Source organism: Pseudomonas sp. Sample_9, assembly GCF_004307535.1.
GTDB classification, from domain to species: Bacteria; Pseudomonadota; Gammaproteobacteria; order Pseudomonadales; family Pseudomonadaceae; genus Aquipseudomonas; species Aquipseudomonas mercuritolerans.
In genome coordinates this window covers 1-57,671 of the sequence record NZ_RAZO01000196.1, presented here as the reverse complement: position 1 = coordinate 57,671, position 57,671 = coordinate 1, and the positions used below count along the sequence as shown (strand labels likewise).

Below are 57,671 nucleotides of genomic sequence, written 5' to 3'. Positions count from 1 at the left end.
GAGAGGAAGCGGATCGTTTGTTACGGTGGTTGAAGCAGAAAGGCTGGACGCGCTTTACCATCCGAGACATCAATCGCAACGGCCCACGCTTTGCACGCAAGAGCAGTGATCACACTGCCACGCTCCTCGTTGAGTTACTCACAACGCAATGTGTGAGATGCAACGACACGAAGAATTTCGAGGTGTGCCGTGTTCCGTCTGAATGACGCAGTACGCCGCTTTCAGTCGAAAAATCAGACGCTGCCTATCCTGCGGTGTGTCGCCAAGTCCGCCGTCAATCTGTCGCCAGATACCAACCGTGGCATTCCGCAGGTTGTCGCCAGTGTCGCCGCTGTCGCCACGCCCAGCTCAAAACCTGTCGATATCAAACTGCTGATCCAGCAATTGCGTAATGACGGGGTGGAGTTGCTCCATTATGAAAATACTCTGCACATCCGCCCGAGGCACTCGCATTAGCTGGAGCAGATCCACGGATGTTGGAAAGCCATTCTTCATTTCCTTCAAACGAGTGAAATGTAATGAACAGGGTGTGGATCGGTCAGCTTGAGAACCACGACGTCGGCTATCTCCGACTGCTGACTGATCAAAGTCTCGCCCGCTGCACCAGAATCAGAAGACGAAAGTGCCGGACGCAAAAAAAACTGTGCCCAAGATTCAGGAACACTCGATAGCCGGTTTTCGAATTGACGGCAAATGCCAGTGGCTGCAATTTACAAGCTCACACTAGCCGCCAGGATCTTCGAGACGGCGCTGCGGTATCCCGCAGGATCCTCCCAATACGCATCGCTTCCGGAAGCGCGAATAGTCGACTTGAACGTCGATGGAAGCATGATATTTCCCCACCCAAGACGGGCCTCCCCCGTCTTGGGGCAGGCCTTTTTTAATTTGGAGGCCTTAATGAAAAATCGACTGGCAATGTACAAAGCCCTGAAGGCGATCAACGTGCCCGAGCAACGAATCGAAGCAGTTATCCAAGCGATGGATTCTGATATGCATTTATCTACTGCAGGTACATCTGATTCCGACTTCGCACAATTTCGGGCAGAGCTATCCCGGCTTCGGGTGAGTCTCACTATAGATATTGGCGTGATGCTCTCCCTTGCGCTGGCGATTCTCTTCGCCGGGATTGCGTTTATCCACTGACAAAGTCTCTCTTCCAGAAAAATCAGAAACCATCTGTTCTAGGACAGGTGGTTTTTTTCGCTCAGGTATCAGGCACTGGATCCCGCAGACAGTGTTGACTAAGCGCGGCGCCTAGCTAGAGGTGCATGCGTGGCTAGGGGCAGCAATCGGCCAGGAGCGGCCATCCAGCGTCTACGAATTCAGGGCCGGTTCATATTGAGGTCAGGACTGTAGAGATGTTGGATGATAAACAAAAATATTATTGAACCAAGACAACTGGCGACGAAGCTCGCTGTGCAGGGCTATGAGGCTTGACCCAGTTCACCCTGTCTCTATCAGCTTCCGTGCAATCCACTCCGCAACCTGGCACGACGGCGTTTCCGGCACTGAAAGCTTCTCCAAGGTTGGCCGCATCCTGTCCGAGGCAAAGGCCATCATCGACAGACGCTCGCTGCCGCTCATAGCAGCGCTTTAAACCCGTATAGAGCCGGAAGCTCATGATGCCATGAAGGCTCTAGCAAATGACGTGCGCCGGGCAAGTGCTTCACGCGTCAGTGTCTGAGTTCTGTAATTGCGAAAGCCCTCAATGTGTCGTTCGCTGTCTCTTGTACTGATCACGGAGAAATCTGGGGCGAGCGCGTCAGAGCACTCGTTTTTTTCAGATTCTTAAAAATATTTTCGTCGATTTGAAAACGTTGTAATTGCAGGATGAATCGTCATATCGAAGGCTCAAGCTAAGGCATCAGAGCCTCAAAAGGGCCGCTCAGCAACAGGCGATTTAATGTGCGCACGGTATGATGTGCACAACCCGCTGAATCTGGTCAGCGCTGAGGCAGCCTCGGGTGATCCGATGCTCAACATGCTGCTTCGCCCCCCTTCTCTACACGGGTCAACAGATGCGCTCGCGACGTCTCGCGGACGCAAAAACAGACTTACCTATGGTGTACAATTAATGCAATTCAAGAAATCTGCTTTCATCGCAATCGTGACCTCTTTGATCATGGGGTGTGACTCCGGCAAAAAAGTCGAACTCGAAGCCGGCTCGAAAATTACCGCAACGTTGTGGAGTGTCAGTGACACTCTTTTTGGCAAGGATCTCGCCGTTCAAACAGGTATGCGCGGGATTGAGCAATACGACGTTCCAACTCAAAACGCGCTGAAAAAAATGAATTGCAACCTTGCAGTCGAACCGAAGTGGGATGTGCCTCTCAGCCGGTTTGTCGCGGGCACAGCGAAGCTGGCTTGCGATAACGATACCGTTGAAATCCCCGCAGTCCTGATTGATGAAGAAGGCAAAGCTGGGGTCCCAACGCTTGCTTTGGATCAGCGCATCACTGTGAGGTTGACCGACTCGACAAAGATCACAATCAAGTAATCCGACAGCCCGAGTTGCTTCACACAAGCGCCTCCCCCCGCCTTGTGACGGCATACCACAATTAAGAAAAGAAATAACAAAAAAGGCGCACCCCACAGGGGATGCGCCTTTGATTTTTAGCGGTTCAATACCCGTTGATCATCTACCCCAGTCCGCTATTGGCCGCATACAGCCCTCACGCGAAGGTCCGCTATTGGCCGATAGCTGCCTAACTTGGATGACCACTTTTGGTCGATGCGGGCTTACGCGGGCATGCTATTACTCTGTTCATCTTTTCGCAGCGATTTGAGCCACGGCTCGGTTGTCCAGCAACGCGGCATTCACCGCGTCGCTGGACACTTGGTTAGAGGTTACTGCGTTGATAGCGGATCGAGTGGAGGTCAACTCCTCGTCACCATCAAACAGCGACTCCTCTAGAGAGTTAACCACTCCGTTGGAGGTCGGATCGAACATTGATCCACTGGCCTGCAACGTTGGTGCTGCCTTTAGCTGTTCGGACAGCCCTTGGACGCGCAGGACCTGCCCTTCGCGGATGGCTTTCTTCAGCAACTTCAGCGGTTGGCGCTCCACCAGTTTGAGCAAGGCCGGTTCAATATCGCAGTACAGCATCTGCTTTTCCCCATCGTTTTGGACCACGCGCCGGCTGATCAGATGGGTACTATGAAAGACTGTCTGTTCGATACAGTTCATCGACAGGCTCAGATCAACGCAGGCGTGGTCGGCCGGCAGGTCAATGCGCATGGCGTAGTGCGCACCGAACGTTGCGTGCTCGTAGCGAATGAAATCCCCTTTGTGTACCCGCTCCAGCACTTCCATGGCAAGGATTGGATTGTCAGTCTGCAGGGTCAGGAGCGTTTCATTGGGCTCGGGCTTGATCTCCACTCGCAGTTGGCGCTCCAGAGTTGAGCGACAGGCGGGGCTGATGAATAACAGGTCACCCCAACCGTGCAGGGGCGCGCTGATCCAGCCTGCGGCCGCCGCGCCATCCAGCAATCCATTGCATAACGCCTGGTGATAGTCTGCGTAATCCCAATACTGGTGTTGTGTTGGTTTAGACACGATAAGCATCTCGATCTGCAGCAACTGGCCACCGAGCACAATGACTTGAGAGCAGTTATTGTCTTCGTCCGGGAACTGGATGTACTGGCGGCGCAACGGCGGGTGTATCACCGGTTCGGCGCAGGGCACGCCGAACACCAAGTACGCGTGGCCTTGGTAGAGGAACGGAATAAACTCCTCTTCCTCGTCATTGTAGCGGCGCTCCTGCGGCCACTCTTTCAGGCACTGTGCGAACCATCGGGCATGCATTTGCATCCGCGCAGATTCGGGAATCAGCGGTTCCACGAAGTCTGGCAGGTCGTCCCAGTCGTCTCCACGTTGATATTCGAACAGATAGTCTCGGCTTGCCTGATACCAAGGAGCGACCTCCCACATGATTTTCAGGTCGTCACCAAAGGGCTCAGCAGTCACTGGCTCGACAGTGATCTCTGCATCAAAGGTAAATAACCGCGGCCAGAAAATCCGAGTTCCCAACAGCAGTAGAACCTTCCCGTTAACACAGACTCGACTTTGAATCACCGCCAGTGGGTCAGGCCCCATGTCGGTAGGTAGCCACTCACTTGGCGTGATGGCCTGCAAAACGTCCTGCAGTGTCACTGGGTTGCCCGGTACCGCGAATACTTTCCGCAGCGCTTCACAGAGCTCTGGCAAATTGCGGTTAGTGATGATCAGTTGGCTGACCGAGGCCGCCAACGTGCATAGATGTTTGGCCAGATATGCTGTTGCACCCAGGGACTGGGGCAATTCGGCCAGTTGCAGCGGACCTTGAAGAGGGGGCTCCTGTTCGAGTCGGGCACACAGATCTGCCCAATCGGCACAGCCATAGGGGCCGCGCGCTAAAACGTATTTGGCAGTTGTCAGGTCGATATCGAACAAATCGCGCAGTTGCTTAGCCTGCACTTTGATAGTTTCGCGGCGTGTAGTCGGTACCATAAGTTCTCCGTTGCTCCCAAGGAGCGACATCGGAGACGCCCACCCGCCATCCCCGATGCCCGGAAGAGGCTCAGGTCAAGAGATTGCTGCGATGATCATGGTTCGATGCGGTTAGCTGCGGCCGGTGAGGCCTCAAGGGGTGGGCAGCCCGTCGACCATGTAGCGACGTATGGCAAAACTAGCGCAAAGTGATTTGCGACGCAAGCTATTGGAATCACGCGAAAAAATTCGCCCGTTCAAAACCGACTTTCAGGTTCAGTCTCGGAGGATAATCGCCACGGGCCTGTCTGACGGGACTTACGCCTGCGCGCCAACACTGGCGGACACGGAGGCTTTACGGTGCCCTGCTCCTTCTTCCTCACAGCTCCCTGCGCAGGCGTGGCTTGGGAACCATGCCGCCCCTGCGCAGGGAGCCGACAAGGCCGAAGGCCGCGTCAGTCCCTCAAGCAATGATATGTATGCCCCTACCCGAAAACGCGCATGAACCGGGCCGTCACTGCAAACCGCAGTGACGGCCCCGCCGACGCCTCAACATCACGGGCAAATCCTGAATCCTAAAACGTGCGGCTTACATGATGATGCCCCCATACACTGGCCCAGCAAAAACCTATGACGACAGGTTCGAGAGTCGTCATCCCAACAGCGCAAAACTCCTGCAAGCGCTGATCCAGCAGGATGGAGTTAGCCAGGTATGCAAGGTTCCAGAAGCATACCGACCCATACCCATGGGACGGAGCCGCCTTTGTCTGTAGACCTATTCCCTAATATGCCGCTACTACGCTGTCCCAGATAGCAGACCTTTGCGCAATGGCAACTGCTTCCACTTAACAATCCCATCAATTTCCTTGGAGTACTCATCCGTATCAAAAACTAACTCATCCCGCTCCACCTCCGTCCGACCTTCCAGCAGGAAGGAAGACGGACGTCTCAGCCGAGACACCGGTGTTTCCTGAACACCATGCCCCTGCCCTTTGGGATCTCGCCTAGCGAGTTGGCACCAACACTTACCAATGATTTTCAGGAAAGGACAACAGCACAAAACAAAGCTAGTGAGTGGATGGGATATGGACGATTTGACCTACACCCTGCGGCAACTTTGCCGGCGCAATCGCGATGGCAGTCACAACACTCAGGCTGACCGTATCCGCTCATTGGGGCTGATCGCTCGCCAGCTGCGTGAGGTTGGCTTCCGCCAGATGAAAGCCCCCTCGCTCAAGGGCAAACACGTACAGGCACTGCTGGATCGATGGCAAGGCGAAGGCCTGTCAGTAGGCACCATCAAAAATCGGCTTGCGCACCTTCGATGGTGGGCTGAAAAGATCGGCAAGGCTGGCATTCTCCCCGCGGACAACACACAACTGGGTGTGGCCGAACGGTGCTTTGTCACTAACTTCAGCAAAGCTCAGGAACTGGGAACAGATCTTGGCAAGATCACCGATGTCCATGTACGCATGAGTCTCCGGCTTCAATCGGCGTTTGGACTACGCCGTGAGGAAGCGATCAAATTTCAGCCCAAATATGCGGATCAAGGAGATCACATTCTCCTCAAGGGCTCATGGACGAAGGGTGGGCGTGATCGCTCTGTTCCGATCACTACTTCGCAACAGCGCGATGTGCTGAACGCGGCACATCAGCTAGCGGAAACCGGCTCATTAATCCCGGCCCAGAAAACGTATATCCAGCAGAGAAATACCTACGATGGTCAGTGCAAGGCAGCAGGCCTGAGCCACATGCATGGGCTGCGTCATCATTATGCACAAAGCCGTTATGTAGCTTTGACAGGATGGAAGGCACCGGCGGCAGGAGGAATCTCGTCCAAGGAATTGACCTCAATGCAGCGTTCTCAAGACCGTACTGCTCGCCAAATTATCAGCCGTGAACTAGGTCATGAGAGAACACAAATTACCGCTACGTACCTCGGCCGATAATTCAGCCCGCTCTACGTCGATCCTCAACAACCCGAATCTGAAGGAGGTAGTGACCGAATGTCGTGAGACGCCTCACACAACATTAGGAAACAGTCCAAAACCGATTACCGGATTGACAGCAAAAGGCCTCAGGCGCATTTTTGCTATGCATCTAGCTGATTCGTTCAGCACCCCAAGCCGCCAGGATCTTCAGGACGGCGCTGCGGTTCTCCGCAGGATCCACCAAATGACCGCATAGCTTCCGGCAGCGCGGACAGTCGACTTGAATGTCGATGGAAGCATGACTTTCCCACCCACGACGGGCCTTTCCCGTCGTGGGGAAGGCCTTTTTTTGTTTTTGGAGGCCTTAATGAAAATGGAACTGGCGATGTATCAGGCGCTGCGTGCAATCGACGTACCTGAGCTCAAAGCCGAAGCTGTTATCCAAGCATTGGAATCTGACATGCTCACACTACTCGCTACGAAAAGTGATCTCACAAACCTAGAGCTGCGACTGACTGCTGAACTGACTAAAGCCGATCATCGGCTGACTTCCGAGATATCTAAAATTGATCATCGGTTGACTGCAGAGATCGCTAAATCTGATCTCAAATTGTCCATTCGCATGGCTTCCATGCTCGCGGTGACGATCGGCATTTTGATCGGCGCGATGAAAGTTTTCGTATAGTTTTCTTAACGATTACTGAAACCAAGAAATCACCTGTCCTACGACAGGTGATTTCTTTGCGTATCTTGTCGCCGGGCAAGACAGTGCGTTCGACCAATCACGGCTCTGATAGATTACCGAAGATTATTTAGCAACTCCGTGGTAACAGAGAACATGTGTCCTCCCACGTTGAAATCTCCGCACCCACGCCAATAGCTCGACCCCAGCATGGCAGGAAACGCATGGGCTTCCAGGGCCTTCTCTGCAGCTTTAGCTCGATGGCGATCATCTTCCTGAATCTGCGTGGCTGGGATCCGGAGCTGATCGAGGTTGCGCTGAGCGATGTCGTCAAGGACGAAGTCCGAAGCGCCTACAACCGAGCGGATTACATCACCGATTGAGAGGCCAGTGCCTGGGCACGCTGATGACCTCGGCCATGCGCCACCGCAGGTCCAATAATCCCACCCAGTGCCTGCGCCGCATAAGGCTAGGCCACGGGATTCGACCCAATCAGTGGTCAAAGTAGTCGTGGTAGTTCAACTTCGGATCTAATTGCTGCATCAGCCTCCCCTCGTTAATTGCAGGTTGTCCTCACGTCGTCCAGCCACGCTGTTGAATGTTAACAGGGACCGAGGCCTCTGCGACTTGTGAGGTGTTCACTGAAGCGGAACTAACGGTTCCTTGGGAACGGGAGCAAGGACGTGTGCCTAAGAATCGGGTTTCTTTAGACGCATCCGAAGATGCGGACTGGTGGAGGCTGTGCCGACTTACGACTAGCGCGTAGTAGCAGCCCAACGCTTCAATGGCGTTGGCCGCATTAATTTTCGAGACATTCGACTTGCGCACGCGCAACTTCTGCGCGAGCGCGATACCCAGCATCGCCAAAAACAGCTGTTTGGCGTACCACACGCCGCCCATGCCAGGGACAGCGCGCTCGTTGTACTCACGCACTGCGGCGCCAATATCAAGCATGCGGGTGCGTCTCTCGCCGTCCAATTGTTCAGGACCAGGAGTCCCCAGGTCATGCTCATAAAAGGCTTCCTTTGCGTTTGCAGCGAATCAGCATTCGAGCTGGCGCATCGCCAATGACGGTAGCAAAATGCCACAATCTCGTCCATGTCGCTTCGGAGGTATCTCCATGATCGACATTACAAGTCTCAACTAAAGCTTGTCTGCCCCATGCCGATATCGTGCAGTAGATCTCTCTCGCGGGCACTCACGCCTAAACGCACAAGGAAGTTGCGAATGTCTGTGGCCATTCTGATTTATCCACGCCTCATCTCTCTTCTTGTCCCCCGCTGTCCCGCCGCTGAACGACTGGCCACAACCCGGCTGACTTCGCGGTGAGTGCTACACACCGCTGCTTATATGATCCAGATATCGTGCGCGACACAATATGTCGTGGGCATGTTCGACATTTACTCGTCTTGTTTTACATCTGAACCAGCGAGAAATATTCCCATGCATGAGTCCTTCTATCCGTCGCAGAAACGCTCGAAGCAGCCCACCTTGTTCCTGGCCATCGACATGTGGGGGATTGAAGGTGAGTACGCAGACGGAAACTGGCATGTCCTGCTTCACAGGTTCGCTCTGGATTGGAGCAAGAAACATCCAGACCAGGCAACGGCGACGTTATGGTCAAGCGTTCAACCCTGCAGCCTTTTCGCCAATGGATCGTCTTGCTACGTCTCCGGCAGCTCCAGGTTGCCCGATGCGTTTTATCAGCAACTAGAGAGTTTTCTACGCTCAGAGTTCGGTAACTGCGCCCGTATTGGTGGAGAAATCCAGGTCAATCCAGATGAGTGGCGGGTGTACCTGCACTTTGAGAACGGCGCAGTCTGGGAGAAATACAACGGCTATGAATGGAGGGAGCTCAAGTTGTGAAGCGACTGGAGCCCCTCACCCACAACGATGCCCATAAACGTTTTTTATATACGCAAGGATTCGTACCGATCATGTTGAAAACTCAAAGCAATTACCTCAACTATCTGAAATCCATTTTGCCGCTCATTGTAGAAACCTCGATCCAGCCCGATGAGGTGACGCGGCTGCAGAACGATATCGAACATACCGAACTGCTCGTCCCCGTCATTGGTGCGTTCAGCGCTGGCAAGAGCAGCTTGCTGAACGCTTTCCTTGGCGAAAACGTCCTGGGTATTGGCCTGACGCCCGAAACCGAGTTAGCCACTGAGTTGCGCTACAGCAATGACCCGCATCTCCTGGCCATTCGCCTGGATGGCAGTAGTGAACGCCTGGGCGTCAGCGCTCTTGCCAGTATCAAGACTCGCGCCAACGAATTCACCCACCTTCAGTTGTACCTGGATAACCCGCGACTCAAAGCTTCGCCCTCTCTGGTGCTAGTTGACATGCCGGGGTTTGGCTCATCATTTGCCAACCACAACAAAGCGATTGCGTACTACCTGCCCCGTGGCGTGCACTTCATCGTGGTAACCAGCGTGGAAGATGGCAACATCACTCAGTCGATGTTGCGCCAACTGGATGATCTGCAGACTTACAGGCGTGATTTCACTTTCCTGCTGAACAAGGTCAACCTGCGCTCGGATGAGCAAGTGCAAGAAGTCGCGGAGTTGGTCGACGAGCAGATCCGGATCAACTTTGTCGATACGCGTCCCCTGGTCAAGGTGGGACTCGACGGTGATGTCCAATTGGGCGAAGTGCTTGCGCGTCTGCAACCCGAACAAATCGTTCGCCAGGTGTTTGAAGATCGGTTGAAAGACATGACTCATTCACTGCTTAGCCAGATCAACCTTGCACTCACTTCGCTGAAAAAGAACCAGGCCGAAAATCAACATGCCCTAAGCGAGCTGGCCAGCGGTATTCGTCAAATCGAGCGCAAGCGCGACGGCATTCTTGAAGACCTGCGCGACAACCAGCTAGACCGCGCAGTAGATAACTGCCTCAATGCGGTTGGCCGTGAACTTGATAACGCTCAGTCCGAACTGGTCAATGCCGGTGTAGCCGGTAACCAAGAAACTTTTTCGCGAATCGTTTCCGAAGTGGTTCGTAGCTCGATGACGCGCACCATCAAAGACCAGATGGACAACCTGAGTCGATCCGTCGTCGCCGATTTTGCACTGGCCGTGGGAGACTTGGGCAAGAGCATGGGCCAGTTCAACAATGATCCAAGCTGGCTGGGCCAGATCACCGACAGGATTAACCGCACGCTGCAAAAGACCGGAGAAGCTCTGGGGCAATGGAGTGGCTCCTTGGCCGACCGCAATACACGCGAACTCGAAAGACTGAAAAAAGAAAGCGGATGGAAAGAAGGAAACCCGCTCCCAAGAGTGAGCTATCAAGGCTTGGCTACCGTACTGGCAGTCACCACGTCCGTCGTCAATCCGCTCATCGAGTTGGCCATCATCTTCCTACCGCAAATTCTGGCGTACTTCAATGAAGGGCGTCAGCGCGAGCAACTGCGGCAAAAAGTGACAAATGAAATCATCCCTTCGGTGAAACGAGAGTTACGGGATCGGCTGCCTGCTTTGCTCGCTGAGCAGATGCAAGTGCTTGTGACGCAAGTCAGCGTGGAGTTCGAGCGCGAAATCGGTGAAAAGCAGAAGCTCATCGATGAGCTGGTCGCCACCCGCAATCATGATGCCGAAGCGGCCGATCATCAGATCGCGCTACTTACCCACGCCAGAGAACAACTGCAACAACTCGCCAAACAAGCCCTCTACGAGTCGCAGCAATGAACACACAACACGTCCTGGATCTAAACCAACGCCTCCATCAATGGATGGAAAAGTACAACCCAGAGCTGGAAAAAGACATCGCACAATGGCTGCGCAAGCACGCCATAGACAGCACCGAAAACCTGGACAAAGCCTTTAGCCAGTTGGTCGAAGAGAATCGCCTGCTGCAGATCGGCGTCGTGGGTCGAGTCAAAGCCGGCAAGTCCTCGTTGCTCAACGCCCTGATCTTCGATGGCCATGCGATTCTGCCCAGGGCTGCCACCCCGATGACCGCGGCGTTGACGACCCTGACCCATGGCGACACTTTCGGGGCCGAGGTTCAGTTCTACAGCGCGGCGGATCGGGAAAATATCGAGCAAAACGCCCTGCGTTACGAGCAACGATTTCGCGAAGAAAAATCTCGCGCCTACGAAACGCTAAGCCAGCGTCGTCAGCGCAGTGGCCGACACGTAGAAGACGAGCAGTTCCATGCCGACGTCGAGAAAACTGCCCGGCGAGCCCTGCAAGGGGAACATTCGCTGGCGGCTGCCCATGACCAGTGGCAGAGCATTCGCAACTCCAATGTGGATTTTAAATCCCTCGACAGTCTGGGCCGCCTGCAAGCAACGGATGCTCAGTCATTGGCCGACAAGTTGCTGGATTATGTCGGCGTCGGCGGCAACTATATGCCGTTGACCAAAAGCGTCGATATCTTCCTGCCGCTGGACTCGTTGCGTAATGTGCGCATCATTGACACCCCGGGGCTTAATGACCCTGTGCAGTCTCGCGAAGAGCGCACGACAGCCTTGCTCAAAAATTGCGATGTGGTCTTTATCGTCAGCCCTGCAGGCCAGTTTCTCAGTGAGCAGGACATCGAGATGATGAGCCGGATCACCCAGAAAGAGGGTGTCCAGGAACTGGTGTTGATCGCCAGTCAGGTCGACAACCAACTGTACGGCAGCGACACACGCCAACCCACGCTTCAGGGATCGCTGGACAAGATCACCCAGACGCTCAGCACGCACATGGTCGACACCCTGCAACGCTTGAAGGTCCAGCATCCGGAGTTCGGTGCGACTTTCGACAACCTGATTGACCGAGGCGCCGGCAAGGTCCTCCATACCTCGGGCATGTGCCACAGTCTTTCGGTACGTTTTGACCAACAGAACGATTGGGACAGTGGCGAGCAGAAGGCGTGGGAAAACCTTCGAGCAAACTACCCTGACTTCTTTACGCCAGAGCATGCCGAACGCTGCCGAGGCAATCTCGACCTGCTGGCCAACACCGAAGCGCTACGGGGGGTGCTGGACAGTGTGCGTGCGCAGAAGGACCGTATCATCGAAGAGCGGCGAGAAGAGTTGATCCGCGCCAAGTCCACGGCACTGGAAGCGTTCCGGGCCGATTTGTTGAACTTTACCCAGGCCAAATATCAGGAAGTCCGCAATGCCGATATTGAGGACCTGAAGGCTCAGCGACGCAAGTTGGACAGCTTGATGGTAGTGGGCACCTATGAGCTCGATAGCGTCTTGAACAAATGCGTCGAAGAGTTTCGCGAACAATTGGAAGTGGTCCTGTCCAAAAAGCTGGAGAAAGCCTATGGCTCCACGCAAACGGCAGTAGATGCGTCGGCGCATGAAAAAACAGAGAAAAAGGAGGAGGTGCGCGATAGTCTCGCCGCAAAAGCAGCGAACTGGTTGTGGGGTGGTGGTCTTGAAACCCGTTATTACACTGAATTCAAACTGTTCTGGGGCAAGGTATATACAGCACTTGAGGACTTCGCCGAAGGTCTGGGAGATACCCTTAAAGCCTCCAGTAAATCACTGACCGACGAGTTCCGCGAGAAACTCATCAGGGAGTCGACCACGGCGGCCAGACGTCATCTTGGCGACGACATGGACCCGGCACTTATTATCCGCACTAGCCAAGGTCTGGTGTCAGGTTTCGTGATTCCGGCGTTTGAGCTAAACAGCCATGAGTTGCGCAAGCTCAAACGCACCGGTACTCATCTGCTGGGCGACGAGGCACGTGAATTCCTCGATGAGGCCAAGCATCTTCTGGATAAACTCAAGGGACAGGCCAAACAACAGATCCGTCACTTGAAGAATGACGTTACTGAAAAGCTTCCATCCTCCTATGGCAATGCATTTTTCAAGGATATGCAGGCACGTATGGAACAGCTGGAAGAACAGGTCGGCAATGCGCTTCTAACCCTGGACCGCCTGCAACGCATGGCCAAGGAACTGGAGGCGGCATGAAGACTGAATTGTTTCCTCCGGCGCTGATGACCCAACTGGACAAACTCGGCCAGTTGTTCATCCGGCGTCGCAAGCTGCTGCGTGACGGTGTGGTCGAAACACTTCAGGCTGCGGATGACCAACACGATGCGTTGACCCGCGAATATCAGAGCACAGCGGCGCGTCTTGAGGCGCTGACTGCCGAACATGGACAACTGACCAAGCGCCAGGCCAGCACCGCCGCCGAGCTGACCGACACCCGGCAAGCCTTGCACGGGGTGCAGCAGTCGCTGGAGCAGGCCAATACTCAGCATATGCACGATCAGCAGACAGCGCGGCTGCGCTTCGACACCTTGTCGACGCGGCATGCCCAACTGGTGCAGGAACGTAACAGCATTGAGGACGCTCGCCAGGTCCTCGAACAAAACCTCGAGCAAGCGCGACTTGAATTGCAAGCCGGTGCCGAAGCGCTCAAGGCGGCGGATGAACGTCATGAGACGCTGATCCAAGAGCACCAGAACACCCTGGCGCGCCTTGAAACCCTGACAGCGGAACATGGACAACTGACCGAGTGCCAGGCCAACACCGCTGCCGAGTTGATCAGCACCCGGCAGACACTCGAAGGTGTGCAGCAGTCGCTGGAGGAGGCCATCGACCAGCATCAGCGCGACCAGGAGCAGGCGCGCGAACGCTTCGACAGTCTGTCGATGCAACATGCCCAACTGGAACAGGAACGCAATACCGTCGAGTCGCAACGCCAGGCTCTTGAGCAGACACTGGAACAGACTCGCCTGGAACTGCAAGCCAGCATCAAGGCGCACGAAACACTGCAACAGATCCATGAAGATGAGCTACAACAGCACGCTCAGTTGGCGAACGAATTTCAGGCGTTGAATCAACGCCACGGGGACACCTGGACGCGCTTCCAGCTCATCTCCCGGCTGCTCGCGGCTCGCCCTCGGGAAAGCGCTGGCCTGGCCCGTTTCAGAGAGTTGTTGGCGAACGATTACATGGTGTTCGCAGACAATGAATCGTCCCTGGCCGCCGAAGCCAAGGCCCTCACAATGTTGCAGTCGATCCAGCAGGAACTGGCCTTGCTCGTAGGCTTTCCAGACGTTCATGAGCGCACCATCGTCGGCATTGTCGGTGGCTTCAGCAGCGGCAAGTCCGAGTTCATCAACAGTTTCATCCGTGACCCCGAGGTGCGCCTGGCGGTCGGTATGCAGCCAGTCACCGCTATCCCCAGCTACGTGCTGGCGACTGATGAACGGATGATTCGCGGGTACTCCGCGAACGGCGGCCATATCAAACTGGATGTGGACTTCTACAAAAGCATCTCCCATGCCTTCATCAACTCGTTCAGTTTCGACTTGAAGAGCCTGATGCCGTTCATGTGCGTGGGTGTTCAGATGAACCCTGACTACTTCAGCAACATTTGCTTCATCGACACGCCCGGCTACAACCCACCGGCGACGGCGGCCGAACACAGTCAGGGTGACAAACGCACTGCCATCCAGTTTGCGCAGCAGTCCGACGCGATCATCTGGCTGATCGGCCTCGACTCCAACGGCACGGTGCCTGACTCAGACCTGGACTTTATCCAACAGATTGGCGTCGAGCAGCGGTCGGTCTATGTCGTTCTGACCAAGGCCGACCTCAAGTCCGAAGACGACATCGAGTACGTCATGGATGAGGTCCAGGACATCCTGCAATCCGAGGGAATTGCGGTTGTCGGGATCAGTGCGTACAGCTCCACCCTGCGCAACGAAGTGGCTTATCGAGACGTGCCACTTCTGGAGTATTTCTCCCGGATCAACCTACAAGGTGATGCGCGGCAACACCTCGATGGGCGACTGCGCGAAGTTTTCTCGATGTATGACGATGCCATTCAGGCAGATATCAGCGCGATGCGTGCACAAAAAACCGCCATCAACGGACTACGACTCGACAGCCTGGAAATCGGTGGCAAGAATGTTTATGAGCGAATGCTCGGCCCCATCGACAAACTCGACAGCAAACTGGATACAGCACCACTGGAGCGCTGGCTCAAGGAGTCACGACGTCTGTTCGAAGACTTCAGCGATGCCGTCCGGCTGACTGCGGAAGTGCCCGAAACAGAGGTATAGAGGCGGGTTTGGCGAAAGCCACTTCACCGTCCATCTTGATCACACAACCCTCGTCAAAACCAATGACCGTAGAGAGAAACCCATGTCAGACAACGCATTTGAAAAGGATTACTCAGACGACTCGTTCTGGGACAAAGTTAAAAACTATGCGAAGTCCGCTGGCGAGGCGGCACTAGAACCCGCACTGAAGATGTACTACGCCGCAACCGACTCAGACACGCCCACCTGGGCAAAAACCACCATTTATGGTGCGCTCGGCTATTTCATCTCTCCGATCGACGTCATCCCCGACATCACGCCAATCGTGGGCTACACCGACGACATCGGCGTGTTGTGCGCAGCGTTGGCAGCGACCGCTACTCATATCAAGGCAGAACACGTGACCAAGGCGAAGGAAACACTGAAGCAGTGGTTTTCCTGATCTGACCGGGAAGCCTTACTACAGGTCCCGCTTGGGGTAAGGCTTCAGCATAAACAGGTGCAACCGTCAGCGTCATGGCATGGCCACAAACCATGACACACCCCATTCCATCTCTCCTGAAGAGTCAATCTCATGGATTACCAAACCCTCAAGGCGCGTCACCGACTTGAACGCGACAACCATCACGTCAACCTGACATTGCGTGTGCATCGGTCCTTGAGCTGGTTGCAACGCGCCGAACAAGCTGATGATCCCGACGGTCGTTTCGTTTTCCTGTGGATTGCCTTCAACGCCGCCTACGCAACTGACATCGACGAGAACTATCGGTTATCCGAACAGGAAACCTTCCGTGCCTTTCTGCGCAAGCTTTGCGATCTAGATCGCGAGCGGCAGATAGAGACGCTGGTATGGTCCGAGTTTTCCGGAAGCATCCGTGTGCTGCTGGATAACCCATACGTTTTTCAGAGCTTCTGGGACCACCAGAATGGCAAGATCACCGAGCAACAATGGAGCGAACGTTTCGCCGACGGCCGACGCAGAGCACAGTCCGCTCTGGCACAACGCGATACTGCCGATGTACTCGCGGTGCTGTTCAATCGCATCTACACCTTGCGCAATCAGATCATGCACGGCGGTGCGACCTGGGATAGCAGTATCAACCGACCACAATTGCGCGATTGCGGGAAGCTGCTTGGCAAGTTGGTGCCTTTGATCATTCATCTGATGCTGGAAAATCCTGACACACTCTGGGGAGACGCGTGCTATCCGGTCGTGCAGTCTTGAGTGTCCGGGCAGTCAATTCCCGTCCCTGGCGGCAGCACCATTACCACGACACATTCTGACCAGGCCTTACCCCATTCTGCCTCCTCCACAGCATCAGGAGATTCAGCATGGGTTCCCGACTCACCCCCTTCACCAAAGACAGTCGTCGTGCTGCCGACACTTGCGCACTCTCGCTGAAGTGGAGCTTCCAATTGCTGCTGGATCTGGGGGGGCATCGAAATTTAATCAGTCGACACGGGTTCAATGATGACGACCTGGCCCGTGAGCTTGGCATGGGCAAATGGGTGGACCGGGACGAGTACAGCCCACCCCTTGCGTTGTTGGGCTTGCGTCGAGCCGCGCGCGTCTTCGGGGCGCGTCATCCGGAGACACCCTACCCGGATCGCCTGGGGAGCAATCTTGAAGCATTGGGATCTTTACTAGGGTTGGGAGAAGCAGAGTTGCGGGTACTCGGCTTCTGCGTGCTGATGCACATCGATCCGGTACTGAGTGATGCTACCGATCAGTTGGGCATGGTGGGGTTCAACCGCTCCATGAAGGTTTTATCGGTACTGCTGGGCCTACCACTTCAGGAGGTCGAAGCGAGCCTGGCGAACAACAGCCCACTGATTCGGGCGGGCTTGCTGGAGGTGGGAGGTAATTCCCGGGCCTCGACGGCATTGAGTTCGATGTTATCGGTGAGTAATCAGGAGCTTCCCGGCCTGCTGCGATTCAGCAAAGGCACATCGCTGGATTTGTTTGCTTATGCCTTCCGCCTGAGTCCGCCAGGCAGCCTGAGCCTGGAGCACTACCGACACATCAAACAGCCACTGAACATCTCTGAACGCTACCTGGCCAAAGCCTTGGCGCAGGGCCGTCAAGGCGTGAAAATTCTGCTTTATGGTCCGCCAGGTACCGGCAAGACTCAGCTCAGTCGACTGCTCGCCAAGAGCCTGAACAGCGCGCTTTATGAAGTGGCCTGCACGGACAGCGATGGTGATCCCGTGCAGGCCAAACAGCGTCTGTGCTCGCTGCGTGCGGCCAATAGCGTGCTGCGCTCGCAACGGGCCCTGCTCGTACTGGATGAGATAGAAGACATCTTTCAAACCGCCAGCACTGACGCTCATGGCCGCTCGCAGAAGGGCTGGATCAATCGCATGCTGGAAGAGAATGCACTGCCGTGTTTCTGGTTGAGCAACAGTATTGAAGCTATCGACGCTGCACATATACGTCGCTTCGATCTGGTGATCGAGGTCCCCAACCCGCCCTTGGCACAACGCAAGCAGATACTGCGTGAGTGTGGCGGGGGCAAGTTGAGCGATCAGTTGATCGAGCATCTCAGTGCCCATGAGCAAGTGACACCGGCGGTGCTGGAACGAGCCGTGCGAGTAGGCCGCAGCGCAGGAAACCGTGCCGGCAAGACGCTGGACACAACGATCCGTTGCATCGTCGACGGTACGTTGAAAGCACAGGGCCTCGACAAACTGCAACAGAACGGCGGTAGCGGCTTACCCACCTTCTACTCTCCACAATGGATCAACGCCGACCACGCGCTTGACGGTCTGGTTGACGGACTGCGTACTCACCCCCAGGCACGCCTGTGCTTCTACGGTCCGCCGGGTACCGGTAAAACGGCGTTTGGCCAATGGCTCGCGCAAGAGCTGGGCAAGCCGTTGATGACCAAGCGCGTCTCCGACCTGGTTTCACCCTATGTCGGAATGACGGAGCAGAATCTGGCGGGCGCCTTCGAGCGCGCGCAACAGGAAGACGCCGTGCTGCTGCTCGATGAGGTAGACAGTTTTTTGCAGGACCGGCGCAAGGCGCGGCAGAGTTGGGAGGTGACGGCGGTCAATGAAATGCTCACGCAAATGGAGAGCTACCAAGGGTTGTTCATTGCCTCGACCAACCTGATTCGCGACCTGGACGAAGCCTCCTTGCGGCGCTTCGATCTGAAGGTTCATTTCGGCTACCTGGTCACCGCCCAGGCCCAGGCGTTGTTTGCCGCACACTTGAAAACGCTGGCCTTAAAAGACCCGCACCACAGCGCAGCCAATCGCTTGCGAGGTGAGGCGCATCTCACCCCAGGTGACTTTGCGGCAGTGGCACGCCGAGGGCGTTTCAAGCCATTCACCAGTGCCGATGAGCTGGCGGGGGCGTTGCTCGCCGAGTGCCGACTCAAATCCGCCGGGCAGCAGCGCCCAATCGGCTTCATACATTAACCAGACTAAAGGTTGCCGGGTTATCGACGATAGGCAGACAACCCGGCAAATTTGCTAGCCACAGGCCAGCTTACTACAAGGATAAATTCTCTTGCCTTCAGCCAAGACCCATACCGCGTTGAGTCGTCAATGGGAGCTGCTGCAACAGCTGCCCAAACGCGCCCCTGGTATCACAGTGAGTGAATTGCTGACCCGCCTGACGGCCGCAGGCTACTCCATCAGCCGCCGCAGTATCGAGCGCGACCTGCGTGATCTGTCCCTGGTGTTTCCATTGCAGTGCAACGATGGTGGAACGCCCTTCGGTTGGTATTGGAAACCGGGCGTGAGCGTCGAGTTGCAGGGCATCACCTTAACTGAAGCTGTCAGCCTGGCGCTGGTCGAAGACGCCGTGCGTCCGCTACTTCCGGGCAGCATGTTGAGCGTGCTGGAACCGCGCTTCGAGCATGCCCGGCAAAAACTCAAAGGCCTCGAAGTCGGCAACCCCGCCGCTCGCTGGCCCGACAAAGTTGCGAGCGTTCGGCCGGATTTCAATCTTCGAGCTCCGGAAATCCAGGCAGAAACGCTGGAGGCACTGCAGCACGCCCTAATCAGCGAGCAGCAAGTTCATTGTCAGTATTACTCGGCACACACCGACAAACTCAGTGAACTGACTCTCAACCCCCTGGCGATTGTGCAGCGTGGGCTGATCACCTATCTCATCGCCACCGCTGCGCCCTATACCGATGTCCGTCAGTTCGCGGTGCATCGCTTTCGCGCGGTAACGGTACTCGAAACTCCGTGCCAAGGGCTGGAGACGTTCGAACTGCAAACCTACCTGGCCACCGACGCCTTGCAGTTTGGCAAACCGGAGAAGATCCGGCTCAAGGCCTGGGTGAGCGAACACCAGGCAAGGATGATTCGTGAAACGCCCTTGAGCACGGACATGGTGCTGGAGGCGCTGTCGGATGGTTTTCAGGTGCAGGCGACCGTCAACAATACCTGGCAGCTGCACTGGTGGATTTTGTCTTTGGGTGATTCGTTGGTCGTGCGGGAACCGCCGGAGTTGCGCCAGCAAATGGGAGACACATTGCGGAGGGCGGCTGCAGCGTATGAACATGAGGAAGGCAAGGCGAGCCTGGTGTAACTCGCCAGGAGGGCTCCAGACTGGCGGATCAATGTACTTTGCGGGTTCTAGCGAAACGGTCGCGCCAGCCTGGCCTTGAAAATTTCCAGCCGAGAAGCCGGCCGTACATCCAATGCAGTGTGTCGGCATGAGGGGCAAATGGAAAACCAATCGATCCCCTCACGCAGCGCATCGCTGGGCGGCACCATTGTTTTTTTCCAGTGGCATTCGGGACAGGTGAATGTGAAGGGATGGGGCGGCCAAGGCATGGAGATAACCCGTCAGTCGTAGAAAAATGAAATCGACGACGCTGCACGGCGTCAGGCCGAATCACCGGCGCGTTTGTCCAGTTCCTGTTTCATCTCGTAGTATTCACGGAAGAACTCGTAGCCTTTTTTTACCACGACGATGACGCCAATAATTGCGAACAGATTTTTCATGCTGCTGTGCCTTATGGTTGCCTGACTCAAGCGGTTCGGTGTAAACCATTTGTCCTGTTGATGAGGCGAGCATGAGGGCGAAGCGCGACAAGACGTGTCGTGATCGGATGACTCATCGGCGCTTTGCTGAGGACTGCACCCTGCGCGCACTACTCCAGCAAGAGCCCATTCACCAATCGATAAGCCTCAGGCAACGCCAACTTTCCGCCTTCCACCGCCTCGATCAGCCGTAGCGCCTTATCGGCACTGATGACACCTTTCTCGATCACCTCACGAAGTGACGAAATAAAACCGGACTTGTCCAACAGCGTGACCGCCCCCATGCGCTCCTTGGCCTCCATCCCGGCCAACCGCTCCTGGTAGACCAACAACAATTCCTGCTTGCGCCCCTCTGACATCGCACCGCCGCGAATCCAGCGCGAGACGCCGTAGGCCAGAACACCACCGGCTGCCGCAGCGTCTAGTGCCCAGCCAAGTGGCGTCGCCGCCACGGCAGTGACACCGACCCAACCGGCGGCGGCGGTGAGGACCGGAATACTGGTCGCACCCGCGATACTCGCCACCGTGCCAGCTGCGGCGGCACCGAGGCCGATACCGAGCGTGCTGATGCCAACCTCCCCCAGGATGCGCACACGGACGTGGGGTGCACGCTCAAGCTCATCAATGACCTTGAGCAGCTGCTTTTTGCTGATCTTCGATGGCCGACTCATGATGTTTTCGCCGAAGAAAATTCAGCCATGATGATCTGGAGCGTCTCAATGAACAGATCAAAGTACGTCCGGGCCATTTCGATCAGGTTCTGCGGAAGCTCCTCCAGGCTCACCCCTCGGCCGTTCCCGTCCGGATGCTTATCGCGTTGATGACCGGTGGCCGCGATCGTCACGCCAACCAGTGTCCCCAATGGCGCCAATATCGAACCGAGCAACGGAATCCCAGCGACCAGCGAAGCGATAGCAGCACCCAACACGGTGCCAATGGCCAGATTCTTATGCGCCGTAATGAAGTCGCGCAACTTCATTACGATCAGCTTGCCGATGGAAACAACCTTGTTACCGATGCGCTGAGTCACGTTGAGCAGCTCTTTGACTCGTACAGCGATTTCGGGCGACAGACCGCATTCGCGCAACCAGATAAAAAGATCGCTGCTGGCCATGGAATCACTTTCGGCTTGCATGAGTGCAAGCTCCAGCTCGGCTTGGGCCTTTGCGATTATTGTTGTCATTGCGCTTCCTTTTTGAGCGTTACGTAAGTTTCAGTTCAGTGGCTGAGGAGTTGCAGCCATAAAAAGCTCCGCTGATTCTGAATCTGTGCAGCCCCTTGCAAAGTGTTTTAACACCGTTTGCAATCCGTTGTGTTCAACGCTCAGCACCGCGACGCCAACACCATTGGCTTTCTGGTACGTCGTCGTCTCCAACAATGGCGCACCTCCTGAGCGAGGCACCAGTAATATCGATAAATCCGGCTTGCAGCCCTTCCAGCGCAAGCAGTCCCGGTACAAATGCGCCGACACCATGCCCTCCAGTACCCACTTGCGCTCAACTCGGTACTTGGCGTCCATCACAATGAACGAGCTCCCCGCCGGGCTTTCCACCGTAACGACAATGTCGGGACGGCGCTCTCCAGAAATGCTGGAAAAACCGTGACTTGTTTTTTGGTCGAACGCCGGGCAGCACACCTGTAGCCAGACATCGACCTGAGTCTCAGCCCCCCTCCCTTCACAACGTACGACGTCCACGCGGGAACCGGGCCAACAATCACGCCACTGCAGGTCGGGATAGATCGACTTCATCATGGCCACCATCTGGAGGTAGCACCAACGCTCGTATATCTCCCATGTCGGGCTGATCCATAAGCGCTCTCCCTCGCTACTGCCGTCAATACCAGGGCGCAGCACGTACCATCCATGACGATAGGCCCGAGCGTAAGCAGGATGAGCGGAAACCGCGTTGAGCCCGGCAGCGGAAATTCGAGGCTGGCGCAGAGAGCAGAACGGCTCCCTGCGTTGAATTCTACGAAGGTCACTGTGCAGGCCTTCGAGGAAATCAATCCGCCGTCCAAGCCGAGGAGTCAACGCGGAGCGAGCCCCCGTATCGCCCTCCCCATCAATGATCTTTTGCAAGGCGGCAATGACGTATCGGCTGCGTCGCAGGGTTTCGCCAAGGACAACAGCCAACGCCTGATTGGCCGGATTATCCAGGTCCTCGAACACAGTGGGCACATCAAAGTGCAACACCTCATCGCTGGTATTGGCCAGTTCGAGGTTATAGAGCAACGCCGTCGCCGCAGGGTCTTGCAAGGCGCGTCGCAGGGTCTGGCGATCAATACGACGCAATTGATGCGCTGGCCGTAATGTTCGCTCTCGGTGCAGCCGTGTCAGCGGCTTGCGCAAGACTTCGGTAAACGCTGACAACAACGCCGGGCCATAACGTTTCAGTCGGGCATATTGCAGGTGCGGGTTGCTGGTCAGACCTTCCCGACCCACCTCCAACCGGGCGTACTCGTTGCCCATCAGCAAACGTATATCGAAGGCAAGGAGCTCGTCGAACATCGCGGCAAACGAAGTCTCGCCGAGCTTGTTTTGATCCGGAGCCACATCAAAGTGGTAGGTCGCTAAAACCTTGCCGTCAGTATCAATCAACTCAGCGACGACTTTGCCCGCATAAAAACCCGGCTCCCATCGCCATGCATCAAATTCCTCATGGCGCGAGCTTTCCAACGGTTCATCATCAACAAAAAAGCGGGACTCGGGGACAATCTCGAAATAATAAGTGCCGCGCTCCATGAAGCCCGAAGCCAAGGCTTCGGGGCTGACGGTAAACATGCTGCCTTGTTTGTCAACGCATCGGATAATCGCCATGTTTCAGCGCCAGAACCGGGCGGAACCCAAAGAACGCAAATCATCCAGCAACTCGCCGACTTTGGTTGCCGAATCCTCCAGCTTCATATCCCGCAACAAGTTACGGCAGTCTGCGAAGGCAGCCTGAACCCGAGGTGTGTCTTCACCGCGCAGTTTGGGCAGGACTTTGGCGTAGATGGCTTGATCCAGTGCCGCATCAAAATCAATCACACCGCCGCGTCCGGCCTGCTCGATGTAACCAATGACATCGTGGATGGTGCGCCAGCCGAAATGCAGGCGTGCCGGGCGCAAGGCCTTGACCAGCCCCTTGAGAGTGTCACGGACTTTGGTAATTTTCGCCTCAGGCAAAGCACTGGTTTTCCAGCCGGGGAACGCTTCAACGTCGATCTCCCAGAACTCAATCACTGCCGCCCGGTCGAGCACCTTGTCGCTCAGGCCGTGTGTCGTTTCATCCATATTCACGGTACCAATGATCACCAGGTTAGTCGGGTACGTGATGGTCGCCGGCACGCCGCTGATGTCATTATCCTGAGCATGGAGCTCAATGTGGCCACCTGTCTCCATGGCAGAAAGCAGCGGCGCCAAATATTGCTCCGGGTGCGACAGGTTCATTTCGTCCAGCACAACCGTGTATGGACGCTCGGAGTCGGCACTGGCTCTCAGCAGGAAATCGACGAATGCCGTGCGTACATAGCTCTCGCTATTCAATGGATTGACGTAACCCAGCAGGCAAGAGGGATCATGCCAGCCAGGCTGGACAGGGACTGTAAGCAGTCCCTCTGATGGCTGGCTTTGCCCCTCGTGCAACGCCAGGGCATAACCCCGAGCCAGTACCGTTTTACCGGCGCCACTGAGCCCGGTAAGGACAGCAAAATGGCGGCGCGGATGACTCCAGAGTCCTGCATCAAGACGAGCCACCAGGCTGATCGGAAAGGCGATATCTTCGGGAAAACTACGCAGGATGGTTTCCAGCGAAGGGCGCTCGAACGGCACACCCTCGCCACTGGATGGCACCACGCTGGTTGAAACAGCCCGCGGGTCTGGAGTAAGTGATTGGGGCTCCCAGTGGATTTGCGCTGCCCAGGCCTCACCGAGCTCGGTCAGGTGCTGCAGTTTGTCTGCACGGGTTTCGACCAATTGCAGGGCACGCAGCCAAAAGGTCAGACTGGTCAATGCCCGATCGCTGGTCCACCCGGTGTTTACCTTTCTCAACGCTTCATTCAACGCACTGACGGACATTGGACCGCTGTGCAATGCATAGAGCATGTGATCAAACCCAAGAACGCGGGTCAGCAGCCAGTCCGATACTTCATCAGGCTCGCCAGTCTCCAGCAGTCCCTCACCTCGCGGCGTCAGATGGATCTCGTCGCCTTGAGCGCGCAGAACACCCCATTCGGCAATGAGTGAATTGAGTTGTGTTCGGATGCTCGAAGTCGCGTGACTTGGGTTGATCGACCGCATGTGCTCCACCAAATCTTCTCGCTTGCATCCCTCTTTGGCGAACTCAATAATCGCCCTGATGGTAGCGATACCACCACCGATGGCGAGCATGCCGCGACGTCGGCGCTCAGCAGGTAAAGGATTCAAGCGCTCCTGACCTGTAGCGGGGTCTGCGATTTCCGTGGCCTCGGCTTCCTGCTCCCTTACGAATTTCATGTAGAGCAGCCAAGGCAGAGTCATGCGCTCCAGCGTCGGTATCGATAGTCCTTTTTCTCGCTCACCCAAAACATCGTCCAGGCGCTCAAGCACACTCCGATGCAGAGAAAGCTCACGCTCCGTGCCTCCTACACCTATCAACGAAGCCAAAGTACGCAACTTCGGGTAGTGAGCGAGTGTGGTCAGTTCAGTTGGGCACAACGCTGCAAAAAGACGATACTTTTTAAGCCTCGGATTGCGTCGCACAAGGGGAGGAGCAGCTAGTTGGTTCAACTCGCGCCAGCCTTCCTTGAGCACCTGATCATGAAGGTGAACATCACCAGTTTTGAGCGATGCCCGAATACTCCAAAGGCATTTGGCGACTCCAGGATCGGCGATCACCTCTGACACATTGACCGTGCCCATACCCGTTTTTGTAATGACCTCACTTTCCCACAGCAGCTCTTGAAACGCTGTACTACAAAACTCCTCCTGATCAGCGTCTTGTACTTTACGAAGGAACTCCGACAGCTTTTTCAGCCAGCTCTGATACCAAGGCAGCTCACGATTGTGAGCCAATACCGCCTCACAGGCTGCCTTCAGATTTGCGTTATCCTTCAGATCTACCGCCACCAGTCATGCCCCTTATTGTCTTGTTGGGCGACCGGGCCCAATACCGTATCTGCCAAATATTTGCATGCGGAGTTACACCACCTCCTAGGAGAATCCAGCCTGTGACACTGGCTCCTGGCCCATCACCTTTCAGGCAAACGATTAACACGAGCCACTAGCCGCAGAATACGTGCTCGCGATGCCAGGCCAAGTAGTTCAAATGACGGTCATGAAGGCTACGCAATCGGCATTGCGGGTTAATACCAAGCGCCAGTTGCAGTTCAGTGGTCAGGGCTTGCGCAATTACAATATCGCCCTTCTCTGTAAAGCTGATTAGTCCCAGGTCAAAAGCTTGATCTAGGTTGGGTGTCAGAAGCAATCCGTTAAAGGGATCGAGGCGCTCCAGATGCGTGGCGTCACGCCATGGTTTGATGTGTGAAGCGCGCAGCATGGAAGCGAGCGCAAAACCACTAACAGCACAACCTTGCCAATGCTCGAGCAGCGCCTGGCGATAGACGCCTTGCCCTACTCGCGCTCGGATGATGGCCTCACGTTCAGTCGTACCGATCTGCTGCCCAGTAGGTGATTGCTCGAAGAGCTCAATCAGGCTGACTTCGTCTTCCACCTGCTTCTCGATGCTCAGCAACTCACCGCCAAGCACGCCAAACAAACTGAGCAAGTCGTCTACATTAGCCACATTGACTGCGATTCCGGTTTTGCTGGTCGAGCCCGGCGCAAACGGAAACGCTTCCAGGCTGGTACTTTTGTAAGTCTCATTGGGTACTCCCCGCGTCAGCGCCTTGATTTGCGCCCAATGCACCGATTTCCGGTATGCCGGATGCAGCACCAATGGCTGGCGCCCAACGCTTCGGCCGGTGGCGTAATGCTTGACGAATAGCGGATGCTCAAGACCCGGGTGCACATAACCCCGCGCATAGGCTCTTTCGTACTTCCTGCTGCAACCGTTGCCTTCCAGAAGCCTGCAAATTTCCCGCGAATCAAGCATGTACTCCTCCTAATGTCTACACCGTATCGGAGCCAAATCACGGGGCCTTACACCAAGGCCCTCGTGCCTCACACCTAGGGCAGCAAAGCCTGCAGAATCTCCACCTTGCGCTGCAACTGCTCCACATGAGCCTTCTCCGCCCGAAGCGCCGATTTCAACTCGCGATTCTCTTCGGCGTGCCAGCTCAGCCGCTGCTGGCGCTCCTTCGTGGTCGCATGCCAATGCTCGAGCAATCTCCAGGCTTTGTTAGTCTGCAGATACTGCACCAAAAGCATCAGCAGGATCATCAACAGCATCAGCATCGCTACCGACGCCGTCCAATCCCAACCATCCATAAACATGTCCCTCATGTCGTCAACTATAAACTTGCCAGAGTCACGATATGTAGTGTTAAACGACACGTCTAGAATGTAGGCTTATACAGGTAAAGTATTCACTCACATGGAGGCGACATGAAACGCAAGCAAACCATCGCGCAGGTCCGTTGGGACCTCGCCCTTCGCTATCGTCTGATTGAAACCGTCGCATGGTGGGAAGGCCGGCTGACCACGGTGCACTTGACGCAGAGTTTCGGCATCAGCCGTCAGCAGGCATCCAAGGACATCAACACCTACATCACCGATCATGCGCCTAAAAACCTTACATATGATCGACAGATCAAGGGGTACGTGCCGAGTAAACAGTTCAAGCCACTGTTCATCGACGACAGCGCCAGCGCATACCTGCACCTGCTTTACCAGAACAATGCTCGAGCGCCACACGTCGAGGGACTTGCGTTGGCCTACGCCCATACCAAAGTACTGGAGGTGCCTGATCGCTCGATTAAGGCCGAGATACTGCGCCCACTGCTCAAGGCTTGCCGGGAGCATCTACGCCTGGACATCGACTACGTTTCGCTCAACAGTCCCGAACCTGAAGGGCGAACCATTGCACCGCATACGCTGGTTTACACAGGTATGCGCTGGCATGTGCGCGCCTACTGCGAAAAAAACCGCGAGTACCGGGACTTTGTACTGAGCCGACTGCGTGGGGTTCCTGAACTGATGGACGGCGAGACCGAGAATGGCCTCTCGGACGACGACCAATGGAATAGCGAAGTCAATGTCATCATCAAGCCCGATGAACGCCTGACGCTGATGCAGAAAGCGATAATCGAAGGGGATTTCGGAATGGTCGATGGGCGACTGCAGATTCCCTGCCGCCAGGCGCTGGTCAAGTACGTGTTGCAGCGCTATCAAATTGATCCAAAGAACATGGACCCCAAACCAGAGGCGCAACAGATCGTGGTAGAGAACCTGAAGGAGTTGAAACCCTGGCTGTATGACTGATTCAGGCGCCTGAAACGCCAGCCCCTGACGTAGTGCGACACGATCTGTCGCACGCGGTGATTACGCTTTGATCAGACCCCCACGAGAGAACTCGACATTGAAAAATACGGAAGCCATGACGCTGGTGGAAACCACGTTCACTAAAGTCCTGAGCGCCAAAAACGTGCTCGTTCTGAAAACCATAGTGGGCGCCGATACCCGGCTGAAAAAAAAGCAGATGGACCGCACCAAATATCCGGAACTGCAGCTTGAATTGTCGACACAGGACATCGCTTCCCTTGCTGACAAAGTGGACGAGGATCTGCGTCTGCATGCTGACCTTAGCGGGCGACTTGAAACGCCCCTGGAAAAACTGCTCTACGCCCTGGCCTGGAAAAACGGCGATTTACAGAAAGTGGGGCACATCATCAAAGGCGCGAAAGATGCCTTGCCGACAGCACTGAACAAAGGCCCTGGACAAGTGTTCCGGCAGTTCGGTCGGCACTTGGCCGAGTCTTCGGAGCCAATTATCGACCAGCACGTCCTTCGTGCCTTCCAACTTTACAAACTCCATGAAGAATCGGAAACACCCGACCCGGACGCGGTGACAGCCATCCGCAAGAAGATCAACTGGGACAACGAAGTCATCTGGATCGAGCGCTACAAGACCTGGCTCAGTGAACACTTCGACGAGCGCCAATGTGCCGAGAAAAAATTCGTGGTGAACATCGACATGGTGCTCTTCGCGCTCGGGCGGGCGGTCAAGATCACCGGCAAGCGTGGTAACAGCGCAGAAGTGTAATCGAGGAAAACGCCATGAAAACCTACAAAGCCTTCATGCAACGTGTGGTCGCTACCGCAGGCCCCCAGGCCAACTTCACCATTACTGTTCAGGCGGTGACCTCTGCCATGGCAAAGGTCACCGCTGAAGCTCAGTACCCAGGCTACAAATGCCTGAACGCCCCCACTCAGGTGCGTTGAAGTTTTGCCAGTTCATCCTGCAGTTGCAGCGCCAGCCCGCTGGTTCGCTGCACATTGCGACTCACCGCCCCTTCAAACACCCCCGGGCTGGCTTCAACCAGACTGAACCATTGCTTGGCACGGGTGATGGCGGTGTACAACAGCTCCTTGGTCAGCACTGGGTTCAGCGCATCGGGCAACACCAAAGCCGTGTGATTGAACTCTGAACCCTGGGATTTGTGCACCGTCATGGCGAAGACCGTCTCGACCTCCACCAGCCGACTCGGCATCACGAAACGTACGCCGCCACTGCCATCGTTTCGCGGGAAGGCCACGCGCAGCACCCGTTCTGCGGCAGGGCCTGGCACCCAAAGGGCAATGCCGATGTCACCATTCATCAAGCTCAGGCTGTAATCATTGCGGGTGACCAGTACCGGTCGCCCTTCATACCAACCCTGATCCCCCGACAACAACTCACAGCGGCGCAGTTCGGCGGCCACTCGTTGATTCAGTCCCTCGACACCCCAAGGCCCGCGACGCAGCGCACAGAGCAGACGGAACTCATCAAATGCGCCCAATACTTTGCCAGCCCAACCGGCCCAGAGGGAACTATCCCAGGGAGTGTCTTTCGCAGGACGCTGGTCTCGTAGCTGCTCAAGGTAATGGCGATAACCAGGAGCATCACCTTTGCCGTTGATAATCAACTCGGTGAGTGCGGCATCATGCTCGCCTCGCAACTTGAGGTTGAACAGCTGAGGCAATTGCTGATCAAGCAGGCTTCGTGCTTCGGCGGCGTTTTTCTCATTGACCAGCTTGGCCAGACGCCCAATGCCCTGCTGGGCGTCGAAGCGTCGGGAGTAGCGCAGCATGACGGTTTGCTGGGCCAGCGGATCGCCAGCACCGACTGCCGTTTGCAACCCCGGAGCGCTGACCGACTCACCACTGTGGGCTTCCAGCCAGGCAACTGTTTGCTCGCTATAGCCGCCGGCTTCAGCGTTGCGACAAAGGTCGCCCAACACGGAGCCTGCATCCACCGATGCCAGCTGATCCTTGTCACCCAACAGAATCAAGCGCGCCTGCCGAGGCAAGGCATCGAGCAAGCAAGCCATCATTTCCAGGTCAATCATCGACGCTTCATCGACCACCAATACATCCAGCTCCAGTGGCTTATCCCGGTGGTGAATGAAGTTGCGCGAATCCGGTCGACTGCCCAACAGACGGTGCAATGTGGAAACATCCGTCGGGATCGCCTCCTGCACCGGGGCGCTGACCGGCAGCTCACGGACGGCCTTGCCAATGGACTCGGACAAGCGTGCTGCTGCCTTGCCGGTGGGGGCGGCGAGACGAATTCGCAGCGGCTTCCCTTCCTCCACGGCCGGTGTTTGCAACAGCCCCAGCAAGCGCACGACCGAGGTGGTCTTGCCGGTGCCGGGGCCGCCGGTGATGACGCTGAAGTTACCTCGTGCCGCCAGCGCACAGGCAATTTTTTGCCAGTCCCTACGGACTTCACCGTTAACTTCGAAGGTGTCAGGGAACAAGGCATCGAGCCGACTGGAAAGTTTCTCCGGTGTTACCGCGTCCACGCTCAAACGGGCGCTCAGCGCCTGGGCAATGCTGCGCTCATAGTTCCAGTAACGACGCAGGTACAGACGCTGTCCGGTCAACACCAGCGGCCGCTCCGGGAATCGCTGCGGCTCGTCCCGATCCTCCACCATCGTGCTCAAGCACAACACCCGGCGCCATTGCGCGATATCCAGGCCCAGCAACCATTGCGACGGTAATTGGCCGCCCTCCTCCCCTTCAGGAGGTAACGACAACACAAAGTCAGGCGCTTGCAGGGTAGCGACCAGATCCAGGCAGGAATGCCCGCGACCCAGTTGATGACTGGTCATCGCGGCGGCCAGCAACACACTGGCCTGGGCCTGGGGATCCTGTTCAAGTATGAAGGTGGCGAATGAGCGATCCAGTGCGCGCAACCAGCCTCGGTTCACCCAATTGTCGAGTTGATGCAGCAGCTCGCTGCTGTCGGCATCGCCAACGAACAACAGCGGGTGATCAACGTTGCGCTGGCTGTTGCTCAGCTGCTTAAGGGTCCGGCTCATGCGCTGGTCTCCGCGTGTTGGCCCATGAAGAGTTGGTCCAGTTGTTCAATCAACTGCCGTGGCGGTCGTTCGAAATGCACACCATGGGTGGGCGCCTGGTGTCCACGGACGAACAGGTACACCGCCCCGCCCATGTGCTGTTCGTAGTCATACCCGGCAAGGCGCAGCTTGAGCTGGCGATGCAAGGCCAGCAGGTACAGACACAGCTGCAGGTCGTAACGCTTGTCCAGCATGGTCTCGGCCATCGCCTTGGCGTCGTAGGCCTGGTCGTTGCTGCCCAGCCAGTTGGATTTGTAGTCCGCCACGTAGTAGCGTCCCTGATGTTCAAACGTTAGGTCGATGAAGCCTTTGAACATGCCGTTCAACTCGTTGGCGGCCAGTACTGGACGCGGTGCACCACCCAACGTGTATTGACGCACCAGTGCATCGAGGCGCTGAACGTTCACCGACCGGCTGGAAAACCAGAACTCCATCTCCACCTGATAGGTGCTCAGGTTCGAGAGTTTGCACTGGGTACCGTTGAATCGCAGGGGCGCATCCAGATAGCTGCCCAACCAGGCGGAAAGTGGCTCGATCCAGTTTTCCCAATCGCGCAGATTGCAGCGACGGGCCACCGTGTTGTGCAGGGTTTGCGGATCGCCGACGGCCTTGGCGAAGCCTTCGCGGCCGGCCCACTCGAACAAGCCGTGCAAAAAGGTGCCTGGGCCCGCGCCCCGAGGAAAACCGTGAATCCCGACTCCTGCGGGCAAGGCTTCAACTTCGCCTTCCTCCTGCAAATTGGCTTCCAGCGCAGTTGCCGGCTCAAGGCTGAAGCCCGGTTCCGCCCCCAGCAGGACATTGCCGTCGGCAATGGCCAAGGCCGAGTAACTGGCAATCCACCAGTTCGCCGCGAGCTTGTGCAAGGGGCGCAAGGCTGGCCCCACCGACGGTGTAGCGGGCGCCGTATGGACATTGTCCGATGGTACTGGCGCTGCGCACACCGCAATGTCCGGGCAGCCGCTGGCCAGTGCCTCGACCACGCCGAGCAGACTCTCCGCGGCTATCGGCTTCTCGCCCGCCAGCATGTAACCCAGGCCTGCCTTATGCAAATCTGTCGATTTACCTCCAGCCTTGGCCCCCTGAGGCGCCACACAGATCCAGGTGGCGTAACGGGCTCGCGTCAGGGCAACGTAGAGCAGGCGCATCTCTTCGCCCATGCGCTCATCGTTGGCAAGCGCCTGCGCCGGTTTGGCCAGATCACCCTTGATCAGCTCGATCACCAGACCCTTGTCGTCGTGGAACATAGGCGGTGTTGTGCTTCGGCCATCGATCGCCCTGGCGCTACAGGCAAATGGCAGCAGCACCAATGGGTATTCCAGGCCCTTGGACTTGTGCACGGTGATGACCTTGATCAGGTCTGAATCGCTTTCCAGCCGCAGAATTTCTTCTTCGCTCTGGCCATCAACCTGCTCGGCGAGGTGGCGGATCAACGCATGTTCGCCATCGAGTTCGGCGGCGCTGCGTTGCAACCATTCGGCCAGATGTAACAGGTTGGTTAAGCGGCGCTCGCCCTGTTCTTCCAGAAGCAAACGGGCCGGTACCTTGAACGTGGCAAGCAGCTTGCGCAGCATCGGCAGCACGCCTTGTTGCTGCCACAACACACGAAAATCCCTGAACAGCAGGACCTGTTGCTCCCAGAACAATTCATCCTGGTTCAATTGCTCCAGGTTCTGCCATGACAGCCCGACGCTGCGGGTCGCCATTGCAGCACGCACCAGCCGATCGCTGGTGGGTTGAGCGCACGCCCGCAGGATATACAGAAGGTCTTTGGCCTCTTCGCTTTCGAAGACCGAGTCCCTGTCGGAGAGATAGACGCTGGCCAGTTGCCGATGCGCCAGGGCTTTGCGTATGGCTTCAGCCTCCTTGCGATTGCGCACCAGAATGGCGATATCGGCGGGCCGCAAGGCGACGAATTCACCATTGCCTTTCAGCAAACCGGAACACTCGGTTGCAGCGGGATCAAGCCAGGCCTGAATCGCCGATGCCGAGGCGTCAGCGGCTTTACGCAAGTAGGTGGCGTTATTGACCACACCCTCGGTTTCCAGCTGCCAGAACGTCAAGGCAGGTTGATCCGTACCCTTGATCTGCAACACATCGTCGCGCCCATTGGCATGGACGGTGTTGAACGGCACCGGGTTGCCCTGGTCTTCTGTGGCAAACCGGAAGGCGCCGCGGGGCTGGGCTTCAGAGAACCGGAAGCAGTGGTTGGCCGCGTCAACCATCGCCTTGGTGGAACGATAGTTGGTCCCCAGTGTGTAATGACGGCCAGCTGTGGCCTCGCGTGCCTGGAGGTACGTGTAGATGTCCGCGCCACGGAAGGAATAAATCGCCTGTTTCGGGTCGCCGATCATGAACAGGCCGCACTCATTCAGGTTGTCGGGAATGCGGTAAATGGTTTCAAAGATCCGGTATTGAACCGGGTCGGTATCCTGGAATTCATCGATCAGGGCAACCGGATACTGCTTGCGAATGGTCTCGGCCAGACGCGGGCCCGACGGGCCTTGCAAGGCCTGGTCAAGACGATTGAGTAGGTCGTCGAAACCGATTTCGGCACGGCGGCGCTTTTCTTCATCGAAGCGCTCGCGCACCTCATGCAAGGCGTGCAGCAGCAGTTGGGCGCGGATATCCACTTTGGCGTCGCGCTGTTCGACCCACAGGTCGATCGCCTCGAACGCCTGATGCTTGGGCACCACGGCCTTGCCCTTGAGTTTTATGCCGGCCTGGCCGAAGGCGTGCACGTTATGCGGCGCAGGTTGCCCTCTGGACCAATGTGCCAACTTGTTCAGGAGACCGTTGAAGACTTCATCCTGATCGATTTTTCTGTAGGTATTGCCATTCATGTGAGGACGAATGCTGCGCAACACCTCCTCGAGCTCTTTCTGATGCTCAAGCCAAAGCTTGCGAGCGATACGCTCCAGGTCGCCGACCGTTGTATACCATTCGCCAGGCTCCTTGAGTAACGCCTGCAACGAGCCAGGTGCTTCAAGGGGCTGGTTTTTGTATTGATAGGTCGCGTCCCGGCGCGTCAGCAACGAACCGAGTGCATCCCCCAGGTCCTGTGGGCTTTTGAAACAATCACCGATGGCTCGGGCTTGCTCCACCGGTAATTCATAGAAGTGCCGACGCCAATAATCCCTGACAACCTCGGCCAGCAATTCGCTCTGATCGGTTTCCAGTGTCTGGGTGAACAGGCTGCCACTGTCGAAGGCATGCTCACGCAACATCCGATAGCACCAGCCATGGATGGTCGAGACCGCCGCTTCATCCATCCACTCACCCGCCAGTTGCAGCCGGCGCGCGCAATCGGGCCATTCCTGCGGCGGATACTCGGCACGCAGTTGCTGCAGCAGCTTGTCGTGTTCGCGCTCAGGTTCCAGAAAGCACTGCGCCGCTTCGGTCAAACGCGCACGAATACGGTCGCGCAGTTCCTGGGTCGCGGCATCAGTGAAGGTTACGACCAGAATCTGCGGTGGTGTCAGCAGGTCCTTGAAGGCGGCTTCACCTCCATGACCAAGCACAAGACGCACGTACAACAAGGCGATGGTGAAGGTTTTGCCAGTACCGGCACTCGCCTCGATCAATCGGCTGCCATGCAAGGGAAAGTCGAGGGGGTTGAGATTTAGCGGTTTCATTGGTCGCTCCCTGCGCGGCTCGAAGAAAGATGATTGAACAGTCCTCCATACAGGCGCGTGGCCCATGAGGCGAAATGACCGGAGGCGCACAGTTGGTCGAAGTCCACGTACGCACGGCGCAAGGCGAAAGAGCTGTCCGCCTCTCCAGTGCGCATGTAGCCCCCCTCAAACGTCTCGCGGGCTTTCTCGGAAGTCGCGTCGTTGTCTTCCCCGCCTTCCCCCGCTTCCTCGAGCCAGGCGAATGCGCTTTTGCAGGCGACCGGCAGCGGCTCACGCATGCCCGCCACCCAGGCGTCGAGCAGCGACTGCAACTGTTCCTGCGCCTGTTGCGCCGGCATTGGCCGGAACACTACGTCCCCGTTCAAGCTGACCAGAATCGTGGTGCAGCCCGGTTCACTCAGTTGCAATGCCAGATGGCGCACCCAGGGGCGAACCAGGTTGTGCCAGCGCCAACTGTCGTCGTTGCATAGCTTCTTGCTGTCCAGCTGCAAGTAGGCTCGCTCACCTTGGGCATTGCGGCGAATGCCACCCAGCCAGTCACTCAATCCAGGGGTCGGTTCGTGCGCCGCGATCGTCGCGGCGGTCTGGCCCTCCTCGATTTCCGGCCACGCCTGCAACTGCGCGTGATAACGCTCCAGCATGTCCGGCAGTGGCTCGGCCAATGCCGATGCGCTCAACGTGCCGAAGCCGCCCAGCGGCAACTTGCCTTCACGCTGTAAACGCTGCACATGCAGATCAAGCTCGGCCACCGCGTCCTCAGGTCGGTAGTCCTCTTCTACCCAACGCTTGAGCGCCTGGCTGAGTCGGTCCTGGTGTTGCCAGTTCTCAAGGCCGTCGAGCTGAAAGGTTTCGTCGTCACGGCTGGTCAATTCGTCATTGTCGAAATTGACCTTGAGCCGCTGCTGGAAGAATGCCCCCACGGGGTCGCGTACAAACCCAGCCAGTTGGCGCAGGGTCAATGGCGTGTCTTGCGCGAGCTTTGGCAATACGTCGACCGAGAGTTCCTCCGCCCGCGACTCATGCACCTCACGCCACTCATGGGAATAGGTAAACAGTCCATCAGGCCCGGGCTGGTCGGCAAAGTAGGCCGCGCTGAAAGGCTGTAGCGGATGTTCTTGGGTCAAGGCATGCAGCAGCGACCCAGGCGGCGCCGATCGCCAGCCACTGGCCAGGTGATCACGCAGCTGACCGATCAGCACCGAGGGTACACGCTCGCTATTGTCGCGGATGTTGCGGCCAACCCAGCTGATGTAAAGCTGCTCTCGGGCCGACAACAGCGCCTCTAGCAACAGGTAGCGGTCATCTTCACGGCGGGAGCGGTCACCGGGGCGGTAATCGTTGCGCATCAGGTCAAAGTCGACAGGAGACTGTTGACGCGGGTAGTCACCATCGTTCATGCCCAGCAGGCACACCACTTTGAACGGGATCGCACGCATCGGCATCAACGTGCAGAAGTTCACTGCACCGGCGAGAAACCGCTGCGACAAGCCGCCCTCTTCTATGCCGGAAAGCCAGGTCTCATGCATCACGCTCAATGGCAAGGGCTCGGCGAACTGCGCGGACTCGCAAGTGCGGAGCCAGTCATCGAGCAGCTTGAGCAATTGGTTGACCAGCAACTCTTCGGCATCCCTCACCGGGCGGAAGAACACCTTCAACAGCGATTGCAGGCGCTCGACCCAGAGTACTGGCGTGACCGGCTGCTGCAGGTCCTCACGGGCAATTTCCAGGTGATCGAGCAAGGTCAACAGAGGTCCCGCCAGTGTGGCTTCCAGGCCAGAGACCTCGTCATAGGGCTCGACTCCATTCAGTTCAGGCCCTTGACCGGCCGCGTAGCCCAACAGCATACGGCGCATACCAAAGCGCCAAGTGTTTTGCTCCAGGCCCGCAGGCATATCCAGGCTTTCGCGCTGCTGCGCATCGAGGCCCCAGCGCACACCGGCACCGTCGATCCAGCGCTGCAGGATCGGCACATCCGCTTCCTTGATGCCGAAGCGCGCCCGCAGCGCCGGCACATCCAGCAGGTCGAGTATATCGCTGACGGCGAAGCGGCTATGGGGCAGTTTAAGCAAGTGTTCGAGGGCGATCAGCAATGGCTGGCGGCCACGCTGCCCCTGGTCGGCCAGGGTAAAGGGCAGATAACGAGGGTCATGACGCGGCACCTGACCGAACACGGCCTCGATATGCGGTGCATACGCATTGATGTCCGGTACCATCACAATCACATCACGCGGGCTTAGCTCAGGATTGGCACTGAAGCGAGCGAGCAACTGATCGTGCAACACTTCCACTTCACGCTGCGCACTGTGGACCACGTGAAAGCGTACCGAACGATCCTGTGCAACATCGACAGGGCCCCACACTTCGCGAGTTTCAGCCAAAGGACGCAATTCAAGAATGTCGCTTTGCAATTGACCTAGGAGGCTTGAAGGTGGCTCGTCATTGAACAGGTCGATACGCCCGCCGTTTAGGCCCTCGAACAGGTGTCGATAACTCGTCGGCTCGTCATAGTGGTCGAGCAAATTGATGTAGTCGCGACCTTGCTTACCCCACGCGGCGAGCAAAGGCTGGCCATGTTGGCTCGTCGCCATAGAGGCACTTCTGTTTGGCTGGCGGCGATAGGCATGGCCCAACAAGTCTTTGTCAGCGACGATATCGCCCCAGTGATGGCGACAAGGGTTGTGCACACACAGCAACACCTGGCTGTAGCGCGAGAGTATCGCCAGGGCTTCCAGAACCTGTGCCGGCATAGACGAAATACCGAACACCACCACACGCCGAGGCAACCCTGCCGGGGCCTGCCCTGCTTCACGCAGGCGTGCGACAAAACGCTTGTGAACACCGGCTCTGCTCTGCTCAAGAGCGCCCTCGCCAACATCCGCCAATACTTCACGCCACAGCTCCGCCTGCCAAAGGTTGTCGGGATCCAGCGGTTTCACACCGCCTTTGATGTGTTTGAGTTGATCACGCCCGCCCGCCCAATCCTCCAGCCAATCGGCGCGATAGACCTGATACTGATCAAACAGGTCCGCCAGCCGCTCTGAGAGTTGGTAGAGTTTGCGCTTATCGTCATCCTCCTGAAGAAATCGCCGCAAACTGCTGAAATTGGATTTGCAGAGCAATTGAGGCAGCAAGCGCATGAGTCGCCAACTCAGTGCCGCCTTGTCCAGCGGGGAGGACTCTGGTGTCGTCTCGGTCCCCAATACAGACCTGTAGGCCTGCCAAAGGAAACGCGCAGGAAGTTGCACATCCAACGCTGCTGCGATACCGCAGCCACCGTTATCAGGATCTTCAGCCAGCGCCAGCTTCAACCATTGAGCAATGCCGTTGCTGTGCACCAGCACGACTTCGTTTTCCAGAGGGGCCAACGGGTAGCGCTGCATCCAGCTCACCGCTAGCTCACGCAAATCGTCCAAGCAATTGCCGTGAATAATCATGAAGCCGGGCTTCAACGAGTCCGCATCCTGCATACGCCACCCTCAGATCTGAATACGCAGCTCTGTGGTACAGAGCGGCAAAAGGCCATCACTTTAAAACGATATGGTTACACGCCACCAGCCCGAAGAAGGCCAACACAACCATCCACAGGAGCCGAGCATAGGTTGCCAAAGGAGGAGAGCAAATGCTGGGGGTTCGCACAGGTCAACTACTCACGCACATACCCAACCGTTTCTGCTGAGACGACAGTTAGAAATAAATGAAAAGGCGTAAAAATCTGTGCTGTTTGTTGACAGTCCACGTGGTTCATCACCACTCACTTGAACCTGCCCCCATGAAAACCTACCTAACCTTCATGCAAAGTGTGGTTGCTACCGCCGGCCCTCAAGCCAACTTCACCTTTACCGTACAAGCAGTGAGCTCAGCCATGGCTGGCCAAGGTCACTGCCGAAGCGCAGTATCCCGGTTACAAGTGCTTCAACGCCCCCACTCAGGTTCGCTGATGCTTCTCCAGCTCAGCCTGCAATTGCAGCGCCAGCCCGCCGGTACGCCGGTACGCCGGTACGCCGGTACGCTGCACATTGTGACTCACGGCACCTTCCCTCGGCCTAGCCTCGACCAGGCTGAACCAGCCTTTGGCTCGTGTAATTACGGTGTATAAAAGTTACTTGGTCAGCACGAGATTTAGCGCATCAGGCAATACCAACGCGGTATGGCTGAATTCCAAGCTTTGAGACTTGTGCACCGTCATCGCAACCTGCAGACAGATTGTCGCGTGATACCAAATTCTTCAATCGGCATGGGCGATTCGACTTAGAAAAAACCAAATCATTTGCTCCAAGACAGTTTTTCGAGACGAGACGATCCTTAATTCGATCTGAATTCAGTTCAAAAAAATTTCAAACCTATATCACCTCGATGAACACCCTACCGTATTGACTGCGGCAGGGAATTTGGCGTGCCTGCTTTTGGCTCAGCACGCTCATCATTGGAGGATTTGCGTATGTATGCCCCCTGCCCTAGCTGCAACTCTGGACGTGTCGTCACGAAAAATATCGGTAAACAAGCGGGTGGATTAATTGGGGTCGCCGGCGGTGCCGCCAGTGGAGCCGCCGGCGCCTTATCGGCGGCGGAAGCCGGTGCGGTAATCGGTGTGGTCGGTGGGCCGGTCGGGATCACTATTGGCAGTATTGCCGGAGCGATTTTGGGCGGTCTGATCGGCGGGGTCGCCGGTGGGATTGCCGGCGCCACGCTGGGTGAACAAATGGATGACAAGATACTGAACAACTTCCAATGCCTAGAGTGCGGTTACAGCTTCAGCGTCAACCGTTAAGTCGTTGTGAACAGGCGTCGTGCCTTACTGAAAAGGCGCCGTCTCCCCTTTCTTCGCACTGAGCCCAGACACGTATTCTGTCATCTACAAACACTGCTGCAGTACCATGAATACGAAGTCTTTGCTTTGCTGCTACTCGACAGCAAGCACCGGGTGATTGGTTTCAGGGAACTATTTAGAGGCACGCTGGATGGAGCCAGCGTGTACCCACGGGAAGTGGTCAAGATCCCCCTAGAACACAATGCGGCAGCTGTGATCCTTGTCCACAACCACCCCTCCGGTGACCCAGAGCCCAGTCAAGCCGATCACACGCTCACAACTACCCCCAAAAATGCCCTCAACATGATCGGTACCCGAATATTAGATCATGTTGTCGTGGGCTACGAAGGCTACGTGTCGTTAGCCGAGCGGGGTCAAGTGAAACCGGGGATGCTTATCCACTACGTGGATTGACTGCCCTTGGCTGATGCCAGGGCGGTCGTCGGTACAGCCCACTCACTCAATTTTTTGTGATGAGTAATCACGCAGCCATCTGACCTATAGCAGGATGCAGCAATAAACCAGTGGCGTGATCTGCAAGTGCACCCCTCCCCCGATCTGAGGATGCTGGTAAGCGTAGATCTGGTAAACGTTACCGCTACGAAGGGTTTGTTCTCGATACCAGCCAGCTGTCACGATTGAAGTGTATTTCGTATCTATGACAGTCCATCGCCGCATCGATGGATGACCGAGCACCACATTGGCTTGCTTCGTCGGAAGACTCTTTTCAACGCCCCCAGTTTGCTGCTGCTCGACCTTTCCGTCAGGCAACCACCGGGGCACTAAAGACAACTTTTCCGGCCATGATTTTCTTTTGATGCCGTAGCGAAGCCTATTAGGGAACTAGCTAACCTGCGGCGGAAGTAGCAGGTTTCATCTCGAACCGCAGATAATCCATCAGCCGCTTCGCCTCGGTCACCTCACTGTGGGGGATAAGCAGGTACTTCCAAGGCTTTCCGCCCATACTCAGCGCGTAGTCGGAAGCGTGCTTAACCCACTGCGTAGCCGCTGCAGCCTTGGCCTTCACTTCCTGCGCATCCAAGTCATTGGCTGCCTTGGTCTCGGCCAAGAAAATGTAATTGTCCGTCTCCACCACAAAGTCCGGCACATATTCCGGCTGCTCGACGCCCAGCTTGTAAAAGATCTGAAACTGCCCCTTGGCGGGTTTAAACCACTTCAAGGAATCACGCTCGAGGATGACGGCAAAGCGCCGTTCAGTATCAGAGTCGAACTTCTGCAGCGGATACAGACAGCGCTTGAAATCGCCAAACAGCATCTGTTTGATCCGACCGATTTCCGCGATTGTCTCTCGCACGCTATGCACTGGCTGGTTGCCGGCCACGGTGTAATTGCAGGTACGGAGTTCAGTAAATCCCCGGCTGACCTTGACCTCATAGCCGGTGGCCTCTTCCCAAAAATGCTTGTGCATTTCCGCATGAATCAGTTGAGCCAGCTGGGCACTATATGTGTCAAAAATCTCATGCAGCTCGCTTTCGGAATAGCTCTGCCCCTGGTAATGGGCCACTGCCTGACCGGCGAGGTCATATAGAAGCTCAGACTGGGTGAAGTAGTCTACATCGTCGAAGTCGATCAGCTTTTTGACGATGTAGTCTTCAAGAAGCTTCTCGCGAATGCCGCTTTCCCGATTCAAGGTGAACTGCTCGCTGGTGCGCAACTCCTGACCAACTATTTCGCGCTGGCCGGGCTGAAAGTTAGGCAATGAGCCAAGTTTAAACGAATGGTAGCCTGAGGTGACTTCTCCTGTCGGCACAACCGTGATGCGCGGGATATCAATGGTCTGCTGTACCACGATTTCCGTGGTCTTGGCCACCACCTCGGCCAGATTCAACTCCGGCATATTTTCATCCCGACCTTCCAGGGGAGTGCGTTGTAGGGGCTTGAGACGCTCTGCCACTTCAACCTGGATCTTCAGTTGCACATCGGTCTTCAGCAGATCCTTACTGCTCGACACCAACTCGCGCTTGGTTTCGTACTGACCTATGACCTCCATCACTATGCGAGCTGCCTGTTTCTCCGCATCGGTGGTGAAAATAGGCACAAGTGCTGTAGCAGCGGCGATTTTATCCAGCTTGCCTGTCCCGGTAGCCTGGCCATCATGCAGGGATGAGCGCAAAGTCATGCCATCCGCCAGCCCGAGGAGCATATTTGCCCCGGAAGCTACCTGCACGCTTGTCTTAGTGTCATCTATCTTGGGGGCATCAAGGATCACCTGCTTGAGCCGGATCGGCGAGTCGCCACGATTTGCTTCGTCGATGATTTCCTGAAATTTGTCATGTGCGACAATGTTGAGGCGATCCACCACTGCTACGCCCGTTCGCTTGCCAAAAGGCAGGCGCAAGCCTCGGCCTATAGACTGTTCGATCAATGTCCGCGCGTTGGCGGCTCGTAGGGGGACGATGGTGTACAGGTTAGTTACGTCCCAGCCTTCCTTGAGCATGTTAACGTGAATAACGATCTCCGTCGGTTCGTCTACGCTTTCAACTGCCAGCAGGCGAGTGACCATTTCCTCTTCTTCCTTGCCACTCTTACTAGAGTCGACTTGGATGACTTTGCCGCGATAGCGCCCCTCAAAAAATTCGTCCGACTCCAGCAGTGCCAACAGTTGCCCGGCGTGCGTGGTATCTCGGGCAATCACCAGAATAAATGGTTTAACCACTTTCGCTTCATTTTCTCGGGCGTAGGTTAGCAGCTCAGCCTTGGTCACTTCGTGCAGGCGCACGCCGTCTTCCAGTTTGACCCGCTCGACTGTTTCCGGCGCGTGCTTTTTCGGATCGAAATCACGCTGGGTGACCACTGCCGGCTCCTTGACGAAACCGTCTTCAATTGCCTGAGCAAGCGGGTAGTCCAACACTACGTTCTTGAATGGCACAGGCTCCTTGCCAGTCTCCACGAAGGGGGTTGCTGTGACCTCCAGACCGAACAGGGGCTTCAGCTCGTTAATTGCCCGCATCCCAGCCTGAGCACGATAGCGATGCGACTCGTCCATCAGCAGTACTAAATCATTCAGGCCGGCCAAGTGATTAAAATAGCTGTCGCCCAACACCTCGCGCATCCGCTTGATACGTGGTTCCTTGCCGCCGCGCACCTCCGAATTGATCTTGGAAATGTTGAAAATATTTATTCGAATCTCGCCGAATAGCTCACCAGTGGTGATGTCCTGCTGCTCGTAGTTGTCGCCGGTGATCACCCGCGGTGCGTTAATCGAAAACTCGCCGATGCCCTTGAACACATACTTCGGTGTATTGGGCGAAAAGTCGGTGATCAGCTTGTTGTAGATCGTCAGGCTCGGCGCTAAGACGAAAAAGTTGTTGATGCCATGCGCCAAGTGCAGATAGGTGATAAAGGCACCCATCAGTCGAGTTTTACCCACACCGGTAGCCAGTGCAAAACACAGAGACGGGAAATCGCGCTCGAAGCTCTCCAGCGTCGGAAACTGCGCTTTGAGAGTATTTAGGATCACGGGGACGTTCTGCTGATGCTCCAGCATCTCGGGCGCGGCGCTTAACGCCTGATCCAGCCTGCCGAGAGACTCAGCTTGCGGCGGGCGTAACGACAAACGCCCTGAAACGTGGTGTTGGATACGCGAACTACTCATATTCTTTCCCTTTGTCCTTGTTCGGCAAGCGCTCTGGCTTCCTGCTTCTATCAATAGCTTTGACTGGCTAGGCATGGGCTAGCTTACAGAGACTGCCCCGCCATCATGCCTCACTATCACCAAACAGGGCTGCCTGCATCGATGCCTCAACCTTGCCTTTCTTGTTCTCTCCAACCAGTACAAGTGCAGCAGCTGGCTGCTGTGCCAACGGCAAGTTAGCAATTTTCAGGCTGTAGTCGTCTCTTCCCCACTCACAGCGGGATAGCACCATCTTCGGGATCTTCTTCAGCGTCAGGTTCGGCCAACGTGCTTCGGCCTGGACGGCCGTCACACTGTGGAAAGCAGCACAACAAACCAGCAGACTCTGGTCTGGGCCAACCTCATCAGCGATAGACTGCAACTGCTCAGAGGATAGGTTCTGCGTAGTGACGTAGATGAAATCGCGCTCGCTGGAATAGCCATGCTGCCACCAGTGGGTTTCAGAAGGCGCATAGGTGAACCCCTCCAGCTTTGCCAGTGCCTCGGCCAGCATGGCGGCATTGAGTTCCGGGTTGATGACCGGGTTTCCCCAGCGGTCATTGACGATGAGTGTTGGGGCCAGCTTGTAGTAACGGAAACCGCCGCCGCCCTGCCAGTTCACGGAGGTGCTGATACCGCCCATGTCATCTCCATCGATGACTTTTTTTAGACGTGGGATGATGTGGGTATGACAAGTCTCCTCAAGCTCAACCATTATCCAGCGCCGCCCTATCTTTTGAGCGGCCGCCCCTGTAGTGCCTGATCCAGCAAATGAGTCCAAAACCAGGTCTCCTGGATTTGTTGAAATGCTTAAAATACGACAAACCAGATCCTCTGGCTTAGGCGTATCAAAGGCTTGCACTCCGTCCAGAACCACTCTTTGATGAGCTTTTGTTTGACGCGTGGTGTGCAAATCTGACCATATTGTTGGCCATGGACGCGAAGGACTGTCGGGGGCGTACTCCCTAGTGTAAGGCACCCATCGTGACACTCCGCTGCTTTCCCTTTGCTTCCAAACCAGTTCACCCTTTGCAATTAGCTCATCAACTCCTTTTTTTCCCATTGCCCATCGAGCTTCCTGACCATCATCGTGTATTGGATAAACATCTACGCCATCTGGCCCTTTAACAGAAAAATACATCGAAGGGCGGTCTGCTCGAAGGCTGTTCTTCCCATTTTTTTTCAGCAGGCGATCGCGATACGGCCTATCCGACTCAGAATCAGGCTGTCGATATGCATTAAGGATTGACTCATCCTGCTTAGGCCTAAACGTAACTCGATCAGGATTTTTTACATAACAAAGAATGTATTCGTGATCTGGTGAGAGTGCACCTTTGTTGTCATTTGGACTATCAACCTTTCTCCAAATAAATGATGTAACAAAGCACCTACGGCCAAATACCTCATCGCACAATACCTTCAAGTAATGCGCTTCGTTATCATCAATCGAGATCCAAAGCGACCCATCTTCCGCCAGCAGCCGCTTGATAATTTCGAGCCGATCCCGCATAAGCCCCAGCCAGATCGAATGTTCCAGCCCGTCATCGTAGTGGTTGAACGCACTTCTGGTGTTATACGGCGGATCGATGAACACGCACTTCACATTGCCAGAAAACTCCTGCTCCAATGCCTTCAGGGCCAGCAGATTGTCACCAAAGATCAGGCGATTGTCGAAGATGTCGTTGTCCGTGACCCGGTGGCGGGCATGGTAAGAATTCGCCGGTTCTTCCACTAGGATGCGCGGTTCAAGTTTGGGTCGTTTGTCCTTGCCTACCCACGTGAGTTCGAGCTTTTGCTTACTCATAATCTGTTCTCATTTAATTGCGGGGCCGCACTGGCCAGACGCTCCGCCAAGTCTCGAATTAGGTCTTTTCCGTCCTGAGCAAGACGTCCAAGTCTTTCTGGATTGGTTTCTACTTGAAACCTCTCAAGTCTGAATTCTTTCTTCATTACATCAATCAAAAATGGAATGGTACGATCCATTGACTTGAAAAAAGCCAATGGCCCTTCGTGCGGGCTCTGTTGTTGCCAAAGGTCAAAAACGCCTTGTCTAATCTGATCGAGAGGCTGGCTGATCAGTGGGAGTATCCCGGCAAAATCCATCACTTCCGCCCTAGCAATTAGTTGCCGCAGCCGTTTCATCATCACTGCCGTGATGACGTGAATACCATGGCGGTATAAGAGTTTCTCCTGACTGCGCATTGGAGCCTGCTGCTCATACGCAACCACCAGCGTACGGATGGCACGATGGCACAGGACGGCGTTGACCAGCATCACGCCGGGCAGCGGGTTGGGGAATATTGCTTGGTACTCGGCGGACTCAGGGGTGGCGAGTCTCGCAGCTTCACTTCTGAGCCAAACGACAAAGCGCGGGTCGCTCTGTTGCGAGGCAAGTGCCCGCAAAGCTTCGTCGAGCGTGATAGCTGAGGGGCTAGTTACCTGAGCCTCGGGGCGATAATTGTAGTCGAATCCAAGGTGCGCTATTTCCTGACGCAGTCGCTCTTGGTTCTCGTCGAGCGAGGCAAAGTTTGCTGCCTGCACCGGATTTTGGTGATTTCGGGCCTTAGTCACATGCCTACCAAAAGTGCCGTCTGCCGGTGCTTCGATCAGGGTGAACATTACCTTGGCACCACTGATACTGCTCCCTGGATGTTGGACCAAGAACTCGGCGGCTGATGCAACCGTCTGCGCGCCATTGATGATAGATAGGCCGCTCACCTTAAATTTTCTGAAGCCATTACTAGAATTCTTGCCTTTTTGCTTGATCTCGTCGCAAACCGCCGTGACGCCATTATTGAGATAAAAGAAATTATCTGGTTCGTCAGCGAGAGTTACCTTAATCGCTTTGTTTACGTCGGATTTGCTGCTGCCAAGGAAATAACGAATATTGCGTTCGTAAAGCGCCTTTCCCTTGAGCTCATGCAGTGCCACTAGGTCAGCCAACTTCGCAATCCCATAGTAGGTTGTGCGCGGTTCTTCGACCTTGCAGTATTTCTGCAGGAAAATGTCTGTGTTAACCGGTGCATAGGCATTTTCTGCCAGCAGGTCGCGTGCAATCTCAACCGCCGTATAGTACTCCACCGGCTTGACAAGCCGATCCTCGTCAATATCCTCGTCGTCGAGCAGCTCTCTCAAGGCATTGCTGGCGTTTTGTGAGATGCCGTTACCTGTAAAGGGAACAAGCAACTTTATGTAACTACACACATCCAGTGCGCGCTCGATCTCGGCTTGTCGCCGCTGAACATTTTCGTTGAAAGCTGCGAAATCCTGCCTCAGCAATAGGCGAACGCCTTCACAGAATGGAAGCGCATCCTCCTGCTTGAACTGCTCTGACTCCTTCAGTTTGGTCTGAAGCAGATAGAGTGTTTCCGACGGCTCGTGATAGTGGATGGCATCAATACCCTTGTCATTGAAGTCATCAACCACCGATCCGGCAGCGGCCTGTGGTGTAAGATTGAGCCGTTTGTGTAGGACGAAGGCACTGAATGCACGTGAAAGCTGCTTATCTTGCTGTTCAGCTGCAGGCCTCCGTGTGTCCAGCAAAGGCGGCAAGAAAGGCACAAAACGCTCCGCGAGCACTTTCTTCAAGATGACCATGTACCGAGATTCAAGCGCAGCCATTACACCACTTCCCATTCGATTGTGAACAACGTTTGCTCCTTAACCTGCTGCTGTAGCTGCTGCTCCAGCTTATCGATCAGCGAATTGCGCTCTTCCTCGATCTCGTCCTGGCGGACAAACAGCTCGCGGCGCAGCTTGCTGCGCTTTCCTTCGAGCTCGCGCTGCTTTTTCTGGTAACGAAGTTTCTCCTCCAGCGTCGCAGCCGTCGCAGCGGTACGGCGCAGCTCCTTGACCTCACCGTCAATCCCCTTGATTTCCTGTTCCAGCCCCAATTTGAGGTCATCAACCCAAGCATCGAGCTTTTCGACTTCCTGCTCGAAGTAGCCCATGTTTCGCTGCTTGATTTCGCGCAGAAGCTGATTTTTACGTTGCTCAAGATCACCGACCAGCAGCGCTGCTCCGGCTTCTCCATGCTGGCCTTGTTCCAATTTTGCCGGTAGACGTAGTAGTTTTTCCGGGTCGTCTTCGGGCAACGAACTTCCGTCAGCCATGACGGCAGACACCACTAAGTGCTGCTCCAGGTTACCCAGCGTCTCGACTGAAAACATTTTCAGCGTGAGCCAACCATTCTGGCCCTGCAACGGTTCGAGAGTACTGACTCGAGAGCCATAAGCCCCGTAATTGAATACCAGTCGTACTGGTAATCCCTGATCAAGCCGTCGTCCTTTTGCCTGCTCGATGACCCAAGCTGCCAACGGATGGCCAAGACGGTAAAGGTATGACTCACCAGAGCGGCGCGGCAGTTCATAGTCCCCCAACGCAATATCGGACGCGCTTTCTATCGGCAGTGTATGCAGCTCGAATCTGTCGTCCTTAAAACGTGCATAGCCGTCCAACTCGGCTCGAGTCAGATCCAACAGCAGGCGCTCGTAACGGTTTCGGGCCTTGTTGCTGTCTTCAGCACGAATGCGCAGTTTATCTTGGACATCCTCGTCGAAGTTCTCCAGCAACACTTGACGGGTCTTGACCATTGCCTCACTGATTTCACCTGAAAGTTCCAGCTGCAACTTCTCAAAGCTGCGCTTAATCTCTTCGTGGCCACGGCAGTTCTGGTAGATCTCGGCAATACGGCGTTCGAAGTCAACGCCTGAGCCGATAGAGCCCAGAATCTCGTCGCTTGCGCCGAAAACGCCTTCAAAAAGCTGGAACTTCTCAGCCAACAATTCGTAAACTCGTGCATCAGCCTCGTTGCTACGGTCAACAAAGTTCACTACTACCACGTCGTGCTTCTGCCCGTATCGATGGCAACGACCGATTCGCTGCTCGACACGCTGGGGGTTCCACGGCAGATCGTAGTTGATCACCAGCGAGCAGAACTGCAGGTTGATACCTTCAGCGCCTGCCTCAGTGGCGATCATGATGGTGCCCCGCTCGTTGAAGTACTCAACCAGCGCAGCGCGAGTATCCGCTGTTTTGGAACCCGTAATCCGATCACTTCCCGCATGCTGATGAAGCCATTCTCTATAGATTCGCTGGGCAATCTGATCGGTGTTAGTGCCATTGAAGAGCACGATGCCATTCCCGTAAGGCGTCTCAGCAAGCAGCGAAAGCAGATAATCCTGAGTGCGACGCGACTCGGTAAATATAATTGCCTTACGGGCGGCACCGAGCCGCTCAAGCTCAGTAAACGCACGCCCCAAAGCGACTAGAAGCGCTTTACCTTTGGCATCCTCGCGAATACTTGATGCTATTTTTTTGAATTGCTGCAGCTCAGCGATCTCAGCTGAAATAGAATCGCGTTCGCCAATCGAAAGCGCTTGAGCCTCGTCAGCGTTCCAGTTTCTGTCGTTTTCGTCGGTTAGCTCATGCAGTCCTTCGTAGTCTTCATCCAGCGTTTCTGCGAGGTCAACGACTTCAGGGGTTTTGTCGAGCGAACCCTGTAATCTCTTGGCCATAGTATCCAGCGCCCCGGCAATTGCATGAGTCGATGACGCCAGCAGCTTCCAAAGAACCAAAGAGATCAGCTGCCGTTGACCCTCTCGCAAGGCATTCAGGTTAGGGCGACGCAGATAGTCGGCAACCAGACAGGACAGCTCACGCTCCTCTTGCGTCGGAGTGAACTCCTGAACAATCGCTCGCCGTGCCGTGTAAGGCACATATTGCTGTACCTGCCGACGCAGGGTGCGCTTGCAAACACTTGCTAACCGTTGTCGCAACCCTGCGAAAGCCTGGTCCTTAGAATTGTTGACAAACTGGGCGCGGAAACTGTCAATGTCTCCGAACACACGCTCGTCAATTATGCTAACCAATCCATACAGTTCAAGCAGAGAGTTCTGCAACGGCGTTGCGGTCAGCAGCACCTTAGAATTCACATGCGCCAAAGCATCCTGAAGCGTCTTGCCAATAACATTGTTGCTTTTGTAGACGTTACGAAGCCGGTGCGCCTCATCGAGTACAACCAGATCCCAAGCCACCGACTTAACATCTGTCGCCTTGGACTTGGCGAACTGGTAGGAGCAGATCACCGGCCCACAGTCGACCACGAAGGGATTTTTGTCGCCTTGCTTGCGGATGTTGTTATAGCTTTTGGCTTCGAGGATCAGGCCTTGCAGATTGAACTTGTCCTGCAACTCTTGGTGCCACTGCTTACGCAGATTAGCCGGCGCAATGATAAGAATTCGACGCCGACGCTCTGCCCAGCGCTGGGAAATCACCAACCCCGCCTCAATGGTTTTACCCAAGCCAACTTCGTCGGCCAGGATCACGCCGCGAGATAGCGGATTCTGGCAGGCAAACAACGCTGCATCGACTTGATGCGGATTGAGGTCTACCTGCGAATCGACAAGGGTGGAGATGAGTGACTCGACCGAGTCTCCAGCGGCGCGTCGGGTGAGTAGCCAGGCAACGTATTGGCGCTGATGTTCGGTGAGTAGCATTGGAGTCATCGTGTTCCCGTGATGGCTAGAGCTAGATGAACGAAATGGTCTCACGTTTCAGGAAAAAGAGCGGCGGAAATGACTTAGCGTCGCACTGACAGCATGCTAAGCAAAACGCCACTTGTACAACACACACCTCAGTTAGCAAGTGCGTAGCCTTTGGACTTGGGGCGCTTTCGCCGTATCGCCTCGGCCAGAGTACGCTAGAGTTATGCGCATTCCAGACTGCAAGCCCGTCTCACAGCTGGCGTCTACCTTATCCCTCTCGAACCGCGGCTCCATGAACTGATTTTCCCGCCGCGCAGAGTGACGTAAGGTTTTCCGAAGGTATCCGTATTGATCGATTCAACCGGCGCCCACCGCCCTAGTAGTCTGAATCTGGCAGCACTTAGCAACCGAATAATGAAGTAGAACCACCACCATGAACCTCACGCACCGCCTGACTGGGGGGACGGATGGGGGGACAAGATCACATTAAATAATATAAGCCTTATAAATCAAATGATTGAAAAATTATAAAGCCGGCCACAAGCCAACTTTTCAATTGCCCACAGAAATCCGCGATCATCACGTGAAATCCGTCCCCAAGGTGTGGGTCAAAGTGTGGGTCATCTGAGGAGCAGATATGGGAAAGCCAACGAGCAGGGCTGCCAAAGGCTTCTCTGCAATGCGTTATTTGCGATTAGCCAAACCCCAACTGCCTGGGCAAATCAGAGTCATCGTGCTGGCTCTGACCTGAGGAGATTTTGGGGTGTCACCGCTGCTGCACCGATAGTAGTGGCTGCTAGTCTGTCAGTGTTCAACTTAAACAGTGGTCACGGTAATTGCCATAGTGGCAAAGGCAGCATTTCTGAAGCCTCACCGAGGCGCGTGAGTCAAGTTTGTGGCCTATTGGTTCATGTGGTTGTGCGGTCAACGCTCCAGATTTGATGCCTTAGAAATAAAAGGAAGATTGGGGCCACACGGTCAACAGCAGCTGCCGACCGCTTGACTTGAAGAAATCTCGGCCAATCGGCTAATTACGCCTTGAAAGACTCGTGAACATCACGCGCCTCAATCCTGGCCATGACCCAACCCATCACTTCGCTTTCAACCCAGCCGACAGCCCTGTCGCCCAATGAGATCGGTTTCGGAAAACTCCCCTCGCTGATGTACTTGTAGATTGTGGACCGACCGAGGCCGGTGGAATGCTGCACATCTTTCAAGCGAATGATCCTCATGAACTGGCTCCTCTTATCCGTTCAGAGGATTGGCATGCCGGTGAAGAAGTATCTGACCGTCACCTCTCTGCTTGGCCGGACCAGCAAGCCATAACCAGCCCTTCGAATGATTCGACCGTGAGCAGTCACAGCAACGTGTCATTCGCCGAACAAGGTTACCTCTAATTCCTAATCTGACACTGGCCGATAGACTGTCCTTGGCTTGCACCAGGACAGTCAACGGCACGGTGAGCTCTCAATTATTTGTTGCACTACCCCGTCTGCTGCACTCAGCTCCTGCTGCAACCAAAACCATGGCTGCCATCACCAAAGACTTTCGTCGCCGACTTGGAGAGGTAGCTTGTATGGCGAAAGAACGCCGCCTGCACTTCTGGCTCACCGCGATTCAGATAATAGAACGGGTTGGTAGGAATCTCGACCAATCCTTTGACAGCCTCTACAGCCCCCCCCAGGGCACTGGCCCAAGCCTCTACGAGGCGATTGAACATGTTGTCTCTACCTGCTTCGAACTTACCCAAAGCTTCTCGGTTGAGCAGGATTGCCATGTGATTGTGGGGTTTACCATACAGCCCATGCTCCCGTGCCCAGACGTAGCGGACCTTGCTGTCATGGGCGTGCTTATTTAATTGCCGAGCCTGACTACGGTTATGCTTAATCTTGGCTTTAAACGATTCAATGAACCGTTCAATAACCACGTTGGTGTAAGCGTAATCGGGTAAATCAGTACGAGCAGGAAGTCGTAGATCAATCCTAAATGTAAATACACGAGGATATTGCGCAAGCGCTCGTACCATCGTTTCATGAAGTCGGTTTAGGTATTGACTGATAAATGGCCCTTTAGTTGCCTGCACAGCCAATCCCAAGTAAACAGATTCCCTATGAAGAGTTAGATTTGTGTTTTGCTGACATCGGGCCACGATGACTCTCCTGGCATGTAGGTTCATACCATCAGCACGCCAGTACAGCTTTACCGAAAATTGAAACAGATACAGCCTACTGCCGAGCATAATAACTCTCTAGCAATTTCCTCTTTAGCACCTAGCGATAAACCGACAAAAACAAATACTGCCCCCCCCTAATTCACCGGCAACCACCAACAGTGCATTCATCATTATAGTCACACTAGCAAGAGGCACAACATCGTTACTTACACACAAAGCACGCTACCAATACCGAAGAATAAACCAGACTGAAACACCAAGAAAACCACTCCAAAAACATAAAAATCAAGAAACATAAGCTCTGGTAAAAAACATCACAGCAAAGTAGAGATCGTCATGACAGAAGCTAAAAATTTTATTAAGCCCCTCAAAAACCTTCCCAACTAATACCCACCTATCTCTGCCTAAAATCACACCGACACCTCCCTTTTTTACACCTAATTTGCACCGCGCATTCGGACGCCATCTGCGACGTAAATATAAAAAAACTTTGCCAACCTATCCTGATTGAGTCAATTAATTCATTAAGGCGAACCTCACTAGCGAAACTCCTACCATTCGTTCAGAGGATCAACTTCACGGTAAAAATTAACCGTCGCTTACTAAGCAATGCGGCTACACCTGCACTTCTCGAACGCAATTTCAGGAATCCTCTATCATCTGAAAAACGAACTGACAATGAGATCCCCAGAGAAAAGAGCCACACTAGGCCCACCCAGCACGCGTCAGCCATCCTCGGATAGAGGTACCCTAACGCGATATTCCTTGTAGAAAATCACGCTAAACTCCAGAAAATAGGGGCTGACAAGGAAAGTCATCTACTAGAGATATTCTATAAAAAACGATATAGATTTATAAAAGTCTTCTTTTAAAATGCAGATAGTGCTATATGAAACCTCTACAATATGGAGGCGATATGGCGATAAATTTCAACGATCAGCTAGAACGTATACTTGATGATACGAGCCATAATCGCAGGCATGACATTTGGCGATGGCTGCAGCTGAAAGTTAGAAACACCCAATCCTCGGAGACATTAATCAACCCGGAATGCGATCCACGATGACACATGTCATATCCAGCACCCCTGGTCTTACCGAAACTATAAAAAACAGAGCAGCCGAACAGCTTCTTCCAGAAAAATATCTTGAATGGATAAGTGAAGGAAAGCGACAAATTGAATGATCAAACCAAAACTCATAGAACGCATAACTTTCAGCGACTCCATGGCGTTATTAACATCAGGATTAATTGAAAAAGATTTACTGATAGCAAGCATTGATTCATGGACAATAAACATCAGAGATAAAGTTCATTTTTAAATGAGCTAGAGAGCATCTGGAGCGAACACAAGAAAGGAGACAAACAGTTTAAATGGTTCGAAGATGATGAGCAAAAATGCTTACTAGCAGGGGAGTTAGTTAATAAACACCTCCAATTAGACGCATTGCCTTCGCTTAGACTATCAACATCTCAACCTATTGAAAACCACGAAGATATTCTTATTTTTCGACCACTCCAATATTGACCACGCCCAAAAAACCTTATTCATAGGAAAAGTAAAAGTAAGCTGGCGCCAGAAAAAATATCGCAAAAGCATGATTGAAAAAGGACAATACAACCTCATACTTTCCGACAAAGCCATAGCGCGTCTTGACAAACTCTCAGAAACTTACGAGCTCAGCCGTGCAAAAATCTTAGACATTCTATTAAAAATGGAGCCTGAGCAAAACCGATATATACCTGAGCGAATAAAACTACTAAGAGACGAGTCATAACCCACCCGGCACTCACGATCTAAGCGTCGCTGTCAATGCGACGCCCCATCCCGGCACTCATAGCTCTGAGTTCAAGATTTCCCTAACACTTAAACCTCGCAGAAGGTGGACTGGCATTCACCGGATGGCCTAAACCATGATGCACCCTAAAGGGCCAAGCCTCGGAAGCACGCTCCGTTTTTGGCCAGTGGATATCACTCCGAGGCAAGGCGCCGCGACCGCCCAGTGCTAGATATAGGCAGAAGCAGCAACGTGGCATGGGGATAATAGACGAAGTAAAAACGGAATAATTATTTTTGGAAAATGACATTAGTTGTTCTATTTTCAGATGCACCAAGTCAGACTAAGACGTACGCCCCAAATTGAGTCATTCGGCATGGCACTGCTTTGCCCCATCATACGTAGCACCGAAGAGCTTGATCCACGCCAGAGGTAGCCATACCTATGGCGTAATTCATCACCACCCTGCGCTCAGGCCACCATCCAAGCCCGCTCGAAGGTTCGAATCCTAAGCGAGCTGGTAACGCTTAGGAATACGGTATTCCAAATGGTATTCCATAATGAAATTCAAACCATTAATATTATTATTATTCAATAGCTTATTCTCTTGGTTCAGATTACCCCGGCCCACCAGCTCGATGGAGAAGACGCCTTAGTACGCCTTTTTTGTGGGTGCGCCAAGCATGGCGCACCCAGAAAAAGCCCAGCTCGATGGCTGGGCTTCTGCACTCAGGAAACCTGTCGGCTGTTGTGCCAGTAGAGATACGCCAGGCCAACCGGTGCAATGAAAATTGCAAACGACCAGCACATCGCCATCGTGAACCCTTTGACCATAAGCATAAGGATGGCGTTGACGAAGAATACGTTCCCGCCCATCACGTAGCCTACGACGCTCTCATATACGAACCGAGAGTATGGATACAGCAGCGTGCAGATGACCGACATCACAATTAGCCCAGGCTTACCCATCAGGCCGGATGGGCTATTGGCCGCGACCGACAAAATCAGAATCGTGAACAACGACCCAAAAATAAGCTGCCGGATGTAGTAGCTGGGGGTCAGTCCACCAAAAGTCTTTGCCAAAAACGAATGCATAAGATCCCTCTAAAAACGCTGATTTGAGTAATGGCCATCATAACAGCATCACCACCCCAGATCAGAATGGGCAATCCGAGTGTGGTGCCTCCCTATCGCTTTGATCATCCTCTCAAGCTGACATCGATAATTCAGGGCGCAGGTGAAAAGGGGCATCTTTCGGGACCAAGTCAGGACTAAGTCGGGATCAAGTAGGGACTAAGTCTGCTCACGAAGGAGAAACAAGCCGAGACTCCCCTAACTCTATGCAAAGAACGGTTAAAACACTGCCTTGCCAGGCAGGCGACCAAACATAAGCGTGAGGCTGAAGACATCGCCGGAACGCGCCTCTGACGCTCTGGCAACCGATGGCAGGGCACCCGTTGATGAATGGCGAAAAAATTGTCTTTGCACCTGATTTACTTCGCCGATCCGCCCCCCCCAAATCGACATGAACTTTTCTTCACCACGCCCACCCGACCAATCCCATAAAATCCCCCCGCTCATTCAAGAAACTACGGTTCGCCCGCGCTCCTAGCGGGCTTTTTTTCGCCTCGGCTTCTCCATATCTTGCCGCTCCCCACCATATGCGCGACTCTGCCAGCAGATCCCTCGCCAAGGAGCGCTCGATGCCGTTGTTATCCCTGCCCTGCCCGCGCCTGACGCTGGCGATCCTCTCCCCCGATCAAGCCGAGCTCGAAAGCGCTTTCTACCAGCGCAACCAGCGTCATCTGGCTCGCTGGTCGCCCATCCGCACCACCGACTATTTCTCCACCGCCAACATCCGCCGGCGCCTCGAGATCCAGGCCAGTGCCTTCGAAGCAGGCCTGGCAATGCATTTCGCGCTGTTGTCGCCGGACGGTCAGCAGATGATTGGTGCGTGCAATTTCAGCGGGATTATTCGTGGGGCGTTTCAGGCGTGTTATTTGGGGTATCACATTGATGAGGCGCATCAGGGGCAGGGTTTGATGCAGGAGGGGCTGGAAGCGGGGATTGGTTATATGTTCGATGTGCAGAATCTGCATCGGATCATGGCCAATTACATTCCCGGCAATGAGCGCAGTGCGCGGTTGCTTGAGCGTTTGGGTTTCGAGCGCGAGGGCTATGCAAAGGCGTATCTCAACATTGCCGGGCGTTGGCAGGATCATGTGCTGACGGCGCTGCTCAATCCGGGGTTCGAGGCGCCGGATCAGCGCTGGTCGCGGCGCCTCGGTTGAGTTGCACGAAACCTGTCAGACAAAAATCCTTTCAGCTCTCGGGTTTGCGGCCGATACAGACCTGCTAACACCCCTGCTGGCTCAAAAGAACAACAATCTTCCAGCTTAACTGACGACCAAGAAACCCAACGTTTCTGGAGGATTTGCATGAATAGCTGGTTCGGTAACATCAGCGTGAACATGAAACTCGGCCTGGGCTTCGGCCTGGTGCTGGCCCTGACCTGCGTTCTGGCGCTGACCGGCTGGACCAGTCTCGGCGGCCTGATCGACCGCAGCAACTGGATGAGCGACATCACCCAGCTCAACGCCGGCCTGACCAAACTGCGCGTGGTGCGCCTGCAATACATGCTGACCAACGGCGACGAAACCGCCGCGCAAAACGTGCAGACCACCCTTGAAGGCTTTGCTGCCCAGCAGCAGGCGCTGATCAGCAAATTCAAGAGCCCGGAAAACGTCAAACTGCTCAAGCAGCAGGCGGCGACCATCGCTGAATACCAGACCTCGCTGAACAAAATGCGCAACGCCTATCGCACCGGCAACAGCGCGCGCGACACCATGAGCGTCAACGCCCAGAACGCCTACAACCTGATCGAATCGATCAGCCAGCGTGTGCAGCAGTTGGAGTTGAGCGATCAGCGTTTCGAGCAGTTCCAGGCGGTTACTGCGGCGAAGGAAGCGTTCATCCTCGCGCGCTATGAAGTGCGTGGTTACACCGCGACCAGCAATGCCGAGACCGAGCAGAAAGCCGTCGGCCAGATCGACGCGGCCATCGCCAGCCTCAAGCCGCTGAACGCGCAATTTGCCGCGACTCAGCAGGATGCCTTGCGCCAATTGGAAACCGCGCTGACCAGCTATCGCAGCGCGTTGATGGCGTACAAAAACGCCAACGCCGATGCGGTGCAGGCGCGTAAGGAAATGACCGACCAGGGCACCACCATCGTCGCCCTGAGCGAGCAGCTGTACCAGATTCAGCTCGATCGCCGTGACGCCGAAAGTGCCCAGGCGCGCACCTTCCAGTTGATCAGTACGTTGCTGGCGCTGTTGGTTGGCGTGATTGCGGCGGTGATCATCACCCGTCAGATCACCCGTCCGTTGCAGGAAACCCTGGCCGTGGTCGAGCGCATCGCCAGCGGCGACCTGACCCAGAACGTCACCGTCACCCGTCGCGACGAACTCGGCGTGTTGCAGCAAGGCATCGCGCGCATGGGCGTGACCCTGCGTGATTTGATCAGTGGCATCCGCGACGGCGTCACCCAGATTGCCAGCGCCGCTGAAGAGTTGTCGGCTGTAACCGAACAGACCAGCGCCGGTGTGAACAGCCAGAAAATCGAGACCGATCAGGTCGCCACCGCCATGCACGAAATGACCGCCACCGTGCAGGAAGTTGCGCGCAATGCTGAGGAAGCGTCGCAAGCTGCCGCCGCGGCGGATGGCGAAGCCCGTGAAGGTGACAAGGTTGTGAATGAGGCCATCGCGCAGATCGAACGTCTGGCCAGCGAAGTGGTGCGTTCGACCGAAGCGATGAGCGTGCTGCAACAGGAAAGCGACAAGATCGGCAGCGTCATGGACGTGATCAAGGCTGTCGCCGAACAGACCAACCTGCTCGCGCTGAACGCCGCGATCGAGGCAGCGCGTGCCGGTGAAGCCGGGCGTGGGTTTGCCGTGGTTGCGGATGAGGTGCGCGGTTTGGCTCAACGTACGCAGAAGTCGACTGAGGAAATCGAAGGTCTGGTCGCCGGTCTGCAGAACGGCACCCAGCAAGTCTCGGCGGTGATGAACAACAGCCGCGCGCTGACCGACAGCAGCGTCGCCCTGACGCGCAAGGCCGGCGCCTCGCTGGAAAACATCACCCGCACGGTGTCGAACATCCAGTCGATGAACCAGCAAATCGCCGCTGCTGCCGAACAGCAAAGCGCCGTGGCCGAAGAGATCAGCCGCAGCATCATCAACGTACGCGACGTGTCCGAGCAGACCGCAGCGGCGAGTGATGAGACGGCAGCGTCGAGTGTTGAACTGGCGCGGTTGGGTGGTCAGTTGCAGCAGATGGTCAGCCACTTCCGCGTTTGATGTTCGTCTTGCGCTGAGGCTGAAACCGAATCGCGGGCAAGCCCGCTCCCACAGGTTTTCGTGGTCGAGCACTGCGGATGTGTTCACCTCGATAACTGTGGGAGCGGGCTTGCCCGCGATGGCGGTGGGTCAATCAAATCCATGTTGCCTGACACTCCGCATTCGCGAGCAAGCTCGCTCCCACATTTGGATTTGTGTGACTCACCGGATTTTGAGCTCACCGAAAA

General features: G+C 55.3%; 38 protein-coding genes and 3 pseudogenes (1 of these 41 running past the window's edge). 22 read left to right on the top strand and 19 right to left on the bottom strand.

The window, feature by feature from the left end; all coding sequences use genetic code 11:
* The 4 genes from D6877_RS10935 to D6877_RS10915 all read left to right on the top strand — a co-directional run.
* Positions 1–206, top strand: partial view of a YfjI family protein gene (locus D6877_RS10935; protein ID WP_130910769.1) — the final stretch only. The gene continues 1,189 nt to the left of window position 1, outside the view; only the last 206 of its 1,395 coding nucleotides appear in the window; the start codon falls outside the window, past its left edge; it ends in the stop codon at positions 204–206.
* A complete protein-coding gene (locus D6877_RS10930; RefSeq protein WP_130910768.1) occupies positions 190–456 on the top strand; it encodes a hypothetical protein in 267 nt (88 codons plus the stop codon). The genes D6877_RS10935 and D6877_RS10930 overlap by 17 nt, the downstream gene beginning before the upstream one ends.
* Positions 457–897: 441 nt before the next feature.
* Positions 898–1,143 (top strand): hypothetical protein, encoded by a 246-nt coding sequence (locus D6877_RS10925; protein ID WP_130910767.1) that lies wholly within the window; start codon positions 898–900, stop codon positions 1,141–1,143.
* Positions 1,144–2,074: 931 nt separating this feature from the next.
* Positions 2,075–2,497, top strand: coding sequence for a hypothetical protein (locus D6877_RS10915; RefSeq protein WP_130910766.1), 423 nt, complete (start codon positions 2,075–2,077; stop codon positions 2,495–2,497).
* Positions 2,498–2,764: 267 nt separating this feature from the next.
* Here the strand turns inward: D6877_RS10915 and D6877_RS10910 are convergent, their stop codons facing one another.
* On the bottom strand, positions 2,765–4,489 hold the full coding sequence (locus tag D6877_RS10910; RefSeq protein WP_130910765.1) for a hypothetical protein: 1,725 nt from the start codon (positions 4,487–4,489) through the stop codon (positions 2,765–2,767).
* A 1,064-nt stretch (positions 4,490–5,553) separates the two neighbouring features.
* On the opposite strand from D6877_RS10910, the gene D6877_RS10905 reads away from it, so the two are divergent.
* The 3 genes and pseudogenes from D6877_RS10905 to D6877_RS10895 all read left to right on the top strand — a co-directional run.
* Positions 5,554–6,417, top strand: a complete 864-nt coding sequence (locus tag D6877_RS10905) for a phage integrase N-terminal domain-containing protein (protein WP_130910764.1) — start codon at positions 5,554–5,556, stop codon at positions 6,415–6,417.
* A 349-nt stretch (positions 6,418–6,766) separates the two neighbouring features.
* Positions 6,767–7,084 (top strand): hypothetical protein, encoded by a 318-nt coding sequence (locus tag D6877_RS10900; RefSeq protein WP_130910763.1) that lies wholly within the window; start codon positions 6,767–6,769, stop codon positions 7,082–7,084.
* 215 nt (positions 7,085–7,299) lie between these two features.
* Positions 7,300–7,455: pseudogene (locus D6877_RS10895) on the top strand (integrase); the annotation flags it as partial.
* Positions 7,456–7,654: 199 nt separating this feature from the next.
* Here the strand turns inward: D6877_RS10895 and D6877_RS10890 are convergent.
* Complete coding sequence (locus D6877_RS10890) at positions 7,655–8,035, bottom strand: hypothetical protein (RefSeq protein ID WP_130910762.1); 381 nt, start codon at positions 8,033–8,035, stop codon at positions 7,655–7,657.
* A gap of 489 nt (positions 8,036–8,524) precedes the next feature.
* Between D6877_RS10890 and D6877_RS10885 the strand changes: the two genes are divergently transcribed.
* The 8 genes from D6877_RS10885 (at position 8,525) to D6877_RS10850 (ending at position 19,640) form a co-directional block, all read left to right on the top strand.
* Positions 8,525–8,947, top strand: coding sequence for a hypothetical protein (locus D6877_RS10885; protein WP_058410007.1), 423 nt, complete (start codon positions 8,525–8,527; stop codon positions 8,945–8,947).
* A complete protein-coding gene (locus D6877_RS10880; RefSeq protein WP_178083668.1) occupies positions 8,944–10,776 on the top strand; it encodes a dynamin family protein in 1,833 nt (610 codons plus the stop codon). Before D6877_RS10885 ends, D6877_RS10880 begins: the two co-directional genes overlap by 4 nt.
* Complete coding sequence (locus D6877_RS10875) at positions 10,773–13,010, top strand: dynamin family protein (RefSeq protein WP_130910760.1); 2,238 nt, start codon at positions 10,773–10,775, stop codon at positions 13,008–13,010. Before D6877_RS10880 ends, D6877_RS10875 begins: the two co-directional genes overlap by 4 nt.
* Entirely contained in the window at positions 13,007–15,115 is a 2,109-nt protein-coding gene (locus D6877_RS10870) for a dynamin family protein (protein ID WP_130910759.1), read from the top strand. The genes D6877_RS10875 and D6877_RS10870 overlap by 4 nt, the downstream gene beginning before the upstream one ends.
* Positions 15,116–15,197: 82 nt before the next feature.
* The gene (locus D6877_RS10865) at positions 15,198–15,536 is read left to right on the top strand and encodes a YkvA family protein (RefSeq protein WP_130910758.1); all 339 of its coding nucleotides are present in this window, start codon (positions 15,198–15,200) and stop codon (positions 15,534–15,536) included.
* A 132-nt stretch (positions 15,537–15,668) separates the two neighbouring features.
* Positions 15,669–16,319 carry a HEPN domain-containing protein gene (locus tag D6877_RS10860; RefSeq protein WP_130910757.1) on the top strand — a complete coding sequence of 217 codons (651 nt, stop codon included), beginning with the start codon at positions 15,669–15,671 and terminating at the stop codon, positions 16,317–16,319.
* Between the two features lie 107 nt (positions 16,320–16,426).
* Positions 16,427–18,517, top strand: a complete 2,091-nt coding sequence (locus D6877_RS10855; RefSeq protein ID WP_130910756.1) for an ATP-binding protein — start codon at positions 16,427–16,429, stop codon at positions 18,515–18,517.
* A gap of 91 nt (positions 18,518–18,608) precedes the next feature.
* The gene (locus tag D6877_RS10850) at positions 18,609–19,640 is read left to right on the top strand and encodes a WYL domain-containing protein (RefSeq protein ID WP_130910755.1); all 1,032 of its coding nucleotides are present in this window, start codon (positions 18,609–18,611) and stop codon (positions 19,638–19,640) included.
* A gap of 568 nt (positions 19,641–20,208) precedes the next feature.
* Here the strand turns inward: D6877_RS10850 and D6877_RS10840 are convergent.
* The 6 genes from D6877_RS10840 to D6877_RS10815 form a co-directional block, all read right to left on the bottom strand.
* A complete protein-coding gene (locus D6877_RS10840) occupies positions 20,209–20,769 on the bottom strand; it encodes a hypothetical protein (protein ID WP_130910753.1) in 561 nt (186 codons plus the stop codon).
* Positions 20,766–21,281: a hypothetical protein gene (locus D6877_RS10835; protein WP_241662882.1), complete on the bottom strand. Its 516-nt coding sequence runs from the start codon at positions 21,279–21,281 to the stop codon at positions 20,766–20,768. Before D6877_RS10835 ends, D6877_RS10840 begins: the two co-directional genes overlap by 4 nt.
* 30 nt (positions 21,282–21,311) lie before the next feature.
* Positions 21,312–22,916 carry a nuclease domain-containing protein gene (locus tag D6877_RS10830; RefSeq protein ID WP_130910752.1) on the bottom strand — a complete coding sequence of 535 codons (1,605 nt, stop codon included), beginning with the start codon at positions 22,914–22,916 and terminating at the stop codon, positions 21,312–21,314.
* 3 nt (positions 22,917–22,919) lie between these two features.
* A complete protein-coding gene (locus D6877_RS10825; RefSeq protein WP_130910751.1) occupies positions 22,920–25,184 on the bottom strand; it encodes a restriction endonuclease in 2,265 nt (754 codons plus the stop codon).
* A 154-nt stretch (positions 25,185–25,338) separates the two neighbouring features.
* Entirely contained in the window at positions 25,339–26,169 is an 831-nt protein-coding gene (locus D6877_RS10820) for an HNH endonuclease (protein ID WP_130910750.1), read from the bottom strand.
* A gap of 74 nt (positions 26,170–26,243) precedes the next feature.
* Positions 26,244–26,504 carry a hypothetical protein gene (locus tag D6877_RS10815; protein ID WP_026067334.1) on the bottom strand — a complete coding sequence of 87 codons (261 nt, stop codon included), beginning with the start codon at positions 26,502–26,504 and terminating at the stop codon, positions 26,244–26,246.
* A 117-nt stretch (positions 26,505–26,621) separates the two neighbouring features.
* On the opposite strand from D6877_RS10815, the gene D6877_RS10810 reads away from it, so the two are divergent.
* From D6877_RS10810 to D6877_RS29360, 3 genes are all read left to right on the top strand, one after another.
* Positions 26,622–27,497: a WYL domain-containing protein gene (locus D6877_RS10810; protein WP_130910749.1), complete on the top strand. Its 876-nt coding sequence runs from the start codon at positions 26,622–26,624 to the stop codon at positions 27,495–27,497.
* A 97-nt stretch (positions 27,498–27,594) separates the two neighbouring features.
* Positions 27,595–28,278 (top strand): hypothetical protein, encoded by a 684-nt coding sequence (locus D6877_RS10805; RefSeq protein WP_130910748.1) that lies wholly within the window; start codon positions 27,595–27,597, stop codon positions 28,276–28,278.
* Positions 28,279–28,292: 14 nt separating this feature from the next.
* Positions 28,293–28,457: a hypothetical protein gene (locus D6877_RS29360; protein WP_017528830.1), complete on the top strand. Its 165-nt coding sequence runs from the start codon at positions 28,293–28,295 to the stop codon at positions 28,455–28,457.
* Here D6877_RS29360 and recD read toward each other — a convergent pair.
* The 4 genes and pseudogenes from recD to D6877_RS10785 all read right to left on the bottom strand — a co-directional run.
* Positions 28,445–30,538, bottom strand: coding sequence for an exodeoxyribonuclease V subunit alpha (recD, locus tag D6877_RS10800; RefSeq protein WP_130910747.1), 2,094 nt, complete (start codon positions 30,536–30,538; stop codon positions 28,445–28,447). The two genes, D6877_RS29360 and recD, sit on opposite strands and share 13 nt — an antisense overlap.
* On the bottom strand, positions 30,535–34,209 hold the full coding sequence (recB, locus tag D6877_RS10795; RefSeq protein WP_130910746.1) for an exodeoxyribonuclease V subunit beta: 3,675 nt from the start codon (positions 34,207–34,209) through the stop codon (positions 30,535–30,537). Before recB ends, recD begins: the two co-directional genes overlap by 4 nt.
* The gene (gene recC / locus D6877_RS10790; RefSeq protein ID WP_130910745.1) at positions 34,206–37,676 is read right to left on the bottom strand and encodes an exodeoxyribonuclease V subunit gamma; all 3,471 of its coding nucleotides are present in this window, start codon (positions 37,674–37,676) and stop codon (positions 34,206–34,208) included. The genes recB and recC overlap by 4 nt, the downstream gene beginning before the upstream one ends.
* A gap of 458 nt (positions 37,677–38,134) precedes the next feature.
* A pseudogene (locus D6877_RS10785) lies at positions 38,135–38,398 on the bottom strand (ATP-binding domain-containing protein); the annotation flags it as partial.
* A gap of 249 nt (positions 38,399–38,647) precedes the next feature.
* Between D6877_RS10785 and D6877_RS10780 the strand changes: the two are divergent.
* On the top strand, positions 38,648–38,977 hold the full coding sequence (locus D6877_RS10780) for a hypothetical protein (RefSeq protein ID WP_130910744.1): 330 nt from the start codon (positions 38,648–38,650) through the stop codon (positions 38,975–38,977).
* Between the two features lie 57 nt (positions 38,978–39,034).
* Positions 39,035–39,430: pseudogene (locus D6877_RS10775) on the top strand (JAB domain-containing protein); the annotation flags it as partial.
* Positions 39,431–39,863: 433 nt separating this feature from the next.
* On the opposite strand, the gene D6877_RS10765 reads toward D6877_RS10775, so the two are convergent.
* From D6877_RS10765 to D6877_RS10735, 7 genes are all read right to left on the bottom strand, one after another.
* Positions 39,864–42,632, bottom strand: a complete 2,769-nt coding sequence (locus tag D6877_RS10765; protein WP_130910742.1) for a DEAD/DEAH box helicase family protein — start codon at positions 42,630–42,632, stop codon at positions 39,864–39,866.
* A gap of 103 nt (positions 42,633–42,735) precedes the next feature.
* Positions 42,736–44,454, bottom strand: a complete 1,719-nt coding sequence (locus D6877_RS10760) for a site-specific DNA-methyltransferase (RefSeq protein ID WP_130910741.1) — start codon at positions 44,452–44,454, stop codon at positions 42,736–42,738.
* Positions 44,451–46,271, bottom strand: a complete 1,821-nt coding sequence (locus D6877_RS10755) for an AIPR family protein (protein ID WP_130910740.1) — start codon at positions 46,269–46,271, stop codon at positions 44,451–44,453. The genes D6877_RS10760 and D6877_RS10755 overlap by 4 nt, the downstream gene beginning before the upstream one ends.
* The gene (locus D6877_RS10750; protein WP_206662981.1) at positions 46,271–49,147 is read right to left on the bottom strand and encodes an SNF2-related protein; all 2,877 of its coding nucleotides are present in this window, start codon (positions 49,145–49,147) and stop codon (positions 46,271–46,273) included. The genes D6877_RS10755 and D6877_RS10750 overlap by 1 nt, the downstream gene beginning before the upstream one ends.
* A gap of 1,019 nt (positions 49,148–50,166) precedes the next feature.
* Positions 50,167–50,367: an AlpA family transcriptional regulator gene (locus D6877_RS10745; RefSeq protein WP_130910738.1), complete on the bottom strand. Its 201-nt coding sequence runs from the start codon at positions 50,365–50,367 to the stop codon at positions 50,167–50,169.
* A 269-nt stretch (positions 50,368–50,636) separates the two neighbouring features.
* A complete protein-coding gene (locus D6877_RS10740) occupies positions 50,637–51,284 on the bottom strand; it encodes an inovirus Gp2 family protein (protein ID WP_241662881.1) in 648 nt (215 codons plus the stop codon).
* Positions 51,285–53,815: 2,531 nt separating this feature from the next.
* Positions 53,816–54,181, bottom strand: a complete 366-nt coding sequence (locus tag D6877_RS10735; protein WP_130910737.1) for a hypothetical protein — start codon at positions 54,179–54,181, stop codon at positions 53,816–53,818.
* A 608-nt stretch (positions 54,182–54,789) separates the two neighbouring features.
* Here D6877_RS10735 and D6877_RS10730 point away from each other — a divergent pair.
* The gene (locus D6877_RS10730; protein WP_130910736.1) at positions 54,790–55,377 is read left to right on the top strand and encodes a GNAT family N-acetyltransferase; all 588 of its coding nucleotides are present in this window, start codon (positions 54,790–54,792) and stop codon (positions 55,375–55,377) included.
* 147 nt (positions 55,378–55,524) lie between these two features.
* A complete protein-coding gene (locus D6877_RS10725; protein WP_130910735.1) occupies positions 55,525–57,444 on the top strand; it encodes a methyl-accepting chemotaxis protein in 1,920 nt (639 codons plus the stop codon).
* The last annotated feature ends 227 nt before the right edge of the window (positions 57,445–57,671 follow it).

What these genes read in the sequence shown, in the direction of transcription:
- D6877_RS10925 (WP_130910767.1), top strand. Translation starts at nt 898, where the DNA reads ATGAAAAATCGACTGGCAATGTACAAAGCCCTGAAGGCGATCAACGTG.
- D6877_RS10915 (WP_130910766.1), top strand. Translation starts at nt 2,075, where the DNA reads ATGCAATTCAAGAAATCTGCTTTCATCGCAATCGTGACCTCTTTGATC.
- D6877_RS10910 (WP_130910765.1), bottom strand. Translation starts at nt 4,489, where the DNA reads ATGGTACCGACTACACGCCGCGAAACTATCAAAGTGCAGGCTAAGCAA.
- D6877_RS10905 (WP_130910764.1), top strand. Translation starts at nt 5,554, where the DNA reads ATGGACGATTTGACCTACACCCTGCGGCAACTTTGCCGGCGCAATCGC.
- D6877_RS10900 (WP_130910763.1), top strand. Translation starts at nt 6,767, where the DNA reads ATGAAAATGGAACTGGCGATGTATCAGGCGCTGCGTGCAATCGACGTA.
- D6877_RS10890 (WP_130910762.1), bottom strand. Translation starts at nt 8,035, where the DNA reads ATGCTTGATATTGGCGCCGCAGTGCGTGAGTACAACGAGCGCGCTGTC.
- D6877_RS10885 (WP_058410007.1), top strand. Translation starts at nt 8,525, where the DNA reads ATGCATGAGTCCTTCTATCCGTCGCAGAAACGCTCGAAGCAGCCCACC.
- D6877_RS10875 (WP_130910760.1), top strand. Translation starts at nt 10,773, where the DNA reads ATGAACACACAACACGTCCTGGATCTAAACCAACGCCTCCATCAATGG.
- D6877_RS10870 (WP_130910759.1), top strand. Translation starts at nt 13,007, where the DNA reads ATGAAGACTGAATTGTTTCCTCCGGCGCTGATGACCCAACTGGACAAA.
- D6877_RS10865 (WP_130910758.1), top strand. Translation starts at nt 15,198, where the DNA reads ATGTCAGACAACGCATTTGAAAAGGATTACTCAGACGACTCGTTCTGG.
- D6877_RS10860 (WP_130910757.1), top strand. Translation starts at nt 15,669, where the DNA reads ATGGATTACCAAACCCTCAAGGCGCGTCACCGACTTGAACGCGACAAC.
- D6877_RS10855 (WP_130910756.1), top strand. Translation starts at nt 16,427, where the DNA reads ATGGGTTCCCGACTCACCCCCTTCACCAAAGACAGTCGTCGTGCTGCC.
- D6877_RS10840 (WP_130910753.1), bottom strand. Translation starts at nt 20,769, where the DNA reads ATGAGTCGGCCATCGAAGATCAGCAAAAAGCAGCTGCTCAAGGTCATT.
- D6877_RS10835 (WP_241662882.1), bottom strand. Translation starts at nt 21,281, where the DNA reads ATGACAACAATAATCGCAAAGGCCCAAGCCGAGCTGGAGCTTGCACTC.
- D6877_RS10830 (WP_130910752.1), bottom strand. Translation starts at nt 22,916, where the DNA reads ATGGCGATTATCCGATGCGTTGACAAACAAGGCAGCATGTTTACCGTC.
- D6877_RS10820 (WP_130910750.1), bottom strand. Translation starts at nt 26,169, where the DNA reads ATGCTTGATTCGCGGGAAATTTGCAGGCTTCTGGAAGGCAACGGTTGC.
- D6877_RS10815 (WP_026067334.1), bottom strand. Translation starts at nt 26,504, where the DNA reads ATGGATGGTTGGGATTGGACGGCGTCGGTAGCGATGCTGATGCTGTTG.
- D6877_RS10810 (WP_130910749.1), top strand. Translation starts at nt 26,622, where the DNA reads ATGAAACGCAAGCAAACCATCGCGCAGGTCCGTTGGGACCTCGCCCTT.
- D6877_RS29360 (WP_017528830.1), top strand. Translation starts at nt 28,293, where the DNA reads ATGAAAACCTACAAAGCCTTCATGCAACGTGTGGTCGCTACCGCAGGC.
- recD (WP_130910747.1), bottom strand. Translation starts at nt 30,538, where the DNA reads ATGAGCCGGACCCTTAAGCAGCTGAGCAACAGCCAGCGCAACGTTGAT.
- recB (WP_130910746.1), bottom strand. Translation starts at nt 34,209, where the DNA reads ATGAAACCGCTAAATCTCAACCCCCTCGACTTTCCCTTGCATGGCAGC.
- recC (WP_130910745.1), bottom strand. Translation starts at nt 37,676, where the DNA reads ATGCAGGATGCGGACTCGTTGAAGCCCGGCTTCATGATTATTCACGGC.
- D6877_RS10780 (WP_130910744.1), top strand. Translation starts at nt 38,648, where the DNA reads ATGTATGCCCCCTGCCCTAGCTGCAACTCTGGACGTGTCGTCACGAAA.
- D6877_RS10765 (WP_130910742.1), bottom strand. Translation starts at nt 42,632, where the DNA reads ATGAGTAGTTCGCGTATCCAACACCACGTTTCAGGGCGTTTGTCGTTA.
- D6877_RS10760 (WP_130910741.1), bottom strand. Translation starts at nt 44,454, where the DNA reads ATGAGTAAGCAAAAGCTCGAACTCACGTGGGTAGGCAAGGACAAACGA.
- D6877_RS10755 (WP_130910740.1), bottom strand. Translation starts at nt 46,271, where the DNA reads ATGGCTGCGCTTGAATCTCGGTACATGGTCATCTTGAAGAAAGTGCTC.
- D6877_RS10750 (WP_206662981.1), bottom strand. Translation starts at nt 49,147, where the DNA reads ATGCTACTCACCGAACATCAGCGCCAATACGTTGCCTGGCTACTCACC.
- D6877_RS10745 (WP_130910738.1), bottom strand. Translation starts at nt 50,367, where the DNA reads ATGAGGATCATTCGCTTGAAAGATGTGCAGCATTCCACCGGCCTCGGT.
- D6877_RS10735 (WP_130910737.1), bottom strand. Translation starts at nt 54,181, where the DNA reads ATGCATTCGTTTTTGGCAAAGACTTTTGGTGGACTGACCCCCAGCTAC.
- D6877_RS10730 (WP_130910736.1), top strand. Translation starts at nt 54,790, where the DNA reads ATGCCGTTGTTATCCCTGCCCTGCCCGCGCCTGACGCTGGCGATCCTC.
- D6877_RS10725 (WP_130910735.1), top strand. Translation starts at nt 55,525, where the DNA reads ATGAATAGCTGGTTCGGTAACATCAGCGTGAACATGAAACTCGGCCTG.